General features: G+C 68.4%; 47 protein-coding genes and 2 pseudogenes. 23 read left to right on the top strand and 26 right to left on the bottom strand.

The features are described from left to right. Positions 1 to 211: 211 nt before the first annotated feature. The 3 genes from ABT025_RS06770 (at position 212) to ABT025_RS06760 (ending at position 6,104) form a co-directional block, all read left to right on the top strand. Positions 212 to 949, top strand: coding sequence for a response regulator transcription factor (locus ABT025_RS06770; protein WP_350990636.1), 738 nt, complete (start codon positions 212 to 214; stop codon positions 947 to 949). Next, on the top strand, positions 946 to 2,022 hold the full coding sequence (locus tag ABT025_RS06765) for a HAMP domain-containing sensor histidine kinase (RefSeq protein ID WP_350990635.1): 1,077 nt from the start codon (positions 946 to 948) through the stop codon (positions 2,020 to 2,022). Before ABT025_RS06770 ends, ABT025_RS06765 begins: the two co-directional genes overlap by 4 nt. Positions 2,023 to 2,279: 257 nt before the next feature. Beyond that, the gene (locus ABT025_RS06760; protein ID WP_350990633.1) at positions 2,280 to 6,104 is read left to right on the top strand and encodes a multifunctional oxoglutarate decarboxylase/oxoglutarate dehydrogenase thiamine pyrophosphate-binding subunit/dihydrolipoyllysine-residue succinyltransferase subunit; all 3,825 of its coding nucleotides are present in this window, start codon (positions 2,280 to 2,282) and stop codon (positions 6,102 to 6,104) included. A 136-nt stretch (positions 6,105 to 6,240) separates the two neighbouring features. On the opposite strand, the gene fxsT is transcribed toward ABT025_RS06760, so the two are convergent. The 8 genes from fxsT to ABT025_RS06720 form a co-directional block, all read right to left on the bottom strand. Next, the gene (gene fxsT, locus ABT025_RS06755) at positions 6,241 to 9,234 is read right to left on the bottom strand and encodes an FxSxx-COOH system tetratricopeptide repeat protein (protein WP_350990632.1); all 2,994 of its coding nucleotides are present in this window, start codon (positions 9,232 to 9,234) and stop codon (positions 6,241 to 6,243) included. A gap of 81 nt (positions 9,235 to 9,315) precedes the next feature. Beyond that, positions 9,316 to 10,707 carry an aKG-HExxH-type peptide beta-hydroxylase gene (locus ABT025_RS06750; protein ID WP_350990631.1) on the bottom strand — a complete coding sequence of 464 codons (1,392 nt, stop codon included), beginning with the start codon at positions 10,705 to 10,707 and terminating at the stop codon, positions 9,316 to 9,318. Next, a complete protein-coding gene (locus ABT025_RS06745; protein ID WP_350990849.1) occupies positions 10,704 to 11,861 on the bottom strand; it encodes an FxsB family cyclophane-forming radical SAM/SPASM peptide maturase in 1,158 nt (385 codons plus the stop codon). Before ABT025_RS06745 ends, ABT025_RS06750 begins: the two co-directional genes overlap by 4 nt. A 305-nt stretch (positions 11,862 to 12,166) precedes the next feature. Next, positions 12,167 to 12,376 (bottom strand): FxSxx-COOH cyclophane-containing RiPP peptide, encoded by a 210-nt coding sequence (gene fxsA, locus ABT025_RS06740; RefSeq protein WP_350990630.1) that lies wholly within the window; start codon positions 12,374 to 12,376, stop codon positions 12,167 to 12,169. Between the two features lie 172 nt (positions 12,377 to 12,548). Continuing rightward, the gene (locus ABT025_RS06735) at positions 12,549 to 16,094 is read right to left on the bottom strand and encodes an SAV_2336 N-terminal domain-related protein (protein ID WP_350990629.1); all 3,546 of its coding nucleotides are present in this window, start codon (positions 16,092 to 16,094) and stop codon (positions 12,549 to 12,551) included. 7 nt (positions 16,095 to 16,101) lie between these two features. After that, on the bottom strand, positions 16,102 to 17,133 hold the full coding sequence (locus ABT025_RS06730; protein WP_350990628.1) for an AAA family ATPase: 1,032 nt from the start codon (positions 17,131 to 17,133) through the stop codon (positions 16,102 to 16,104). A gap of 130 nt (positions 17,134 to 17,263) precedes the next feature. Then, positions 17,264 to 19,288 (bottom strand): VMAP-C domain-containing protein, encoded by a 2,025-nt coding sequence (locus tag ABT025_RS06725; RefSeq protein ID WP_350990627.1) that lies wholly within the window; start codon positions 19,286 to 19,288, stop codon positions 17,264 to 17,266. A gap of 56 nt (positions 19,289 to 19,344) precedes the next feature. Then, complete coding sequence (locus tag ABT025_RS06720) at positions 19,345 to 19,893, bottom strand: CU044_2847 family protein (protein WP_350990626.1); 549 nt, start codon at positions 19,891 to 19,893, stop codon at positions 19,345 to 19,347. 255 nt (positions 19,894 to 20,148) lie between these two features. On the opposite strand from ABT025_RS06720, the gene ABT025_RS06715 reads away from it, so the two are divergent. Then, positions 20,149 to 20,331, top strand: a complete 183-nt coding sequence (locus ABT025_RS06715) for a DUF6104 family protein (protein ID WP_150207449.1) — start codon at positions 20,149 to 20,151, stop codon at positions 20,329 to 20,331. A 33-nt stretch (positions 20,332 to 20,364) separates the two neighbouring features. Here the strand turns inward: ABT025_RS06715 and ABT025_RS06710 are convergent, their stop codons facing one another. Further along, positions 20,365 to 21,219: a hypothetical protein gene (locus tag ABT025_RS06710; RefSeq protein ID WP_350990625.1), complete on the bottom strand. Its 855-nt coding sequence runs from the start codon at positions 21,217 to 21,219 to the stop codon at positions 20,365 to 20,367. Positions 21,220 to 21,393: 174 nt separating this feature from the next. On the opposite strand from ABT025_RS06710, the gene ABT025_RS06705 reads away from it, so the two are divergent. Both ABT025_RS06705 and ABT025_RS06700 read left to right on the top strand, forming a co-directional pair. Next, positions 21,394 to 22,251 (top strand): DUF4097 family beta strand repeat-containing protein, encoded by an 858-nt coding sequence (locus ABT025_RS06705; protein WP_350990624.1) that lies wholly within the window; start codon positions 21,394 to 21,396, stop codon positions 22,249 to 22,251. A gap of 1 nt (position 22,252) precedes the next feature. After that, positions 22,253 to 23,260, top strand: a complete 1,008-nt coding sequence (locus tag ABT025_RS06700) for a PadR family transcriptional regulator (protein ID WP_350990622.1) — start codon at positions 22,253 to 22,255, stop codon at positions 23,258 to 23,260. A 69-nt stretch (positions 23,261 to 23,329) separates the two neighbouring features. Here the strand turns inward: ABT025_RS06700 and ABT025_RS06695 are convergent, their stop codons facing one another. The 4 genes from ABT025_RS06695 to ABT025_RS06680 form a co-directional block, all read right to left on the bottom strand. Beyond that, positions 23,330 to 23,905, bottom strand: a complete 576-nt coding sequence (locus ABT025_RS06695) for a Clp protease N-terminal domain-containing protein (protein WP_350990618.1) — start codon at positions 23,903 to 23,905, stop codon at positions 23,330 to 23,332. After that, a complete protein-coding gene (locus tag ABT025_RS06690) occupies positions 23,905 to 24,114 on the bottom strand; it encodes a helix-turn-helix domain-containing protein (RefSeq protein ID WP_330829451.1) in 210 nt (69 codons plus the stop codon). Before ABT025_RS06690 ends, ABT025_RS06695 begins: the two co-directional genes overlap by 1 nt. Positions 24,115 to 24,152: 38 nt before the next feature. Then, a complete protein-coding gene (locus ABT025_RS06685; RefSeq protein ID WP_350990616.1) occupies positions 24,153 to 25,118 on the bottom strand; it encodes a zinc-binding dehydrogenase in 966 nt (321 codons plus the stop codon). 334 nt (positions 25,119 to 25,452) lie between these two features. After that, the gene (locus tag ABT025_RS06680; RefSeq protein WP_350990614.1) at positions 25,453 to 26,676 is read right to left on the bottom strand and encodes an NAD(P)-dependent malic enzyme; all 1,224 of its coding nucleotides are present in this window, start codon (positions 26,674 to 26,676) and stop codon (positions 25,453 to 25,455) included. A 521-nt stretch (positions 26,677 to 27,197) separates the two neighbouring features. Between ABT025_RS06680 and ABT025_RS06675 the strand changes: the two genes are divergently transcribed. Genes ABT025_RS06675 through ABT025_RS06665 form a run of 3 tightly spaced genes read left to right on the top strand, consistent with a single transcriptional unit; the run spans position 27,198 to position 29,907 of the window. After that, a complete protein-coding gene (locus ABT025_RS06675) occupies positions 27,198 to 28,169 on the top strand; it encodes an ABC transporter substrate-binding protein (RefSeq protein WP_350990612.1) in 972 nt (323 codons plus the stop codon). 29 nt (positions 28,170 to 28,198) lie between these two features. Next, positions 28,199 to 29,149 carry an amino acid ABC transporter permease gene (locus tag ABT025_RS06670; RefSeq protein WP_350990610.1) on the top strand — a complete coding sequence of 317 codons (951 nt, stop codon included), beginning with the start codon at positions 28,199 to 28,201 and terminating at the stop codon, positions 29,147 to 29,149. Then, positions 29,146 to 29,907 carry an amino acid ABC transporter ATP-binding protein gene (locus ABT025_RS06665; protein WP_350990608.1) on the top strand — a complete coding sequence of 254 codons (762 nt, stop codon included), beginning with the start codon at positions 29,146 to 29,148 and terminating at the stop codon, positions 29,905 to 29,907. Before ABT025_RS06670 ends, ABT025_RS06665 begins: the two co-directional genes overlap by 4 nt. 106 nt (positions 29,908 to 30,013) lie before the next feature. Here the strand turns inward: ABT025_RS06665 and ABT025_RS06660 are convergent, their stop codons facing one another. The 3 genes from ABT025_RS06660 to ABT025_RS06650 form a co-directional block, all read right to left on the bottom strand. Beyond that, positions 30,014 to 30,784 carry a hypothetical protein gene (locus ABT025_RS06660; RefSeq protein WP_350990606.1) on the bottom strand — a complete coding sequence of 257 codons (771 nt, stop codon included), beginning with the start codon at positions 30,782 to 30,784 and terminating at the stop codon, positions 30,014 to 30,016. Then, on the bottom strand, positions 30,781 to 31,269 hold the full coding sequence (locus ABT025_RS06655) for a SigE family RNA polymerase sigma factor (protein ID WP_350990604.1): 489 nt from the start codon (positions 31,267 to 31,269) through the stop codon (positions 30,781 to 30,783). Before ABT025_RS06655 ends, ABT025_RS06660 begins: the two co-directional genes overlap by 4 nt. Positions 31,270 to 31,416: 147 nt before the next feature. Continuing rightward, on the bottom strand, positions 31,417 to 32,208 hold the full coding sequence (locus ABT025_RS06650) for a class I SAM-dependent methyltransferase (protein ID WP_350990602.1): 792 nt from the start codon (positions 32,206 to 32,208) through the stop codon (positions 31,417 to 31,419). A gap of 59 nt (positions 32,209 to 32,267) precedes the next feature. Between ABT025_RS06650 and ABT025_RS06645 the strand changes: the two genes are divergently transcribed. Continuing rightward, the gene (locus ABT025_RS06645) at positions 32,268 to 32,897 is read left to right on the top strand and encodes a CGNR zinc finger domain-containing protein (protein ID WP_350990600.1); all 630 of its coding nucleotides are present in this window, start codon (positions 32,268 to 32,270) and stop codon (positions 32,895 to 32,897) included. Here the strand turns inward: ABT025_RS06645 and sodX are convergent. Continuing rightward, positions 32,801 to 33,259, bottom strand: a complete 459-nt coding sequence (sodX, locus tag ABT025_RS06640; RefSeq protein ID WP_350990847.1) for a nickel-type superoxide dismutase maturation protease — start codon at positions 33,257 to 33,259, stop codon at positions 32,801 to 32,803. The genes ABT025_RS06645 and sodX overlap by 97 nt on opposite strands. A 180-nt stretch (positions 33,260 to 33,439) precedes the next feature. Between sodX and sodN the strand changes: the two genes are divergently transcribed. Beyond that, on the top strand, positions 33,440 to 33,835 hold the full coding sequence (gene sodN / locus ABT025_RS06635; protein ID WP_219567071.1) for a superoxide dismutase, Ni: 396 nt from the start codon (positions 33,440 to 33,442) through the stop codon (positions 33,833 to 33,835). A 7-nt stretch (positions 33,836 to 33,842) separates the two neighbouring features. Here sodN and ABT025_RS06630 read toward each other — a convergent pair. After that, positions 33,843 to 34,040: pseudogene (locus tag ABT025_RS06630) on the bottom strand (tyrosine-type recombinase/integrase); the annotation flags it as partial. Here ABT025_RS06630 and ABT025_RS06625 point away from each other — a divergent pair. Together ABT025_RS06625 and ABT025_RS06620 are read left to right on the top strand one after the other, a co-directional pair. After that, complete coding sequence (locus tag ABT025_RS06625) at positions 34,037 to 34,894, top strand: hypothetical protein (RefSeq protein WP_350990598.1); 858 nt, start codon at positions 34,037 to 34,039, stop codon at positions 34,892 to 34,894. The pseudogene ABT025_RS06630 and the gene ABT025_RS06625 overlap by 4 nt on opposite strands. 74 nt (positions 34,895 to 34,968) lie before the next feature. Continuing rightward, complete coding sequence (locus ABT025_RS06620) at positions 34,969 to 35,508, top strand: NUDIX hydrolase (protein WP_350990596.1); 540 nt, start codon at positions 34,969 to 34,971, stop codon at positions 35,506 to 35,508. A gap of 4 nt (positions 35,509 to 35,512) precedes the next feature. On the opposite strand, the gene ABT025_RS06615 is transcribed toward ABT025_RS06620, so the two are convergent. After that, a complete protein-coding gene (locus ABT025_RS06615; protein ID WP_350990594.1) occupies positions 35,513 to 36,823 on the bottom strand; it encodes an NsdA family TPR-like regulatory protein in 1,311 nt (436 codons plus the stop codon). A 149-nt stretch (positions 36,824 to 36,972) separates the two neighbouring features. Between ABT025_RS06615 and ABT025_RS06610 the strand changes: the two genes are divergently transcribed. The 4 genes from ABT025_RS06610 (at position 36,973) to ABT025_RS06595 (ending at position 39,553) form a co-directional block, all read left to right on the top strand. Continuing rightward, entirely contained in the window at positions 36,973 to 37,425 is a 453-nt protein-coding gene (locus tag ABT025_RS06610; protein WP_350990593.1) for an ATP-binding protein, read from the top strand. Then, entirely contained in the window at positions 37,413 to 38,525 is a 1,113-nt protein-coding gene (locus tag ABT025_RS06605) for a radical SAM protein (protein WP_350990591.1), read from the top strand. Before ABT025_RS06610 ends, ABT025_RS06605 begins: the two co-directional genes overlap by 13 nt. 3 nt (positions 38,526 to 38,528) lie before the next feature. Further along, the gene (locus ABT025_RS06600; protein WP_350990589.1) at positions 38,529 to 38,666 is read left to right on the top strand and encodes a hypothetical protein; all 138 of its coding nucleotides are present in this window, start codon (positions 38,529 to 38,531) and stop codon (positions 38,664 to 38,666) included. 77 nt (positions 38,667 to 38,743) lie between these two features. Further along, complete coding sequence (locus ABT025_RS06595; protein WP_350990587.1) at positions 38,744 to 39,553, top strand: aminoglycoside phosphotransferase; 810 nt, start codon at positions 38,744 to 38,746, stop codon at positions 39,551 to 39,553. Between the two features lie 107 nt (positions 39,554 to 39,660). On the opposite strand, the gene ABT025_RS06590 is transcribed toward ABT025_RS06595, so the two are convergent. From ABT025_RS06590 to ABT025_RS06560, 7 genes are all read right to left on the bottom strand, one after another. Further along, complete coding sequence (locus ABT025_RS06590) at positions 39,661 to 40,959, bottom strand: VRR-NUC domain-containing protein (RefSeq protein ID WP_350990585.1); 1,299 nt, start codon at positions 40,957 to 40,959, stop codon at positions 39,661 to 39,663. Between the two features lie 36 nt (positions 40,960 to 40,995). After that, on the bottom strand, positions 40,996 to 44,952 hold the full coding sequence (locus ABT025_RS06585; protein ID WP_350990583.1) for an NACHT domain-containing protein: 3,957 nt from the start codon (positions 44,950 to 44,952) through the stop codon (positions 40,996 to 40,998). A 914-nt stretch (positions 44,953 to 45,866) separates the two neighbouring features. Beyond that, complete coding sequence (locus tag ABT025_RS06580; protein WP_350990581.1) at positions 45,867 to 46,664, bottom strand: hypothetical protein; 798 nt, start codon at positions 46,662 to 46,664, stop codon at positions 45,867 to 45,869. Positions 46,665 to 46,772: 108 nt separating this feature from the next. Continuing rightward, complete coding sequence (locus tag ABT025_RS06575) at positions 46,773 to 47,318, bottom strand: HAD domain-containing protein (RefSeq protein ID WP_350990579.1); 546 nt, start codon at positions 47,316 to 47,318, stop codon at positions 46,773 to 46,775. A 15-nt stretch (positions 47,319 to 47,333) separates the two neighbouring features. Then, positions 47,334 to 48,026, bottom strand: coding sequence for a class I SAM-dependent methyltransferase (locus ABT025_RS06570; RefSeq protein ID WP_350990577.1), 693 nt, complete (start codon positions 48,024 to 48,026; stop codon positions 47,334 to 47,336). Further along, the gene (locus ABT025_RS06565) at positions 48,027 to 48,938 is read right to left on the bottom strand and encodes a phosphotransferase family protein (protein ID WP_350990575.1); all 912 of its coding nucleotides are present in this window, start codon (positions 48,936 to 48,938) and stop codon (positions 48,027 to 48,029) included. A 77-nt stretch (positions 48,939 to 49,015) separates the two neighbouring features. Beyond that, positions 49,016 to 49,765 (bottom strand): hypothetical protein, encoded by a 750-nt coding sequence (locus tag ABT025_RS06560; RefSeq protein ID WP_350990573.1) that lies wholly within the window; start codon positions 49,763 to 49,765, stop codon positions 49,016 to 49,018. A 194-nt stretch (positions 49,766 to 49,959) separates the two neighbouring features. On the opposite strand from ABT025_RS06560, the gene ABT025_RS06555 reads away from it, so the two are divergent. The 6 genes and pseudogenes from ABT025_RS06555 to ABT025_RS39455 form a co-directional block, all read left to right on the top strand. After that, a complete protein-coding gene (locus tag ABT025_RS06555) occupies positions 49,960 to 51,315 on the top strand; it encodes an NsdA family TPR-like regulatory protein (RefSeq protein WP_350990571.1) in 1,356 nt (451 codons plus the stop codon). A 1-nt stretch (position 51,316) separates the two neighbouring features. Then, entirely contained in the window at positions 51,317 to 51,847 is a 531-nt protein-coding gene (locus ABT025_RS06550; protein WP_350990569.1) for an NUDIX domain-containing protein, read from the top strand. Positions 51,848 to 52,471: 624 nt separating this feature from the next. Then, entirely contained in the window at positions 52,472 to 53,122 is a 651-nt protein-coding gene (locus ABT025_RS06545) for a DNA methyltransferase family protein (RefSeq protein ID WP_350990567.1), read from the top strand. Then, positions 53,115 to 56,402, top strand: coding sequence for a DEAD/DEAH box helicase (locus ABT025_RS06540; protein WP_350990565.1), 3,288 nt, complete (start codon positions 53,115 to 53,117; stop codon positions 56,400 to 56,402). The genes ABT025_RS06545 and ABT025_RS06540 overlap by 8 nt, the downstream gene beginning before the upstream one ends. A gap of 1 nt (position 56,403) precedes the next feature. Next, positions 56,404 to 57,459: an Eco57I restriction-modification methylase domain-containing protein gene (locus tag ABT025_RS06535; RefSeq protein ID WP_350990563.1), complete on the top strand. Its 1,056-nt coding sequence runs from the start codon at positions 56,404 to 56,406 to the stop codon at positions 57,457 to 57,459. Positions 57,460 to 57,579: 120 nt separating this feature from the next. After that, positions 57,580 to 57,671 (top strand): annotated as a pseudogene (locus ABT025_RS39455) (IS5/IS1182 family transposase); the annotation flags it as partial.

The raw sequence follows: 57,671 nt of genomic DNA, 5'->3' as shown, positions 1-57,671 counted from the left end.
GCCGGGGACGCCCGGGGTCCAAGCGCCACAAGCGCGACACTCCGCCGCCTCTGTTCCCCTCGACCGCGCCTGCGGCCTTGCACCCTGCGTAGCCGGAAGCCCTCCGCTGCCTTTACGCTGCTGACCGATAGCGGGATCACCCACGAAATTCACGAGCGAAGACCGTACGTCCGGGGGAATGGCCCCCGCGAAAACGGGCAGGGGCGGGGCGATGGAACAAACACACACCACCCACACAGGTGTCGCGGCCACCCCGGGCGCACAGCGCCGCGTGCTGGTGGTCGAGGACGACCCCACGATCGTCGATGCCATTTCCGCCCGCCTGCGGGCCGAGGGCTTCCTGGTGCAGACCGCACTCGACGGCCCCGCGGCCGTGGACGCGGCCGAGGCCTGGCAGCCGGATCTGATGGTGCTCGACATCATGCTTCCCGGCTTCGACGGCCTGGAGGTCTGCCGTCGCGTACAGGCCCAGCGCCCGGTGCCGGTGCTGATGCTGACCGCCCGGGACGACGAGACCGACATGCTCGTCGGTCTCGGCGTCGGCGCCGACGACTACATGACGAAACCGTTCTCCATGCGTGAGCTGGCGGCCCGGGTCCACGTGCTGCTGCGCCGGGTGGAGCGGGCCGCGCTGGCCGCCGTGACCCCGCGCAGCGGAATACTGCGCCTCGGCGAGCTCGAGATCGACCACGCGCAGCGCCGGGTTCGGGTGCGCGCGGACGACGTCCATCTGACGCCGACCGAGTTCGATCTGCTGGTCTGCCTGGCCAACACCCCGCGCGCGGTGCTCTCCCGTGAGCAGCTGCTGGCGGAGGTCTGGGACTGGGCGGACGCCTCGGGCACCCGTACCGTCGACAGCCACATCAAGGCCCTGCGCCGGAAGATCGGCGCGGAGCGGATCCGTACCGTGCACGGTGTCGGTTACGCGTTGGAGACCCCGGCGCCATGACCCGGCCCGGACCGGGGCTCCGGCCGTTCTCCATCAAGGCCAAGCTGGGCACGCTGGTCGTGGTGTCGGTGTTCATCACGACCGGGCTGCTGATGGTGGCTTTGCGCACGCGCACCGAGCTGCGGTTCATCACCGTGTTCTCGGTGATCGCGACCCTGCTGATCACCCAGTTCGTGGCGCACGGTCTGACCGCGCCGCTGGACGAGATGCGGGCCGTGGCCCGGTCGATCTCGCACGGCGACTACACCAGACGGGTGAGCGGCGCCGACCGGCGCGACGAGCTCGGCGACCTGGCGCAGACGATCAACCTGATGGCCGACGATCTGGCGGCCGTCGACCGGCACCGCAAGGAGCTGGTGGCGAACGTCTCGCACGAGCTGCGTACGCCCATCGCGGCGCTGAGGGCCGTGCTGGAGAACGTCGTGGACGGGGTGTCCTCGGCCGATCCGGAGACGATGCGCACGGCCCTGAAACAGACGGAGCGGCTCGGCAGACTGGTGGAGACGCTGCTGGACCTTTCCCGGCTGGACAACGGCGTGGTCACGCTGAAGGCCCGCCGTTTCGAGGTGTGGCCCTACCTGTCGGGGGTCCTCAAGGAGGCGAACCTCGCCGCCGCGCACCGCCGGCTGTCCTCGGGCTCCGGCAACCACGCCCGCAAGGACGTCCATCTGCACCTGGACGTGTCCCCGCCTGAGCTCACCGCGCACGCGGACGCCGAGCGGCTGCACCAAGTGGTGGCCAACCTGATCGACAACGCGGTGAAGCACAGCCCGCCGCACGGCCGGGTCACCGTGCTCGCCCGGCGCGGTCCGCAGCCCGAGTCGCTGCATCTGGAGGTCCTGGACGAGGGCCCGGGCATCCCGGAGGCCGAGCGCCACCGGGTCTTCGAGCGTTTCAACCGGGGCGAGGTGCCGTCCCCGCACGGTCCGGGCAGCGACGGCGGTACGGGTCTGGGCCTGGCGATCGCCCGCTGGGCGGTGGATCTGCACGGCGGCAGGATCGGCGTGGCCGAATCAGCTCGCGGCTGCCGCATTCGCGTCACTCTTCCGGGGATCCATCAACCGCGAGGTTGACATAGGGTTCGAACCGGAAGGGCACGTTCTACGTGTTCTGTTCAAGGGGTACGGTCCAAGGGGCCGTAACTGCGGTCTCGCGTACCCGGAGCGAAGCGGAACCAAGCTTGTTTCCCGCCATTTCCTGCCCCGAAACCCGACTTCCGATGTGACTTGCACGACGAAGACCGGCCCGGCCTGCATGGAACGGCCGGGGAGGCGTAGCCTTGATTTCCGCTGTCCATCACCTTGTGAAGCGGAAGAGGGCGGTTGCCGCCGTGTCGTCTCAGTCCCCCAGTAACTCGAGCATCTCGACCGACCAAGCCAGCCCGGGTACGAACCCGGCTGCTGCCTTTGGCCCCAATGAGTGGCTCGTCGACGAGATCTACCAGCAGTACCTCCAGGATCCCAATTCGGTCGATCGCGCCTGGTGGGACTTCTTCGCCGACTACAAGCCGGGTACGTCCGGCACGGCGGACAAGCCCGTTCCCGGCGCCGCAGCCGCGGGGGCTGCGGTGCCCGCGGCTCCGGCCGCCACCGCACCGGCCCCGACCACCGCGCCTGCCGCACCTGCGCAGCCCGCGGCTCAGGCACCGGCCGCACCCGCTGCCCCGGCGCCCGCTCCGGTCAAGCCCGCACCTGCCGCCCCGGCGGCTCCGGTGAAGGCCGCACCGGCGAAGGCCGCACCGGCTCCGGCGGCGAAGGCTGCCGCCGCCCCGGCCACCGAGGCCCCGGCCGGTCCGGAGTACGTGACGCTGCGCGGCCCGTCCGCCGCTGTCGCGAAGAACATGAACGCCTCGCTGGAGCTGCCGACGGCCACGTCCGTCCGCGCCGTTCCGGTGAAGCTGCTCTTCGACAACCGCATCGTCATCAACAACCACCTCAAGCGTGCCCGCGGCGGGAAGATCTCCTTCACGCACCTCATCGGGTACGCGATGGTGCAGGCCCTCAAGGCCATGCCGGCGATGAACTACTCCTTCGCGCAGAAGGACGGCAAGCCGACCCTGGTCAAGCCGGAGCACGTCAACCTCGGCCTCGCCATCGACCTGGTGAAGCCGAACGGCGACCGCCAGCTGGTCGTCGCGGCCATCAAGAAGGCCGAGACGCTCAACTTCTTCGAGTTCTGGCAGGCCTACGAGGACATCGTCCGCCGGGCCCGCAACGGCAAGCTCGGCATGGACGACTTCACCGGCGTCACCGCCTCGCTGACCAACCCCGGCGGGATCGGCACCGTTCACTCGGTGCCCCGCCTGATGCCCGGACAGGGCCTCATCATGGGCGTCGGCGCGATGGACTACCCGGCGGAGTTCCAGGGCACGTCGCAGGACACCCTGAACAAGCTGGGCATCTCCAAGGTCATGACGCTGACCTCGACGTACGACCACCGGGTCATCCAGGGCGCCGCCTCCGGCGAGTTCCTGCGGATCCTCTCCCAGCTGCTGCTCGGCGAGAACGAGTTCTACGACGAGATCTTCAAGGCGCTGCGCATCCCCTACGAGCCGGTCCGCTGGCTCAAGGACATCGACGCCTCGCACGACGACGACGTCACCAAGGCCGCGCGGGTCTTCGAGCTGATCCACTCCTACCGGGTCCGCGGCCACGTCATGGCCGACACCGACCCGCTGGAGTACCACCAGCGCAAGCACCCCGACCTCGACATCACCGAGCACGGCCTCACCCTGTGGGACCTGGAGCGGGACTTCGCGGTCGGCGGTTTCGCCGGCAAGACGATGATGAAGCTCCGCGACATCCTCGGCGTGCTGCGTGAGTCGTACTGCCGCACCACCGGCATCGAGTTCATGCACATCCAGGACCCGAAGCAGCGCAAGTGGCTCCAGGACCGGGTGGAGCGTCCGCGCCCCAAGCCCGAGCGCGAGGAGCAGCTGCGCATCCTGCGCCGGCTGAACGCCGCGGAGGCGTTCGAGACCTTCCTGCAGACGAAGTACGTCGGCCAGAAGCGGTTCTCGCTGGAGGGCGGCGAGTCCGTCATCCCGCTGCTCGACGCGGTCATCGACTCAGCCGCCGAGGCCCGCCTCGACGAGGTCGTCATCGGCATGGCCCACCGCGGCCGGCTGAACGTGCTGGCGAACATCGTCGGCAAGTCGTACGCGCAGATCTTCCGGGAGTTCGAGGGCAACCTCGACCCGAAGTCGATGCACGGCTCCGGCGACGTCAAGTACCACCTGGGCGCCGAGGGCACCTTCACCGGTCTGGACGGCGAGCAGATCAAGGTCTCGCTGGCCGCCAACCCCTCGCACCTGGAGGCGGTCGACCCGGTCCTGGAGGGCATCGCCCGCGCCAAGCAGGACATCATCAACAAGGGCGGCACGGACTTCACCGTCCTGCCCGTCGCGCTCCACGGCGACGCGGCCTTCGCGGGCCAGGGCGTCGTCGCAGAGACGCTGAACATGTCGCAGCTGCGCGGCTACCGCACCGGCGGCACCGTGCACGTGGTGATCAACAACCAGGTCGGCTTCACCGCCGCCCCGGAGTCCTCCCGCTCCTCGATGTACGCCACCGACGTGGCGCGCATGATCGAGGCGCCGATCATCCACGTCAACGGTGACGACCCCGAGGCCGTCGTCCGTGTCGCACGGCTCGCCTTCGAGTTCCGTCAGGCGTTCAACAAGGACGTCGTGATCGACCTCATCTGCTACCGCCGCCGCGGTCACAACGAGGGCGACAACCCGCAGTTCACCAACCCGCAGATGTACACCCTGATCGACAAGAAGCGCTCGGTGCGCAAGCTGTACACCGAGTCCCTCATCGGTCGCGGCGACATCACGCTGGAAGAGGCGGAGCAGGCGCTCCAGGACTTCCAGGGCCAGCTGGAGAAGGTGTTCGCGGAGGTCCGCGAGGCCACCTCGCTCCCGGCGCAGCCGCATGTGTCCGAACCCCGGGCCGAGTTCCCGGTGGCCGTGACCACCGCGGTCTCCCAGGAGGTCGTGAAGCGGATCGCCGAGTCGCAGGTCAACATCCCCGACCACATCACCGTCCACCCGCGCCTGATGCCGCAGATGCAGCGTCGTGCGGCCTCCGTGGAGGACGGCACGATCGACTGGGGCATGGGCGAGACCCTGGCCATCGGTTCGCTGCTGATGGAGGGCACCCCGGTCCGGCTCGCCGGCCAGGACACCCGCCGCGGCACGTTCGGCCAGCGTCACGCGGTGCTGGTCGACCAGGTGACCGGCGAGGACTACACCCCGCTGCTCTACCTCACGGACGAGCAGGCCCGTTACAACGTCTACGACTCGCTGCTCAGCGAGTACGCGGCGATGGGCTTCGAGTACGGCTACTCGCTGGCCCGCCCGGAGTCGCTGGTCATCTGGGAGGCCCAGTTCGGTGACTTCGTCAACGGCGCTCAGACCGTCGTCGACGAGTTCATCTCCTCGGCCGAGCAGAAGTGGGGCCAGACCTCCGGCGTCACGCTGCTGCTGCCGCACGGCTACGAGGGCCAGGGCCCGGACCACTCGTCCGCGCGCCCCGAGCGCTTCCTCCAGATGTGCGCGCAGGACAACATGACGGTCGCGATGCCGACCCTGCCGTCGAACTACTTCCACCTTCTGCGGTGGCAGGTGCACAACCCGCACCACAAGCCGCTGATCGTCTTCACCCCGAAGTCGATGCTCCGCCTCAAGGCGGCGGCGTCGAAGGCGGAGGAGTTCACCACCGGCGGCTTCCGCCCGGTGATCGGCGACGACTCGGTCGAACCGAGTGCGGTCCGCAAGGTCGTCTTCTGCGCCGGCAAGGTCTACTACGACCTGGACGCCGAGCGTCAGAAGCGTGGCGACACGGAGACCGCGATCATCCGTCTGGAGCGCCTGTACCCCCTGCCGGGTGCGGAGATCCAGGCCGAGATCGCCAAGTACCCGAACGCGGCGAAGTACCTGTGGGCGCAGGAGGAGCCGGCCAACCAGGGTGCCTGGCCGTTCATCGCCCTGAACCTGATCGACCACCTGGACCTGGCCGTCGGCGCCGACGTCCCGCACGGTGAGCGCCTGCGCCGCATCTCGCGCGCGCACGGCTCGTCCCCGGCGGTCGGCTCGGCCAAGCGCCACCAGGCCGAGCAGGCGCAGCTGGTCGCCGAGGTCTTCGAGGCCTGACCCGCGCACGCACGAACCGAGGGCCCGGCTCCGCGAGATGATCGCGGAGCCGGGCCCTCGGGCGTGGTGTGTGCGGAGCCTGTCCCGGTCGGCCCGGGGCAGGAGCCTGTCCCGGTCGGCCCGGGGCTCGACGAGGTCAGATGATCTGGGGCTCGAAGTCCCAGTAGGGCCGGACGCGGGACCGTGCCGACACCGTGTGAACGTGTTGCGGGCCCAGTGTCTTCACCAGGTCGTCGAGCGCCTCCGACTCGACCTTGTCCGCGTGCTGGCGGTCACGGAGGCCCCGCAGGTCCGCCGCGTGCGCGATGCGGGCGGAGATGGTCAGGGGGTGGGTGCGGCCGAGCACCTCGATGGCCCGGGTACTGATCGTGTCCGTCAGTGCGGCGGCGGACTCCGGGTCGCCCACCAGGTTGCGCAGCGCCGAGGCGTTGACCGCGCAGCCCAGCGTCCAGGGGTGGTTCTCGCCGACGGCCCGGCCCATGTCGATGAGGGCCTCCTCCAGCAGGTGGTGCGCCTGGTCCCGCTCACCGACGTTGCGCAGGATCAGGGCGTGGTTGGCGCGGGTGCCCGCCACATACGGGTGATCCTCACCGAGCATGTCCACATAGCCGCTCACGACCTTCTCGCTTATGGCCCTGGCCTGGTCGATGTCGGCGTGCTCCCGGGCGAAGAAGCTCTGGCTGGCCGCGAACATCATGGTCAGCGGGTCGTTCTCGCCCAGGAACCGCTCGCCTCGTTCCAGTACCCGGGTGAACAGCTCCGAGGCCTTGCTCCGCTCGCCCGTGCGGTACAGGCAGAGGGCGAGGTTGTGCTCGGCGCGAAGGGTCTGCGGGTTGTCCTGGCCCATCACGATGCGGTGCACCCGGACACTCTGGGTCTGGAGCGATTCGGCCTCGTTGTACCGGCCGAGCAGACGCAGGTCGGTGGCGTAGTTGATCTCCGAGTAGAGGGTCCAGCTGTGGCGCGGGCGGAGCAGCTGGCGGCGGGCCTCCAGGGTGCGCTGGTTGAGTGCCAGCGACTCGTTGTACCGGCCGAGCAGCCGAAGCGAAATGGCCAGGTTGTTCTGCGCGTTGAGGGTGCGCGAGTCCTGGTCGCCCAGCAGTTCGCGGTAGGCGCCCAGGACCCATTCGGACATCTCATGGGCCTCTTCGTACCGCCCGAGACCGCGCAGGTCGGCCGCGAGGCCGCCGGCCGCGCGCAGGTGTTCCAGGTTGTGCGCGCCCCGCTCGGCGCGCAGGTGGTCGACGGCGGCCCGCTCGATGGCCTCGGTTCCGGCGTAGTCGCCGACGGCCCGCAGCAGGTTGGCGTAGTTGTAGCTGAGGTCCCAGACGCGCGGGTGGTTCTCGCCGAGCAGCTCGCTCCAGGCGGCCATGGCGCGGGCGCCCAGCTTGATGCCGGCACGGTACTCCCCGGAGAGGTACATGTAGCGCAGGCAGTTGAGCACCAGCGTCTGCACCGCGGGGTCCGTGCTGCGCAGGACGTCCGCCCACTTCAGGTGCGGGGTGATCTCCGCGTACGTGGGCCACAGCCGGGTGTCCGTGGGGCGGCCGGGGTCGGCGGCGGCCAGTGCGCGCCGTACGACGTCGATGAACTCCCGGCGGTCCTGGTCCGGCATGTCCTTGCGGACGATCTGGTGGACCATGCGGTGGAGATAGATCGACTCGCCCGAGGACGCGTCGTCGATGATCGAGTCGTGGGACTCCAGGCGGACCACGGAGTACTGGCGCAGCTGGCCGATCGCCTTGTTCCACAGCAGCGGGTCGTTCATCAGGCCCGAGAGCTGTTCGGGCAGTTCCCCCGACGGCATTTCCTTCAGCAGCCGTACGGGGATGGAGCCGGGTGCGAAGAAGCTGCACAGACGCAGCAGGTCGACGGACTCGGGAACGGTGTCCCGGAGTTTGTTCAGCAGTATCGACCAGGCGGTCTGGAAGGCCAGGGGGAAGTCCGCGGAGACCTTGACGACGTCCTGGTCGATGCCGCCGCCGAGGAGTTCGATGTACTCCTCGACCGACATGTCGGAGTCGTTGAGCCACCCCGCGGTCTGGTCGAGCAGCAGCGGGAGGTCCTCCAGCGCCTCGGCGAGCCGGTCCGCCTCCGTGTGGGTGAGACGTGGGGCACGGCGCCGGATGAAGGCGACCGACTCGTCGCGTTCGTAGACCGGTACCTCGACGAGGTTGCTGTTGTGTTCGCTCCACTCCGGGTTGCGGGAGGTGATCAGGACGTGTCCCGGGCCGGTCGGCACCAGGTCCCAGATCTGGTCGGGTTCGTCCGCGCCGTCCAGGATCAGCAGCCAGTGGCCGTGCGGGTCGCCGCGGCGCAGCGAGTCGCGGACCGCGCGCAGCCTCTCGCCGTACTCGGCGCCGGTGGACAGGCCCAGTTCGGGGGCGAGTTCGGCGAGCTTCTGGCGGTAGAGCGCGCGCCGGTCGGCGGGCACCCACCACACCACGTCGTACGCGGAACCGAAGCGGTAGACGTACTCGGCCGCCAGCTGCGTCTTGCCGACACCCGACATGCCGTGCAGCGTGACCACGCCGGCCCCGGCCCCGGCGTCCTGGAGTGCCTGGTAGGCCTTGTTGAGCAGTTCCTCGCGCCCGGTGAAGCGGGTGTTGCGGCGCGGGACTCCGCCCCACACCTCCGGGGTGTCGGACGGGAACCGGGGGCCCGGCCCGGCCTCGATGTCCTCGGGCAGTGGGCTCGCGGGCAGGCCCAGGTGTACGAGCAGCCGTCGCTCGGCCTCGACCGCGCCGACGTTGGTGAGGTCGGCCGCGCCGAACACGGACGTGGCGCCGGGAAGTGCCGAGGTCGTGATGGACACCGCGGCGAACCGGTCCGGGTCGGGGGCTACGACTGCGCGCAGGGCCCGGTTCCACTCCTCGTGGCTGCGCGGGCCGAGCTGGAAGTACCAGTCGCTGAGCAGGACCAGGACCCGGCCGCGGGAGAGCGTCAGATCCTGGAGCGAGTCCTCCAGCGGGACGTCCACCTGAGGGTCCCAGCGCTGCTGGACGACCGTCACCCCGCGCCGCTCCAGCCGGTCCGCGATCCATGCCGCCCAGGCCCGGTTGAACCCGGCGAAACTGAGGGTGACGGTCCGCGCCCCGACTGCTCCAACTTGCTTACGCGTAGCGGGCATTCAACCGTCTCCCTGACATCGTTGCGAGCCTGTTCACGATACACCGGGGCGTGGTCGCACCGGCCGGAATCACCTGGCCGCTCACGTCCTGCGTGATCCGTTCCTCTGCTGCCATATCACCCTGGCGGTGTTCACGTACGCGTCCGCGCGCGCCAGGTGACCCGTGGGTGGCGGCGAATCCTCCAGACGGTGGTAGAGCGTGATCATCTCGTTGACGAGTACGCGCCCCTGGACGGTCAGCAGGGCCGATCCGGCCAGCGCGGGCAGTACGGCCCCGACCTGTTGACGGCAGCGTGCGTGCTCGGCCCAGGCCAGGTCGCGGTGGGTGACCCGCCGCGCGCCGAGCGCGAAACGCTGCCAGTAGTCGGCGAGCGCGAGGTGCGAGTAGGCGCCCTGGAACAGCCCGTCGAAGGGCCTGGGGTCGGCGCGCCAGGGGGCGAAGTGGCGGGGAGTGGCATCCTCGTGGTGCAGCGGGACGAGTGTGCCGAGCGCGGCGAGCTTGGTGTGCTGGAGTTCGTGCACGAGCGTCGAGGCGAAGTACGCGGGGGTGGCGGGCTTGCTGCTGAGGACCGCGCCGAACGCCTCGCGCCGGGTGCCGCTGCAGTGGGCCGCGGCCTCGCCGGTGGGGCCCGAGCCGGGCGGCGGGCCCAGCGGGACGAGGCAGCGCAGCAGCACGGCAGCTTCGGTGAGCCGGTGCTCACCGCCGACGCGGAGCAGCGGTTCGACTCCGGACCAGGATGCGATCCAGGCCTTGCGTTCGCTGTCGTCGACGTGGGTGGCCGCGCTCAGCCCGTGGCGTTCCAGGCCGGTGCCGCGGGTGCGGTACGGATCGACGTCGTCCAGGGGTACGGGACCGGTGCCGGGCAGCACGGCGGACAGCATGAGCACCGGCAGCCAGCGGGGGTCGGCGGAGCTCAGGGTGCCGTCCGGCTGGGTCCGTACCGTCAGGGGCGGCCCACCGGCCGGCCGTATCGTCATCTCACCGTCGGCGAAGGAGAGTTGGGCCACTCCGGCCGGGGACCGCACCGCCCCCAGCGTGGGCAGGGAGAGCAGGCCGTCGCTTGCGGTGAGCCGGGCGGTGACGGGCATGCCGGCGCGGATCGCGGCCGCTGCCGCCAGTGCCGTGAGATGGCCCAGGCCGGCGAGGAGGCCGGGGCCCGTCCTGGCCGTCGTGGTGAGGCCGGCCAGGAGGCGTTCGGCCCAGGGGCCCGTCATGGGGTGGAACAGCACCGCGCGCGCCGCGGCCCGGTCGGTGCGCTCGGCGGCTTCGAGCAACGCCCAGTCCGCGCGCAGCCGGTCGAGCAGTGGGGGTGGGCACACGGTCGTGGGGGCGGCGGCCGCCGCGTCGAGCACGGCCCTGAGGAGGACGAGGCGGCGGGTGTCCTGATCGCGTACGAGCAGGCCTAGGGTGGCGGCGCTGCCTTCGGTGCGGCCGAGTTCGCGCAGTACGCGATCGGGGATGGCGGAGCTCATGGGGGGTCTCCTGCGGTTGCGTCGGCGAGCCGGTCCGCCACGTGGCGGACCAGCCGGTCGAGGTCTGCGCAGTAGACGGACGGGTTGATGAAGCCGTTCTCTGCGCGGTACCGGTGGGCGTAGTGGCCGCCGCCGCAGACGGTCAGCAGCGGGCAGGCCCGGCAGAGGCCGGCGAGCGCGCCCGCTCCTGCCTGGCGGGCGGCGACGCCGGGGTGGCGCAGGGCGTCGTCGAAGGTGTGCCGGAAGATGTCGAGTCCGGTGGCCGCGGCGGTGTCGTAGGCGGACTTGAGGGAGTCGACCTGCTCGATCGATCCGTCCGTCTCGACCACGACGGCGTTGATGGGGTCGAGACCGAGGGACTCGGTGGCGGCGGGCAGCCCGAGGAGGAGGGCGATGCACTCCTCGAAGAGCCTGATCCGGGTCTCCCGCCGGGCGGCCGGCCACCAGCGGTCGAAGACGGTGCACAGCCAGTCGCCGTACGGGGTGGGGCGGCCCGGCCCCGGGCCCGTGGGCACGCCGGCCGGATCCGGCAGACCGGGCGGCGGTCTGGTCCAGTTGCCGTGCGGCAGGAGCAGGTCCAGGGCCGGGGGCCGCAGGGCGAGCAGCGACTCGTACATCTCCAGCGGGTCGGTGCGCGGGTCGACGACGGTGAGGATGCCCGCGTACGCACCGGGGTGGCGCTCGGCGAGCAGCCGGGCGCCGCGCGAGGCGGCGGGCCAGGACGGGCGGCCGGCGTGGTCGGTGCGCTGGGTGTTGTGCGCGGCCAGGCCGCCGTCGAGGCTGATGCCGATGCGTATGCCGTGCCGGGCGAGGGTGGCGACCCCGTCGTCGGTGAGGAGGGTGGCGTTGGTCTGCACGGTGGCGTGGACGGTGCAGTCGCCGGGCGCCCGGTCACGCACCCGGTCCGCGAGGGCGGCCAGCCGTTCGGGTCCGGCGAGGAGGGGTTCGCCCCCGTGCAGTACGAGGGCGACATGGCGGAGCCGGTGGGTCGCCGCGTGTTCGGCGATCCGGTCCGCTGTGCGGTCGAGGACGGCGGGCGAGGCGGCGGCGGGGCGGGTCCGCCAGGTCGAGTCGGGGCCCTCGTACAGGTAGCAGTAGCGGCACGCCAGGTTGCAGCGGCCGTGCACCTTCACGATGAACTGCCCGAAGGGCACGGGGGCCGAGTCCGCTGCCCGGGTGGCGGCCGGTGTGCCGGTGCGCGGCCCGGGGCCGGGCACCGGGGCCGGAGGCACCGCGCCCTCCGCGGGCCGCCCGGCGCGCCCCTCCTGTCCGGGCGTCGTCCGTCGAGCCACTCCGGTACCCCCGTGCCGTACGTCTGCCGGGCCGGCCGGCCCCGGCGTCGCGCGAGGGCCGGGGCGTCCCGGACGATGATGTCGTGGTCGTGGTCGTGGTCGTCGGCGTCCCCGGCCGGGGCCGTGCGGCTCCGGGGCCGGATCGCGGCGCTGCGGGGCCCGCCGCCTCAGAAGGCGCTGTTGAATCCCCAGAGCATCTCCCGCGGCTGCTCGACGCGGCCACGGAGATCCGCGACCACCTCGGCCAGGACAGGGTGGTCCATGGTCCGCAGGGACTCCAGATCGAGGCCCAGCAGATCCGGCAGTTCGCCGGGGGCGACGAGCGCACCGGTATCACCGGTCGCCCCCGCCCCGTCCTCACGTGTCGATTCGCTCATCACGCCTCCCCGTAGTGCAGCACCGGGACCGCCGTGCCGCACTCGCCGTTGAGCGCACACCGCCGGTCCGCGTCCCTGACCCGCCTCGTCCTGTTGTGGGCACCGTCGGCCGGCGCCGGTCGTGCGCCGGTCGTCACCGGCCGCGAAGCGCCTCGTGCTCGTCGTTGAGCACTCAGCGCTCCAGGCCGGCCAGCCGCTCGGCGGTCGACTCCCCCGCCGCGCCGCCGCCGTCCGGCAGTTTGCGCCACTCCTGACGGGCCGCCCGGTACGCGTCGCGTGCGGCCCGGGGGCGCCCCGCACTCTCATAGGTCATACCCCGCCAGTGGTTGGCTGTAGCACCCAACTCGACTGCCTCTTGAAGCTGTTGTGGACTTCTCTGCTCCGCTTCGGCCACCGCGGCGGACTCGGCGGCCGACCGGAATGCCTCCGCGGCGTCGTCGCGCCGGGCCGGCCTGCCCAGTGCGTCGGCGGCCTCCAGAGAGGCCCGGCCCAGCTCCAGCCAGCAACGGGCCGCGATCAGCGGGGCCGACGCCTCCTGCGCCGCCAGCCTCAGGAGATGTTCGGCCTCCCGCAGGTCGACCCGGTCCGCGGCGGCCCGGTGCCGCAGCATCAGGGCCCGGCCGAGCATGAGCAGCCGCTCGGACTGGTGCGCACCGCCCGCGGGCGTCTCGGACCGGCAGTCACGCAGCACCCGCACGGCCGCGCCGACATACGCACCGCCGTCCGGCAGTTCGGCGCGGCGCAGCAGCGTGGCCCCCCACTCGGCCAACAGGTCGGTGTGGGCCCGCGAGTCGCGCGGTGTCCCCCGGGCGGCGCGGGCGAACCACTCGGCGGCGGACACGAGTTCGGCCGGGTCGCCGGTGTGCTCGTAGCGGGCCGCCCGGATCCGTCCGGCTCTGGTCTGCAACTGGGCGCGCTGGCGCTGCTCACGTACGGTCTCCAGCGCCTGGGTGGTCAGGACCGCGGCTTCGTCCGGCTCCTCGCCCGAGGCGAGCAGGGCGTCCACCAGGTCCAGCACGATGCGGTTCTCGGTGCCCATGGTGTGCCCGCCGCCCTGGGCGAACGCCGTGCGCAGGGAGCGTGCCGACTGCCGGGCGTACTCCCGGGACTGCTCCGTGTCCTCGGTGGCACCGGACAGCTTCAGCAGTGTCCTGCCGTGCTGGAGCGGCAGTGCGGCCGGACGGTTCTCCTGATCGGGCCAGGAGTCGGCGAACGCCTCCAGCATCCCGCAGACGCTCTGCAGCAGAGCGCTGTCGCCGTCGAGCCGCCACTGCGCCTCCAGGGCCCGCACCCGCTCCAGGGTGAGCCGCAGGGCCTCGGCGGGGTCCATTCCGGGGGCCGCGCAGGCGAGGGTGTATTCGCGCTCTGCGCGCCGGAGGAGGTCCAGGGCGCCGCGCCGGTCCCCGCGCCGCCGCACGTCGTCGGCCGCCGCGTGCAGCACCTGGGCCAGCACCGCCCGTTCGCGTACGGCGCCGGGGTACGCCACGGCCCGTTCGGCGGCGCGCCTGGCCTCGCCGAGCAGATCGTCGCCTCCCCGCACCTCCCAGAGCCTCAGCGCACAGCGTGCGTACTCGGCCCAGAGTTCCGGGCCGCCGGCGGGCTGCGGGCTGTTCTCGGCGGCGCCTCTCAGCAGTTGCACGGCGTCGATCAGGCGCTGCACCATCTTGTCCGCCTCGAACAGCCGCACGAGCTCGCGGGCCTGTTCCACGGCGGGGCTGGTACCGGCTCCCGGGAGTTCCGCCCCGTCCGAAGGCGCCGGGGACACGAATCCGGGCGGCACGGGCATGAAGCGTTCCAGCACCCGGGCCGCTACTTCGGCGAAGGCGTGGGGGACGCCCCGGCCGTCGCCGGGCTCATCGCCTTCGCCCTCGATCCCGTCCTTCTCGCCCTCGGTCTCCTCACCCTCCCAGGCGTCCTCCGTCCCGTCACCGGGCCGGGTACGGGTGCCTGCTCCGGCTGCGAGCCGTGAACCGCGCAGCGTGCCGTCCCCCAGCTGGGCGAAGGCAAGGGCGGGGAAGTTGGGCCCGCCCTTGCCGAAACGCTGCTCGATGTACTGCGAACAGTGCTTGAGCACGAGCAGGGCCTCGTCGCGGCCGAGCGGCCCGAGCAGTGCGTCCTGGACGCCGGGCTCGAACGCGTACCACTGGCCGCGGCCTCCACCGCCGTCGGCGCGGGTGAGCAGTCCGCTGAGCAGCACCTCGGCCAGTTCGGAGGGTCCCGAGTGCGGCAGCATCGTGCGCTGCACGAGCTGCATCACCGGGAGGTAGAGCGGGGCGGCGGCCAGATGGACGGCCAGTTGTCCGGCGGCCGGTGAGGCCACCGAGCGGAAGCGGCTGACGAGCTGGAGCGAGGAGAGCGATGCGCCGGACCGCTGGGCCGCGGCCGCCGGCTGGTCGGCCCGCACCCACCCGACCGCTCCGGCGGTCCGGGCCGCACCCGTGCCGGAGAGCAGCCGGGCCCAGGCCCCGAGCGCGTCCGCCGTCGGCGGGAGGACCGGGACGGCCAGTGCTCCCGGGTGCACGGCGGGGCCGGCCCCGGCGTCCTCGGTCACCTTGAGCAGTGCCGCACCGGACGGTCCGTCACCCCGCGAGAGGGAGCCGAAGGTGACGGGCAGCCTGGTCCGGTTCCACATGCGCTGCGGCAGTGGCTGCAGGACGGCGACCGGGGACTGGCAGGCCAGCTGGTGCAGCAGCCGGTGGGCGCGCCCGCTGTGCCAGAGCGGTCCGGCGCAGTCGCTGATCACGACGGTGACCCGGCGCCCGGTCGGGTCGCTGAGCCGGTCCGCGGAGTGCAGCGGGCCCGCGGCCGGGTCGGAGCTGCGGCTGACCGCGCATCCGCCGTCGGGCCCCTGGTGCAGATAGCGCACCTGGACGTCCCTGAAGGCGCCCAACTGGGCAAATATCCGCTGGAGTTCACCGAACATCCGGTCCCACACCAGCATGGAGGAGGAGGCGTCCATGACGCACTGGAGGATGGCGTCGCCCCTGCGGATGCCGCGGAACACCGGCATGACCATGCCGCCGGCCCGGGCGCTGAGTTCAGCGGTCGCCGTCTCGTCCAGGGCGCGCCGCAGCGGCGCGGAGGCCGGGTGGTAGCGCTGCAACGGGCGTAACGCGCGGGTGAGTTCGAGTGGGGCAGGAAGCACGGGGGCGGCCGGTACGCCGAAGGTGAGCGCGCTGCCGGGCGCCTCCGCGGCGGGTCGCCGGCCGGATCCTGAGTCGCCGTCCCGGGGCGTACGCACCTGGCTCGGAAGGGGATACAGGGAGATCTTTCCGTCGCCGCCCGGCCCGCGCACCCCGTCGGGCGGGGCGTCCTCGCCCTCGTCCGGGGCACCGCCCTCCGGCGTGGTCCCCGCGCCGGCACGAGTGGGGGCCACGGGCTCTCCGGGGAGCGGTACGAACGCAGGCGCGCCCTCCCTCTCGCCCTCACCCCGGACCGCTGCGGGCGGGTCGGCGCTGCGGGTCCACTGGGCCAGCCAGAGAGCGTCGCACAACTGCTCCACGTCGGGTTCGAGCCCGGCTCCGCGCAAGCGGGCGACCAGGGTCGCGAGCTGCCCCGCTCCGGGCGCCGAACCGTCCGCACCCGACGGCCCGGCTTCCCCCGCGCCCCCACCCGGCAGCGCGGCGTCCGCCGCCCGCGCGCCGGGAACCCCCTGGGCCGGCGCCCCGCCGGGCTCCGGGCCCACTGGGGCCCCCGGCGCCCCGTCCGCCCCGCGCATCAGCGCGTCACCTCGGCCGGTCGAGTCGCTGGATGAGCAGATCGGCGAGCCGGTCACGGCCGGTCGGAGCCGCTGCCTGAGTGAGGTAGATCGCGTTCAGCAGTTGGTCGGTGGCCAGGAGTTCACTGCGCGACCGCTCCAGGAAGAGGGTGATGAGATCCTCACTGGAACGGGCGGCCTCCTCGCCCAGATGCGCCTTGACGAAGGAGGCCAGTCGTTTGTGGTCGGGACGTCCCAGCTCCAGATGAATGCAGCGGCGCATCAGCGGGGCGGGGAAGTCCCGCTCCCCGTTGCTGGTGAGCACCACGAACGGGAAGGCCCGGCACTGCACCCGGCCACCCTTGATCCGCACCTTGTTGCCGTCGTGGTCCAGTACGTCCGCCTCGCCGTCGGGCAGCCGGTCCGCGATCCGTTCCAGTTCGGGGATGGCGAACTCGCCCTCCTCCAGCACGTTGAGCAGGTCGTTCGGCAGGTCGATGTCGCTCTTGTCGAGCTCGTCGATGAGCAGCACCCGTGGCCGGTCCGAGGGCAGCAGGGCGGTACCCAGCGGCCCGAGCCGGATGTAACTGCCCACGCTCTGGGCCGCGTCCGCCTGCACCCCGCCGTCGGCGGCCGCGTGCGAGGCGATCTGCACATCCTGCAGCCGGGCGATCGCGTCGTAGTGGTAGAGGCCGTCCTGCAGCGTGGTGCGGCTGACGACGGGCCAGCGCAGCACCTTGCCGAACTCCAGCTCCCTGGCGACGGAGTGGGCCAGTGTGCTCTTCCCGGCACCCGGGTCCCCGGTGACCAGCAGCGGACGCCGCAGATACAGCGCCGCGTTGATCATTTCGAGCTCCTCGACCCCGGGCCGGTGCTCCTCGGCGACGCGTCCGGGGATGCCCAGGCGGCGGTCGGCCGACTCGTCCCAGCCCGTCTCGCCGGGCCCGTCACCGCGGCCGCCCGCGAAGTCGCGCCAAGGGGGCGGCGGGGGCAACTGCGCCACGTCGTCGTGAGGTTCGCCGACTCCCCGGTAGATGAGCCACTCGCTGGGTTCACTCATAGCGTGTTCCTCGATGTCACTCGTCCGCCACGGGCAGCAGCCGTCGAACGTGCCTTACCGTAGCGATCCGGCACACCCCCCGTAAGGGGTGGACCGGCACGGCCCTTCGGGTGATGACGGACCCGTCTTTTCACGGCGCCTCCAGGAACTCGCCGGAATCCGGCAGTACGCGGTTCGGATCTTCGTAGTACAGGGCGACTCCGTCGGACCAGAACATTTCCGTACGGCCCGCCCCCACTCCCCTTCTCAGCTCATGGATCTTCCAGGGCAGCCGGTCCACGGTGCGGGCGTCCGACACCGCCTCGGCCACGCGTCGGTGGAATTCCCTGCACACCGCGTCGGCCTCCACGGGACGCCGCTGCAGCAGGGCGGCCCCGAAACCGGTGTCGATCAGCCGCACCACCCCGGCCGTGATGTCGGAGTCCGGCCGGCTGCCGTAGCGGCAGAGGACCGGCACGGTGTCGTCCGCCAGGCCGCGCAGCCGCGTCACGTCCGGTACACGCACGCGCCGATCGTCCTGGCAGTCGAAGACCTCGGCACGGATCCCTGTCACCGGCCCGGCATCCCGGCGTGCCGGAAGCCCGTCGTCCGGCCGCTGGTAGGAGCTGCGCAGGACCACCGGACGTACGGCTCCGAGCGGCAGCCCGTTCGAGGGGAGCACCCAGTCGTCCACCGGAAGTCCGAACAGCGCGGGCGCCACGACCACTTGGAGCATCGCCGGACTGCCCGGTTCGTCGCACCGCCGGAAGGCCTCGGCGAGCGCGGCGGCGAGCCGGTCGGGAACGGTGCCGAGCGGGGCGCCGCGGCTGTCCACGTCGATGGGCTCCGCCCCCGAGGCCTGCCGGTCGACGGCGACCCGCCAGTCGTACTGGTCGCGGGCCCAGCCCTGGAGTTCCACGCTCAGCACGACACTGTCGCGTTCCCCGTACAGGACGGGTTCGCTCACAGGTGTGCGGGCCGCCTGCTGACGGTTCTGCTCCAGGCGCAGGCGTATGCCCGCCCACTCCATGTCGAGCTGCCGACGCTGGTCCCGGGGCAGTTCGACATCGGCGACCTGCTTCACCCACCCCCACAGCTCCTTGGCGTTCGTGACGGAGAGCTGTCCGCAGGGCCGGTCCGCCGTGAGGACGCCCATGCAGTAACGCACGATCAGGCCGAACCTGGCCTGCCGGTCGCGTACGCGGGTGTCGTAGAGCACCCCCAGGCCGTCACGCCAGCCGCGGGGGGCCGGCCGGTGGTCGCGGGAGTAGACGCCGGGCAGGCCGTCGAGGAGGGCGAGCAGGCTGCGGGTACTGGCCGGTGGCGGGAGCTCGGCGAGCCGCCCGAGCAGGGCCGCACGCAGTCGGGGGCCGAGGATGCCGCCGGGGGGTGCCGGGCGTTCGCTCTGCACATCGGTCCAGGTCCGCTCGGTGCCGACCGCGCTGTTGTGCCGGTCGGCGTGGTAGCGGTCGTGGGCGTGGAAGACGGACTGGTAGATGTCGTCGGTCTCGGTCTCGATGGGGGTGGACGGCACCTCCAGGGTGCGCAGCCGCTCGATCCCGACGGCCGTGCCGCCCTGCTGCCGGTCCAGCCGCGACTTGACCACCCCGACCACCTCGCCCCGGGCGAAGTCGATCACGGGGCCGCCGGACATGCCCGGCTCCAGCCAGCCCTCGTCGAGCAGGACGACCTGTTCCACGTCGTCCGCGGCGCCGTAGGAGCCGTTCACCCGGTAGGAGCCGTTGCGCAGCTTCAGGCCGCCCCCCGGTGAGTTGACCCATCCCACGCAGCGGATGTCGCTGCCGCGGAGCAGGGCCCCGGAACGCTCGGTGACGTACACGCAGGCGTGCTCGACGGGCCGCCGGAGCTGGATGAGCGCGAGGTCGGGGGCGGGCCAGCCGGTGGCCCCCGGCGGCCGGGTGCCCGGCATGGCGACGACGACTCTGCCGGGAACCTCGGCCAGCTTGCCGGTGTACCGGTCCTCCTTGAACACCACGTTCACCACACCCCCCTCCCCCCGCATGGCCACGTGGGCGCACGTCAGGATCCAGCTCGGAGCGATGAAGAATCCGCTCCCCAGGAACTCCCCTCCCGGGGACTGCCCGCCCGGTCCGTCAGGGGCATACCCGGCCGCCGGGCGATGGATGCGTACGGTGGCGTCCTCCACGAGGCCCATGAGCGCAGTGTCCGGCTGCCCCTGGCCCCCCTCTGCGCCCCCGCCGGTGTCCGAGGTCACGCCCCGCCGCCGTCGGTGTCGTCCGCGCCGTCAGGGCGTACCGGTGCGCCGGGGGCTGCCCCGGCGTGCGGCGATCCGGGTGCGGGCGCCGGTGGCGCCGGGGGCGCGAACGGAACGGGCGGCACCGCGGGGGCGGGCGCCTGAGCGGGTACGGGAACAGGTGCCGGCGCGGGCGGATCCACCGGTGGCCCACCGCCGTTCCACGTGAGCGTGACCTTGATCGCCCCCTTGGCCTCGCCGTCCGCGAGCAGTCCGACGACCTTGCCCGACTTGGCGGTGAGCTCGATCCCGAACTCGACGCTGACCTCGTCCGGCCGCACCGCACGCAGCGGCACCGCGAGCGAGCGCGCGACGCTGGTCACCACGGCGTGCAGGCTCTCGACCCGTGCCTGCACCTGGTCGGTGAGGTTCCCGAAACCGGTGTCCGTGAACGTCAGACCACCGGACTCCGGGCGGTCCAGCTCCTCGGCTCCGGAGATCCTCGCCCAGACCGGTGTGCCGTCCGGCATCTCAATGCGCGTAATACGGGCGCCACTGTCGTCCATGAAACCCCCCAGTTCCCCAACTACCCGCAGGTTAACGGCCGCAGGCGGCCGATGCGAGGTGCATGGACCATGACGCGGAGGGGTGTCGGCCCGGTTCTCGACCGGACCTCCGGGCCTCCGCCGGACCGCCGCAGGGTCACCTCCGGGCCTTCTCCGCGCCGCCGCAGCGCCCTCTCCCGGCCGCGGCAGAGCTGCCACCAGGGCGTACGACCCGGCGCGCGACGGGGAGTCTGATCAGGTCGTTAAACTTGCGGCATGTACTTCACCGACCGCGGTATCGAGGAGCTGGAGAAGCGGCGAGGCGAGGAAGAGGTCACGTTCGAGTGGCTCGCCGAGCAGCTGCGCACCTTCGTCGATCTGAACCCCGACTTCGAGGTGCCGGTCGAGCGCCTCGCCACCTGGCTGGCCCGGCTGGACGACGAGGACGAAGAGGACTGATCACCGGGACGAGGACCGAACGCCGCGGGACACTCAGGGGCCGGCCGGCCCCTCCCCCGGCTCGTCGTCCCTGATCCGGTCGTACGCGAGCCCGAGCGCGCCGTGCACCATCAGCAGCGCCCCGGCGAAGACCCACCCGCCACTGCGCCGGCCCGCTCCCCAGAGGGCGATCGGGAGCCCCGCCGCCAGCTGGGCGCCCGCCAGGGCGCGAGCTCTGGGCCCGCGCATCCAGGGGCCCAGGCGGCTGCTCTCGACCGCTTCGAGTTCGACCTTCACCGCGTCGCGCCAGCCGCTCCAGGCGATCCGCTCCGCCTCCGGCCACACGTCGGCCCCCGCGGTCAGCCGGCCGGAGGGCTCGCCGGGGTCGAGGCCCGGCGGGAGCTCCAGCCCGATGCGGGTGAGCACGGCGAGCAGTCCGCGGAGCCGGGCCCTGGCGTCCGTCTCCGGATCGGGACGGGTCAGGGCTTCGAGGGCCTGGACGTCCAGCACGGGATCGAGACCGAGCCGCTCGGCGAACGTACGCATCGCCTCGTCCTCACCGGCCGGAGTCCCGTCGGCGAGCCAGACGTAGCCCACGGGGCGGCGGAATCCCGCCGCGAGCGTGTACCCGGCCCGGTCGCCGTCCCACCACAGCGCCAGGACCGGCCAGGTGGAACCGACCGCGAGCGCGGTGGCCCAGCCGCCGACCACCCGGTCGACGGGCTCGGCGGCCTCCCCCGGTTCCGGCTGTCCGCCGTGCCACGGCGTTCCCTCCGGCACGAGGACGCTCCAGCCCTCTCCGGCGGGTGTGAGCACCATCCGCTCACGCAGCAATTGAGCGACCGGCCGGACCGTATCCGGTTCGGCCCGGCACAGCAGCAGTGCTCCCACGGGTGATGTCGCGTCCATGCCCCACACCGTAGGGCAGATTGCCCCGTTCTGATGCGTTTCACCCCGACAATCGCGCCACCGCATCCCCGGCGGGCCGCCACGACTGCCTTGACTTCCACAATCCGCGATATATCGTGTTCCGCAAGAGACGCGATATGTTGCGTCATCCGCGCTCCCCAGGAGGTCAGATCCATGCCTGTGTCGACGTGGGCCATCGCCGAGCCTCGCAAGCTCACCTTCGACGAACCCGTGACGGCGCTCAGCGTGCGCATCGTCAACGGAACGGTCAACGTCGTCGGCACCGACGAGCCGACCGCCAGGCTGGAGGTCTCCGACATCGAGGGGCCACCGCTGATCGTCACGCAGCAGGACGGCGTCCTGACCGTCTCGTACGAGGACCTGGCCTGGCAGAACATGCTCAAGTGGCTGGACCGCAAGGGCTGGCACCGCCGCGCGGTCGTCTCGCTCGCGGTCCCGGCCGGCTCGGCGGTGGAGGTCGGCGTGGTCGGCGCGGGCGCCTTCGTCTCCGGGGTCCGCGGCCGCACGGACGTGCGCGGCGTCACGGGTGACACCACACTCGTCGGGCTCGCCGGCCCGGTCGGCGCGGAGACCGTCTCCGGCAACGTCGAGGCCCAGGCCGTCACCGGCGACCTGCGCTTCCACTCGGTCTCCGGCGACCTGACGGTCGTCGAGGGCGCCGGGGCGTCCGTGAAGGCCGATTCGGTCAGCGGCAACATGGTGCTCGACCTGGATCCGGCCGGAAAGCCCACCGACGTCCGGCTGGCCACGGTCTCCGGCGAGCTCGCCATCCGCCTGCCGCACCCGGCCGACGCGAGGGTCGAGGCGAACACCGCGAGCGGCTCCGTCTCCAACGGCTTCGAGGATCTCCGGGTCAGCGGCCAGTGGGGCGCGAAGAAGATAACCGGCACGCTGGGTTCCGGAGCCGGGACACTGAAGGCGACGACGGTCTCGGGATCGATCGCCCTGCTGCGCCGCCCACCGGCCGAGGACGGTCCGCGCGACGCCGAGCCGACCGGAAAGGTGCTCTGACATGCCCCCCGTATTCGCCCATGGCCGCCTGCGCCTCTACCTGCTGAAGCTGCTCGACGAAGCCCCCCGTCACGGCTACGAGGTGATCAGGCTCCTCGAAGAACGCTTCCAGGGGCTGTACGCCCCTTCGGCGGGCACCGTCTACCCGCGCCTGGCCAAGCTGGAGGCCGAGGGCCTGGTCACGCATGCCACCGAGGGCGGCCGCAAGGTCTACTCGATCACCGACGCCGGCCGCGCCGAACTGGCGGGCCGCACCGGCGAACTCGCCGATCTGGAGCTCGAGATCAGGGAGTCGGTCTCCGAACTGGCCGCCGAGATGCGCGACGACGTCAGGGGCGCGGCGGGCAAGCTGCGCAGCGAGATGCGCGCCGCGGCCGACGAGTCACGGCACACGGGCTCTTCCCGGCCGGGCGGCAAGGCGGGCAAGGCGTCCCCCTTCGGCGGCCTCGGCGACTTCGGTGACTTCGGCGACTTCGGTGACAAGGAGGCCTGGCGCACCGCGAAGGAGGAGCTGCGCAAGGCGAAGCAGGAGTGGAAGGAGCAGGCCCGCCGGGCGAAGGACGAGTCCCGCCGTGCCCGCGAGGAGGCCCAGCAGGCCCGCCGTCAGGCCAAGGAGGCCCAGGACAGGGCGCGCGAGCAGATGCAGAACGCCGCCCGTCAGGTCCAGGACCACTTCGCCCGGGGCGACTGGCCCGCGGGCGTACGGGAAGGGCTGGCCGAGATCACCGGCCAGCTGGGCGGCTTCGCCCGTACCGGCAACTGGCCCCCGTACGTGAAGCCGGAGACCGCCGACGCCGACCCCGACTGGGGCAAGGACGCGGGCGGCACCGGCGACCCGGCCCGCGATCTGGACCGTCTGCTCGACCGGTTCCGCGACGACATCCGCGATGCGGCCAGGGACCGGGGGGTGACCGAGGACCAGCTCGCGGAGGCCCGCCGCCACCTGTCGACGGCGGCCGCCCACATCGGGGCACTGCTGCGCGGGAACACCGGCGGCAGCACGAAGTGAAGCCGGGGCACGGGCGGGTGGACCGGGGGACGCCCCCGGTCCGCCCGCCCGCCGCTTCGAGCCCGCCGTTCAGCCCGCCTTGCGGTCCTGCCCCGCTCCGCCTTCCCCGTACAGCGCACGGTTGACCGTCTCGTACGTGGCGCCGTGCTCGGCGAGCACGTCGGCGACGACTCCGGGGGACGCGGTGAGGGCCAGCAGGAGGTGCTCCTCGCCGATGAAACGGTCGCCGCGGCCGAGCGCGATCCGCAGCGACCTCTCCAGGATCTTCTTGGCCCCCCGGGTGAACCCGGGACTGCCCGACCAGCGGCGCCCGCCCTTGTGGTCACCCCGCAGAGCCCCCTCGCCGTGCGTCTCCTCGACGCGCGAGACGATCGCGGTGAGATCGATGCCGATGTCCGCGAGTGCGTCGGCATCGGCCCTCGTCATGCCGCCGCGCCTGCGCGCCTCGAACAGCGCCGCCTCCACCGACGCCCTGCGGTCCGTGAGACCCAGCGCGGCGACGGCGAACGACGCCCGGCTGCCCTCCTGGTCCAGCAGGGCGAGCAGCAGGTGTTCCTCGGTGACCGAACCGGCATCGGCCCGTTCGGCATGTGTCACGGCACCGGTCACGGTGGCGCGGGCACCCTTGGTGAATCGCTCGAACATCAATGCCTCCCGTACTTCTTGTGCACGGCCTGCCGGCTGACGCCCAGTTCGGCCGCGATCTCCTGCCACGACCAGCCCTGGACACGGGCGCTTCCGACTTGTACGGCTTCGAGCTGCTCCAGCAGTCTTCGCAGCGCGGCGACCGACCGCAGCCCCACCCGGGGGTCACGGTCGCCGGCACGCTCGGCCAGATCCGTTGCTTCGGTCATGGTGTCAACTTATGTTGACACCATCACGCATGTCAACCCTAGTTGACAGTCAGCACGATCTTCCCGAACTGGTCACCCGACGCCAGCCGCGCGAACCCCTCGCGGGCGCGGTCCAGCGGCAGCACCTCGTCGATGACGGGGCGCACCCCCGTCGTCGCGCAGAACGCCAGCAGGTCCTCCAGCTCGTCCTTGGACCCCATGGTCGAGCCGACCACCTTCAGCTCCAGGAAGAAGATGCGGGTCAGCTCTGCGTGCGAGGGCCGGTCACCGCTGGTGGCACCGGAGATGACCAGCGTGCCGCCGGGGCGCAGGGACTTGACGGAGTGCGACCAGGTGGCGGCGCCGACGGTCTCGATGACGGCGTCGACCCGGTGGGGCAGCCGCGCGCCCGGTTCGTACGCCTCGATCGCGCCGAGCTCGACGGCCCGCTTCCGCTTGGCCTCGTCCCGGCTGGTGGCGTAGATCCGCAGCCCGGCGGCCCGGCCGAGGACGATCGCGGCGGTCGCGACACCGCCGCCGGCGCCCTGCACCAGCACGGAGTCGCCGGGCCGCACCCCGGCGTTGGTGAAGAGCATGCGGTACGCGGTCAGCCATGCGGTGGGCAGACAGGCGGCCTGCTCGAAGGTGAGCTCCTTCGGCTTGGGCAGCACGTTCCAGCTGGGGACGGTGACCTGCTCGGCGAAGGTGCCCTGGTAGCGCTCGGTGAGGATGGAGCGGGGCTCGTCCGGGCCGACACCGTGTCCGGTCTGTCCGATGACGGAGTGCAGGACGACCTCGTTGCCGTCCTGGTCGATGCCCGCGGCGTCGCAGCCGAGGATCATCGGCAGCTTGTCCTCGGCGAGGCCGACGCCGCGCAGGGACCAGAGGTCGTGGTGGTTGAGGGAGGCGGCGCGGACGTTGACGGTGGTCCACCCCGGACGCGCCCCGGGAGCTGGGCGTTCGCCCAGCTCAAGGCCGTTGAGGGGGTGGTCGCGGTCGAGGCGGGATGCGTAGGCGGCGAACATGGGCCCGACGATAGGCGGGGCCGTGGCCGGACGTAACCGGCTGCGGGTGTGACACGCACCGCGCGTGACGGGGTGAGACGGGGTGGCGGCTGCGGGAGCGGTCGCGCCTGCGGCGGGCTTGTCCCCCGCCCGCCCCGTCCTCGCGTGAGGGGGCGAGACGAAGTGGGGAGCTGCGGGCTTGTCCCCCGCCCCCTCCGCTCACCGGGCTCCGCCCCGGACTCTTGGCCTCAGCCGCCGGCGAGGCCGGCCTTGAAGCCCCTCCGGCAATCGAGAAGCGGGGGCCCGGGAACAGCGCCCGCGAAAAGGCGCTGCCCCGGACCCCCGCCTCGGAACATCAGCGCCGGGCCACGCCCTCCGCCCGCGCCGCCGCGGCCACGGCGGCCGTGACCGCGGGGGCCACCCGCTCGTCGAACGGCGACGGGATCACGTAGTCGGCGGCCAGCTCGTCGCCCACCACATCGGCCAGCGCGTTCGCCGCGGCGATCTTCATGCCCTCGGTGATCCGCGACGCCCGCACCTGGAGCGCGCCCGCGAAGATGCCCGGGAACGCCAGCACGTTGTTGATCTGGTTCGGGTAGTCCGAACGCCCGGTCGCCACGACTGCCGCGTACTTGTGCGCGATGTCGGGGTGCACCTCGGGGTTCGGGTTCGCCATGGCGAAGACGAAGGCGCCGGGCGCCATCGAGGCGACGGCCTGCTCCGGGACCGTACCGCCGGAGACACCGACGAAGAGGTCCGCACCGGCGAGCGCGTCCGCCAGGGACCCCGAGATCCCGGCCTTGTTGGTGAGTTCGGCCAGCTCCCGCTTGACGTCGGTCAGGTCCTCGCGGTCCCGGCTGACGATGCCCTTGCGGTCGGCGACGGCGACGTCGCCGAGCCCCGCCTCCAGCAGGAACTTGGCGATGGCCACGCCGGCCGCGCCCGCACCCGAGATGACGCCGCGCAGCTCGCCCAGGCCGCGCCCGGACAGCTTCGCGGCGTTGCGCAGGGCGGCGAGGGTGACCACGGCCGTGCCGTGCTGGTCGTCGTGGAAGACGGGGATGTCGAGCCGCTCCTGGAGCTTGCGCTCGATCTCGAAGCAGCGCGGCGCCGAGATGTCCTCCAGGTTCACGCCGCCGAAGGACGGGGCGAGCCTGACGACGGTCTCCACGATCTCGTCCGCGTCGGTGGTCGCGAGCGCGATCGGCACCGCGTCCACGCCGCCGAACTGCTTGAACAGGATCGCCTTGCCCTCCATCACGGGGAGGGAGGCCTCGGGACCGATGTCGCCGAGACCGAGCACCGCGGTGCCGTCCGTCACGACGGCGACGACCTGGGACTTCCAGGTGTAGTCGTGGACGAGTTCGGGATTCTCGGCGATCGCGCTGCACACCTTCGCCACGCCGGGCGTGTACGCGAGGGACAGGTCGTCCTTGTCCCGGATCGGGACGGTGGCCTGCACGGCCATCTTCCCGCCGCGATGGAGCGCGAAGGCCGGATCGAACGGCTCGTCGACGGCGCTCTCCGCACTGCTGTCTGTATTGCTGTCGCTGCGAGGATTGACGATCTCCGCTGCCATGGTGTTGACCCCTTAAGTCTTCATCGTTCGAGGGTGGCCACTCCTGGTTGAGGAGGGGTGGGTGGGCACCGCGTACGTTCCCTGCGCTGGGCGATTGGCCCGCCACGGCAGGGGGAGGTACATACGCGCGGGCGCGCCGCACACGCGCCCTGGTCCCCGGATGAGGGGTGTAAACGTCCTTCTTACCGGACAGGCCGCACCGCAGACGAGTCGGTATGCCCACGGTGATGTGACTCATAGTGGGGCATACAGACAAGTCGGCCAGCCGATACGAAACCCGCCCAGAGCAGGGCCAAGGCGGGGGATCTTCCGGCAGGAAGAAGCGATTCCAGAGAAAGGTCCGGCCTTGATGTGCCGGCCCGCTGGGTTCGGGGGTGTCCCGTTACCCGATTTTGACACGCGCTGCCCCCTGAATGGGCTAGTCCGAATGGCAAGATGCCGTAATCACACAAGGCGGCGACATCCGATGCCGTGTGCCATTACCGCCTGACACCACCCTCATCTGCCGGAGGACCCCGATGATGACCGCACGCACCATTCGTCGCACGACCGCGAAGTCCCGGATTGCCGCGGTCGGCGCCATCGCGGTCGCCGGCACCATGCTGCTGACCGCCTGTGGCGACCAGACGAAGAACAACGCCGACGACTCGGCCTCGGCGAAGGCGAGCGACGGCTCATCGGCGGCCGCCTCCCCTGCCGACCTCCTCCCCGCGGACATCAAGGCCAAGGGCGTCATCAAGGTCGGTTCGGACATCGCCTACCCGCCGGTCGAGTTCAAGGACGATTCCGGCAAGGTCGTCGGCATCGACCCCGACCTCGCGGTCGCGCTGGGCAAGGAGCTGGGCGTGGAGTTCCAGTTCGAGAACGGCACCTTCGACACCCTGGTCACCGGTCTGCGCGCCAAGCGCTACAACCTGGTGATGTCGGCGATGACCGACTCCAAGGAGCGCCAGGAGGGCATCGACCCGGAGACCGGCAAGAAGGTCGGCGAGGGCGTCGACTTCATCGACTACTTCACCGCCGGTGTCTCGATCTACACCAAGAAGGGCGACGACCAGGGCATCAAGACCTGGGCCGACCTCTGCGGCAAGAAGATCGCCGTCCAGCGCAACACCGTCTCGAACGACCTGGCCAAGGCCGAGTCCAAGAAGTGCACCGGCGGCAAGAAGATCGCCATCGAGTCGTTCGACAACGACCTCGAGGCCCAGACCCGGCTGCGCTCCGGCGGTGCCGACGCCGGCTCGTCCGACTTCCCCGTAGCGGCCTACGCGGTGAAGACCTCGGGCGGCGGCAAGGACTTCCAGATCGTCGGCGACCAGGTCGAGGCGGCTCCGTACGGCATCGCCGTAGCCAAGGGCAACGACGAGCTCACCGCGGCCGTCAAGGCGGCCATGGACGCGATCATCAAGTCCGGCGAGTACGAGAAGATCATCGCCAAGTGGGGCGTCGAGGCCGGTGCGGTCACCGAGGCCAAGCTGAACGGCGGATCGTGACCCGGATCCGGTACTGAAGGGCATCAGCCGTGATTGACATCGAAAAGTCGGGCCCGGACGACCTGCCACCCGCGTCCACCACTCCGGCGGCAGAGCCCGTGGCGATCAAGGCCATCCCGGTCCGGCACTACGGCCGGTACGTCGCGGCCGTAGTCGCCATCGCCGCACTCGTCGCGATCATCTACGCCTTCAGCCAGGGCAAGATCAACTGGGGTGCGGTCCCGGAGTACTTCTTCGACGACCGCATCATCGACGGCGTCGGCCAGACCCTGCTGCTGACGTCCCTGTCGATGGTGATCGGTGTGGTCGGCGGCATCCTGCTGTCCGTCATGCGCCTGTCGAAGAACCCGGTGACGTCGTCGATCGCCTGGTTCTACATCTGGTTCTTCCGCGGCACGCCGGTCCTGGTCCAGCTCTTCGTCTGGTTCAACCTGGGTCTGGTCTTCGAGTACATCAACCTCGGGCCGATCTACAAGGACTACTGGTCGAGCTTCATGACGCCGCTGCTGACGGCGCTGCTCGGGCTGGGGCTCAACGAGGCCGCGTACATGGCCGAGATCTGCCGGGCCGGCCTGCTCTCGGTCGACGAGGGCCAGACGGAGGCGTCCCACGCGCTGGGCATGAGCCACGGCAAGACGCTGCGGCGCATCGTGATCCCGCAGGCCATGCGGGTGATCGTGCCGCCGACCGGCAACGAGGTCATCAACATGCTCAAGACCACGTCGCTGGTGGCGGCCGTGCAGTTCTACGAGCTGTTCAAGAACGCCCAGGACATCGGACAGTCCTCCGGGTCCCCGGTGGAGATGTACTTCCTCGCCGCGGCCTGGTACCTGATCATGACCTCGGTGCTGAGCGTCGGGCAGTACTACCTGGAGCGGTACTACGCGCGCGGCTCCAGCCGCAGTCTGCCGCCCACACCGATGCAGAAGGTCCGGGCCAGTCTGCTGTCACTGGGCCGCCCGAAGGGAGGCATGGCATGACCGCCATGGTGAAGGCCGAGGGCGTCCACAAGTCCTTCGGCGCCGCGCACATCCTCAAGGGCATCGACCTGGAGGTCGCCCCGCGCGAGGTCTTCTGTCTGATCGGCCCGTCCGGTTCCGGCAAGTCGACCTTCCTGCGGTGCATCAACCATCTGGAGCAGATCAGCGCCGGCCGGCTGTCCGTCGACGGTGAGCTGGTGGGCTACCGCCAGAAGGGCGACAAGCTCTACGAGCTCAAGGACAGCGAGGTCGCCCTGAAGCGCCGGGACATCGGCATGGTCTTCCAACGCTTCAACCTGTTCCCCCACATGACGGCGATCGAGAACGTCATGGAGGCCCCCGTCCAGGTCAAGGGCGAGTCCAAGGCGGTCGCCCGGACCCGCGCGGAACGGCTCCTGGACCGGGTCGGCCTGTCCGACAAGGCGAAGAACTACCCCTCGCAGCTCTCCGGCGGCCAGCAGCAGCGAGTGGCCATCGCCCGCGCGCTGGCCATGGAACCGAAGCTGATGCTCTTCGACGAGCCCACTTCGGCGCTCGACCCCGAGCTGGTGGGCGACGTGCTCGACGTCATGCGCGGTCTCGCCGAGGACGGCATGACGATGATCGTCGTGACCCATGAGATGGGCTTCGCCCGCGAGGTCGGTGACGCGCTGGTCTTCATGGACGACGGCGTGGTGGTCGAGTCGGGCCACCCGCGCGACGTCCTGACCAACCCTCAGCACGACCGGACGAAGTCGTTCCTTTCCAAGGTCCTGTAGAACCGGCTCCGTCCGCCTGCGCGGACGACGGCAGGGCCACAGCGGCTACGCGCGAGGGCGGTACGGACCGACAGGTCCGTACCGCCCTCGCGCGCGTACCGCTCCTTCACTTCTTCGGCAGCAGCTCCGGACGGAGCATCAGCGTGCGCAGCTGCGCATGGGTGAGCGGCGGGGTCTTCAGCAGCGGCCCCTGTGCGGTGTCGGCCTCGAAGCCCGTGCTGGCCCTCATGACCAGCTGGCCGCCGTCCTTGAGCGAGAGCCGGCCCACGAGCTCCTGACCCCACTGGGGCGTGCCGTCCCCGTAGTCCATCGAGTCGCTCCAGATCGTCAGTTCGCTGCCGTCCGGGCGCTTCTCGCTGACACAGTCCGTACGGGGCGGCTCCCCGGTACGGTTCTTGCACAGGTCGGTGTCCCGAGGGTTGGGTCCGAGTTTCCTGTCCACCGTCTTCGCGTCCATGAGCCCGATGACGAGGTAGCCGACCCCGCCGTCCCTGCGGACCGAGTACTGCCCGTCCAGCGGCCCGAACAGATGCTCCTTGGCCTGCTCCGGCGTCGCCTGCTTGAGGATGACGGCCAGCGAGACCTGTTCGACCGAGCCGACGCCGGCGGGCAGCAGCTTGATCAGGTTCGCGGCCCGCGCGCTGTTGCCGGCGGGCTTGGCCGGGGCCGCCACCGACGAGGTCTGCGGGGTCCGCTCCGCGGCGAGTCCGGGCACCACGAACGCTCCCGCCGCGACCGCGCACACCGCCGCGGCCGACACCGCGGCCACCCGGCGCCTGCGCACCCGGGCCGCCCTCGCGTACACGACCTCGGTGCTGATGACGGGCTGCCCCGCGTCCTCGGCGGCCCGCCCCAGCAGCTCACGCACGTCGTTCATACCAATTCCTCCACCATCTCGGCGCGCAGCGCCGCCAACCCCCGAGCCGCGTGGCTCTTGACCGTGTTCTCCCGCATCCCGAGCAGTTCGGCCGTGGCCTCGACGCTCAGGTCCTCCCAGTAGCGCAGCACCAGTACGGCCCGCTGCCTGGGCGTGAGCCGGGCGAGTGCCGCCCGTACCGCGAGGCCGGTGTCCGGATCGGCTGCGTGGACCGCCCGTTCGGGCAGTTCGCCGTACGACTGCTCACGCCGCCAGAACCGACGGCGGGCCGCGATGAACGTGTTGACCAGGGTCTTGCGTGCGTACGCCTCGATGTTGTCGAGCCGCCCGTACCGCCGTCCGCCGAGCACCACCTTGACCAGCGTCGCCTGGACCAGGTCCTCGGCCTCGTGCCGGTCGCCGCAGAGCAGATACGCGCTGCGGAACAGGGCGGTGCGTCTGCTCTCGACGAAGGCGTGCAGTGCGGCGTCGTCATCGCTCCGCATCGTCAGCGTCCCTCCCCCGGTCCGCGGGCGCGGACCGTCTCACCCTTCCAGTGCGGTGGGACGCGGGGCGGGTTGCAGCCGGTGGCCGAAAAAGTTGGCGGGGCGGCACGGACCGTCGTCCGCACCGCCCCGCCTCGCATGGTGCCGCTACTTGACCGCGAGCACCAGACTGTCCGAGGGGGAGGACCAGACGGGCCGCGCCTCGGCGAACCCCGCCGCGCGCAGGGTGTCCGCGTGCCACGCGGCGGACGGCACGTCGCCGTCGGCGTGCTCGCCGTAGATCGCGAACCGCTCGGCGGTCGGTCCGGCGAGTACCGGGTCCTTCGCGGCCAGCGCCCACCAGTCCGCCCAGTCCAGGGCCCCGGCGGCCTTGGCCCGCTCCATGACCGCGTGCCGGTGGGCGCGTTCGGCGGCGTTGATCCGGGGTGTCCCCGTCTCGATCATGTGGTCGGCGTTCATGAACACGCCGCCGTCCCGTACGAGGCCGCCGATCTGCCCGTAGAGGGCGGTGAGCGGCTCGCTGTGCAGCCAGTGCAGAGCGGTGGCGGTGAGCACGGCGTCGTACGAGCCGTGGGGCAGCCGCTCCGTCCACCGGGGGTCCTTGAGGTCGGCGGTCACGAAGGTGACTCGCTCGTCGCCGGCGAAGGAGCCGCGGGCGATTGCCAGCAGCGCGGGGTCGAGGTCGACGCCGGTGCTGGTGGCGTTCGGGAACCGTCGCAGCAGCCTGTCCGTAATACTTCCCGTACCGCACGCGAGGTCGAGCACCCGCGGTTCGGGGCCTGCGAAGGCCTCGACCATGTCGAGCATCACCCGGAAGCGTTCCTCACGGTCGGGCATGTACCACTCCTGCTGCCGGTCCCAGCTCTCCTGCCAGGCCTGCCAGTCGGCACCCGTCGCTGTCTCCGTCACCCGAAACCCTCCATGTAATACCCTGGACATCAAGCAGCCCATTACATCTTCGCCGCATCGACCTTAGACCGACGCCGTAAGGACTACAAGTGGAACTGGCCTATTACTCGGACTACGCCGTGCGTCTGGTCAACACCGAGGAGCCGGCCCGCAACAAGGACTCGCTCACCTCGGTCGACGCGGTGCGCGAGCTCTTCGGCGCCAACGGGCAGGCGGCACGGCGGGCCACCGACGCGGACGTGACCCGCTTCCGGTCCGTACGGGCCCGGCTGCGCGCGGTCTTCGAGGCGGCCGACGGCGGCGACGAGACGCTCGCGGTCGACCTGCTCAACTCGCTGCTGCTGGAGTTCCCCGTCAGCCCGCAGATCTCCGGCCATGACTTCCGGGACGCGGACGGCAAGCCGGACTGGCACATGCATCTCGCCGACCACCCGTCCAACGCCACGGCGGGCTACACCGCGATCGCCGCGATGGGCCTCGCCTTCCACCTGACCTCGTACGGCGTGGACCGGCTCGGCCTGTGCGAGGCGGCACCCTGCCGCAACGCCTACCTCGACACCTCGACCAACCGCTCCCGCCGCTACTGCTCGGACCGCTGCGCGACCCGCGCCAACGTGGCCGCCTACCGGGCCCGGAAGCGTCTGGAGACGGAGCGCGCCGCGGAGACCGGCCGCAGCGCGGAGACGGCCCAGACCACCACACCGCGCACCGAGCGCTGATCCTTCGTCAGCGGCCGGTAGCGGGCCCGGACCCTGGCCAGCACGAGCTCCTCGGGCACGGTCCCGTAGTCCGTGCTGTCACCGCCCGCGAAGGTGTTGTCACCCAGCACCCACCAGCCGCCGGCCCTCCGCTCCACGGCCCGCTTGACCACCAGCAGGTCCTGCTGGAACGGATGCCGCAGGATCACCACGTCACCGGGGCGCACCGGCGCCCCGTACTGCACGAGCAGCCAGTCCCCGTGGTGGAGCGTGGGCACCATCGAAGGGCCCGTCACCTCCACCACCTGGAACGGCACTCGCGCCGCCAGCCCCCGTACGGGCTGCTCATCGGTCACCTCCGGCACCTCCGGCACCTCCCGCATCTCTCCGGCACCTCCCCGGTCCGTCCAGTACACCGTCCCCCACAGGGTTCCGTACATTCGGCCACTGGTCCCGTCCTCACCCCGGACTTTTGGCCTAAGCCCATGGGGGCACCCGCTAAATCAGCCTTCTCACGGAGTAATGTCCCACCTGAGAAGACGATCACGAGGAAGGACAGCCCCATGCTTTCCCGCCTGTTTGCCCCCAAGGTGAAGGTCAGCGCCCACTGCGACCTCCCCTGCGGCGTGTACGACCCGGCCCAGGCCCGCATCGAGGCGGAGTCCGTCAAGGCCGTCCAGGAGAAGTACCAGGCCAACGAGGACCCGCACTTCCGGGCCCGCGCGGTGGTCATCAAGGAGCAGCGCGCCGAGCTCGCCAAGCACCACGTCTCGGTGCTGTGGAGCGACTACTTCAAGCCCCCGCACTTCGAGAAGTACCCGGAGCTGCACCAGCTGGTCAACGACGCCCTCAAGGCGCTGTCGGCCGCGAAGGGCTCCACGGACCCGGCCACGGGCCAGAAGGCGCTCGACCTGATCGCCGAGATCGACAAGATCTTCTGGGAGACCAAGAAGGCTTGATCTCCGGCTAGGCCGTCTGACCTGCGGTTTCGCTGGTCATGTCGCCTACCGGTCCGCACCCGGTCCGCAGGCCGCCGAGAACGGCGTCCATCAAGGACCGGGTGCGGTCTTCTTCGCCCGGCCACAGGTGCGCGTAGATCCGCAGCGTGATGACGGCGGACGCGTGGCTCCAAACTCTCCCCTGACCTGTCGATCCACCGCTTGCGCGAACGCTTCACCACGCAGCCAGTCGCCCCGCTGACCGCGCCACCGGCACATCCGTGGCGCCAGGCCGAACGCTCTCTGCGCACTGCACACACCGTCCTCACGGACCCGACCGGCGACGCGCACCAGGCTCAGGGCGAAATTGCGGCATTCGGCGACTTCCTCCACACCGCAGCCCTGCATGCGCCCCGCCCGCTGCGAGCGGAGATGCAGGCCGCGGCCAGCGCATTCAATCGCGCCAACCGGTCCATGATCCGCGCAGACCATCAGGTCGGCCACGCCCTGCGCAAGGCAGGACAGGAACTCCTCTACGGCACCAACAGCGCGGGCGACTTCGTCATCGCCGTCCTCGCCGCCACCGTCCACCTGGCCCTCGCCGCCGCCCGCTGGCATGAGCAGCGCGATCACCAACAGCAAGCAGCCGCCGCCTGGCAGACCCACGCCCGCCTCTGCAGTACCTACGAGGCACAGGCTGCACCCGTACTGTCCGAACTGATCCGTCGTGCCCCGCCCGCCGAAACCGTCACGCGCTACGAAGGCATCCTGCGGGCGACTCTCCCCGCCCAAGTCGACCGAATCCTGGCCGACCACGCGTGGCCTGCCTTGACCGCCGCCTTGCGCCGCGCAGAAGCTGGCAGCCACTCGCCAGCTTCCGTTCTCACCGCAGCCGCTGAAGGACGTGAACTCGGCATCGCCGAACACCCTGCCCAGGTACTGATCTGGCGGCTCGATAACGCGTCCAGCCGACGACTCGCAGCCGCAAGGGCAAGCAGCACAATGGCTACAGGTCCGAGCACCTCAACGGTCATGCCTGCTGACTCGAAAACTCCTCCCTCTCGTCGGCGTGGGCGATGATGCCCCAACCTGGCGGTCGGATTCTCGTCAAAGTGACATGCTGGATACTTCACTGAAACAAGGGAGTTGGGCTCATGCAGTGGACCGTCCATGGCGAGCGGCAGATCTACAACAACCCATGGGTGAATCTCTGGCTCGTCGACGTTCAGCAGCCTGACGGCCGGCGGTGGGAACACCATGTGGTCCGGATGCGGCACCTGGCCGTAGCGGCCGTGGTCGACGACCAGAAACGCGTGCTGATGATGTGGCGGCACCGGTTCATCACCGATACCTGGGGCTGGGAGCTTCCGATGGGCCTCATCGAGGCCGACGAGACCCCGGAGCAGGCTGCTGCCCGCGAGGCCGAGGAGGAGACCGGCTGGCGGGTGAAGGGCGTCAAGCCGCTCGTGTACGCGCAACCCGCGAACGGCATCACGGATTCCGAGCACTTCGTCTTTCGTGCCGAGCCCGCCTCGTACGTGGGCCCGCCGACCGAATTGAACGAGTCAGACCGAATCGAGTGGGTTCCGATCTCGGAGATCAGGGGCATGATCGACCGTCGCGAGATCGTCAGCAGTGGCAGCCTGGTCGGTCTGCTGTATCTGCTGCTGGACGAGGCGACCGGCGGCTCGTAAGGGGTCAGCCGAGGGCCTCACGCATGCGTTGCTCGAAGGCGAGGACGGGGGCTTCGCGTGCGTAGGGCAGCATTCGGCGGTGAAGTTCTTGGACGTGGCCGCTCACTCGTGGCGAGTCAATGGCTGCGGCGAGGTCGAGGGCGAGGCCGGCGCTGGTGCATGCCTCGTCGAGTTTGCCCAGCTGGAGCTGGGCGCTGGCCAGCCAGTAAGCGTGGAAGGCCCGGCCTCGCTGTTGGTCGGCATTTTCTCGACGTAAGCCCTCAGTGATGAGGGGTTCGGCGCGGGCTGGTTCGCCGAGGCGCGCGTAGGCGATGCCGGTGTCGACGAGGAGTTTCGTCTCGTCGAAGTACTGGACCCAGTCAGGCGCCTCGACTTCGTGTCCGCGTGAGCGTTCGTACTGGTCACGGGAGCGATCCACGGCCTGGTGGCAAGCCTGGGCGTCTCGAAGGGCGGCATGGGCGAACGCTTCTCGCAAGTGCAGCATCGACATGACGAGCGGCTGTTCGCCGGCAGCGCGGGCCGCGTCCTGGGCACGGCATGCAAGGGCCACGGCATCGTTCGGGTTGCCGTCGTAGGTGGCCAGAAGGCTCATGCAGGACAGCACATTGGCCATGAAGAGGCTGTCGCCTTGCGTGTGGGAGAACTTGAGCGCCTGGGTGAAGTAGGTGCGAGCGGTGCTGTACTGACGGGCGTCGAAGTAGGCCCAGCCGGAAAGCCGTGCCAGCTCGGCCGCAACCCCTTGGAGGTCGTGCCGTAAGCCACCGTCGGCAGAGTCGAGGAGGCGGCCGACATAGCGCAGGTGTCCCACGACGGCCGGCCGCAGGGTCGCACCGCCGTGTGCGTTGTCTCGCCGCCAGTAGTCCTGGACCGAGGAGCGCAGGGCTGTGAGGGTGGAACGGGTGGCACGGCCGTCGACCATAGCGAGAAGGTCGTCCAATTCCTCTGCCGGTTCGGTGCGCTGAGGTTCGCGCGGTACAGCAGGAAGTGGCTCGGGCGGCCTCTCCTCGGTGATGGAGGAGGCAGGGATCTCCCAAGGGCGGTGGGCCAGGCCGAGCATTGCACCGGGGATGCGAAGGCCGTCAGCGACGCGTTCGATCACGTCGATATGTGCCAGGCCGCGTCGCCGCGCCATGATCTCGCCGACTCTGCTCGGCGTCATGCCGCACAGTGCCGCGACCCGTGACGGATAGATCCCGGCCTTGACCTTGACCAGCCGGAAGATGTGGGCGAAGTCCCTGCTGCGACAGGCTGCCTGCCACTCCGCACTGGCCAGCAGTACGGCCGGCAGAGCCCGGTGTTCCTGCGAGCGTGCCACTCATCCCCCTCACTCGCCCGTCCGGACGGGCTGCCATGGGACCGACTGCCAAAGAGATTACCCACGTTGGGTAACCACAGTGACCTGACTCTGTGATCGTCGCGGCAGTGAACTTGTGTCCCACAACCCGCCCGCGACGAGGGGACGCGATGCACGCGATGACGACGTACGACCGACAGACCACCCCGCTGCGGTGGCAGATGCAGTTCAGCCCGGTACGCAAGTGCGTACCTCTGGCCCGCGCCCTCGTCTCCAAGACGCTCGCCAGCTGGGGATACGGCCAGGAGTGCATTGACCGGGTGGTCCTCGTCTGCGGAGAGCTCTCTGCCAATGCCGTCGAACACGGCGGCAGACGAGGGCACCTCTTCGAAGTTCGACTGACGGTTGACGGCCCACACTGCCTGGTCGAAGTCTCCGATGCCGGCCGCACCCCTCCCCGCCCCATCCAGGCCGGGGAGGACGACGAAGGCGGCCGGGGCCTGCTTCTCGTCGCAGCGCTCTCTGAAGAAACCGGCCACCACGACCGCCACCCGATCGGCAAGACCGTCTGGGCCCGCCTGGTCCTCAGCAGCCCGAGCGAGGAGTCCGTATGCACGAGCTGATCGCTGCCCCGTACCTCGACCACCACCTCCTCGTACGGCCGGGCAACCCGAAGGCAGCACGCCTTCCCGCCTCCCGGTACGACGAACTGCACTCCGCATCGGGTACCTCAGCAGTGCCCGCGTGGCTGGCCGACGTGGCCCGTCAGGCTTGGAAGATCGATCTCAGCGACCGACGCCTCGATGAAACTGTGCTGGTTCGATCCCGCTCTCCGTATGCATACGGGCGCGCCTCGTACGAGCTGAACCTCGGCTGCAACTACGACTGCGAACACTGCTACCTCGGCCTGAAGCAATTCGCCGGCCTGGAGTGGCCTGAGCGTGAGCGCCTGCTGTACGCCATCAGGGACTCGGGGGTGCTTTGGCTCCAGCTCACAGGCGGTGAGCCGATGATCGACAAGCTGTTCCCCGAGACGTACCGGCTGGCGTACGAGCTGGGCATGATGGTCGAGATCCTCACCAATGGCTCGCGTCTTGCCGCACCGAAGAACCTCGCCCTGCTGACTCGCTTGAGGCCGAACCGGATCACACTCAGCCTGTACGGGGCCACCGCAGAGTCCTACGACGGGCTGACCCGGCGCCGGGGCGCGTACCGCATGTTCGTCAAAGGACTGGATGCAGCCCACGAAGCTGGGCTACCCCTCGATCTCGCCTTGATCATCACGCGGCACAACGCCCATGAGGCCGAGCAGATGCGCGCCTTCGCCGGTCGCTACGACTTGCCGTACCGCGAGTACACCCACATGTCGCCGACCATCTACGGCGGCGCGGAAACCCTCGCCACCCAGGCCCCGGACCACCTCGCAGATCGCGAACCCTTCAACGGCTGCAACGCCGGCCACACCTTCTTCCACGTCGACCCGCACGGCATGGCGACCATCTGCAAGGTCGGCCGTGACGAAGCGATCCCCCTCATGACCACGGGAGTCGAGGGCCTGAGCCGCCTCGGCGGCATCGCCGACTCTCTGATGCTTCGCACCGGTGGCTGCACCGGCTGCCAGCTCTCCGGCACCTGCCGGGTCTGCCGGCCGCTGGCCAAGGTCTACCAGGAGGCGAAGGCACCACTGGACAGGTACTGCCAACACGCGACTACAAGGAGCTGAACCATGACCGCCGTAGCAGTCGAGATCGCCCCCATCCGCCCGCTGTCCGAGCCTGATGCGGAGATCATCCTCATCGACGACGTGGACGCCTTCGCTGCGGCCACCATGCCCGGCTGCGGGGACGACAACCCGTACAACTGACCATCCCTTCAGGGGCTTTCGGCGGCACCTCGCGCCGGATGCCCCTGTTGGCGCGTAGATCTGGAAACCTGACGGCCATGCCCGCACCCTCCATCACCTTCGCCGGTCTTCCCTCTGGCGCTCGTACCGCCATCGAAGCCGAGATCGGCTCGATTCTCAGGATCGAAGACGTCAGCGCCGGTCTCAACAGCTCCCTCTCCGCGCTCGCACACACCGCCGACGGAGTCGTCTTCCTCAAGGGCCTGCGTGCCGACCACCGATGGGTCTGGACGCAGCAACGCGAGGCAGACATCAACCCGTACGTGACCCCGCTCGCCCCGCGCCTGCTCTTCCACGTCATCGCCGGCGGCTGGGATCTCCTCGGCTTTGAGGCCATCGACGGCCACCATGCCGACTACTCCCCAGGCTCCCCCGACTTGCCCAAAGTGACCGGGGCCCTCAGAGAGCTCGCCTCTCTTCCTTGCCCTGAGCTCGAACTCCGGCTCGCCGAACAACGTCTGGCCGCCTATGTCAACCACCCTGGCGACACGGACTCCTTCCGAGGCGACGCACTGCTCCACACTGACTGGAATAACCACAACGTCCTCGTCACCGAAGACCGCGCATACCTCGTCGACTGGGCCTGGGCCACCAGGGGCGCCCCGTGGCTGGATCCCGCCCACTGGATCATCTGGCTTATCGCGGCTGGCCACACGCCTTCTGCCGCAGAGGAATCGGTCGCGCTTCTTCCTGCCTGGGCATTGGCACCACCCCGAGCGGTGGACGCCTTCGCCCACGCCAGCGCGAACCTCTGGCAAGAAATTTCGGGCGTTACCCCGGATGGCTGGACAAAGAACTTGCTTGACGCTACACGGATCTGGCAACTACACAGAAGCAATCGTCACTGAACAAATGCACGGTTTGCCTCAAGGGGCTATCAAATCCGGTGCACCGATATTCCCTAACTGTCAAGATCACCTTCCGTGTTTGACCCGCCCGAAACCCTGCTCCAATTTTAAGGCCGCACAATGCGCTGCACCCTGTGCACCTTCGCGACCTTAAACGGCAACTTCAGTGATTCATGGTTGTTCACTATCCAGTCCCGCTGATCTTCGCTCAGCTTGTCGCTACTAGATTTCACTTCAACAAATTCGATATCTGCGACCCCGCGTGCCCCCTCGTCCCAGGAAACCAGATCAGGCCAGCCTAGATATCTACCCCAATAGTCATCTGCGAGAAATCGGAGAATTCCCTTTACTCGTGTCGGGCCCAAAATCTCTATGAGTCTCCGGCCGCGTTCAACATCGATGGCACGATGCGCCCAAAGGTACTGCCGCAATTTTTCAGCATGCGAAGTCCAGTAGTCAAAAAGCCACAAAAACTCCTCCATCTCGCATGGAAGGCTCGCAAGGTGTTCCTCAAGCGCACCCGCTCGGCGGGTGGCGTGCACCGGGCTGCCAAAATCTTCCGGAAGTATCGTCCAGATGAGATCATCCTGGCCTACGTCGCCCCCGCTACGTCCACCAAAGCCGGCTGGCCGGTTGCACGGATCCCTAGGATCCTGCACCCACAGCCACATCAATGTGGCATACAGGGCATGGAACGGCCGACTTTCGCACAACATAACCTGCCGCCCCGCTTGGCGCAGTTGCTGGGCTACAAACTCCTCCACCCCGACAGCGCATTCGATATCCGCCGAGCCGAGCGGAATCACTTCCACGTGGCCACGAGTCGGGGTTACATAACATGCTGAATATTCTTCCGTCGCCACTTTGCAGGCGGCCAGAATATCCGAATCCGATTGCCTGGAGAAATCGTATTTTGGCTGTCTTTCATGTTGTTCACGTATGTCTCGGACAACCGTCTGCTCGATGCCTTTATACGCGTCCATGTGCTGGTGAGAGAGTGCCATCACTACCCCAACCCCGTCAGGGTCGGTCACTGACAGGCCCTCACCTTTAGCCCATTGGATGAAGCGATGATTCGTCTCCTTGTGGATCTCGCGCCAGTAGAACCGATGGACCAAGCTGGCCGCACCGCGGTGCGGCCTTGCGGGGAATGCCGGAGGTACCTTGCCTCGGCACTCATGGCACACGCCAGCCACCAAGGGTTCTGTGACTTGAACCGGAATGCGAGTCCGCGCATCAATGCTCCGCGCGGCCTGATGAGGGAGCACGTAGAGGGCAATTTCCTCATCGCAAGAGCAGGTTAGGACAGCCTGGCAGTCTCCACATTTATACTTCCACAATAGCTCGTGCGGGTTGACGATCGACAGCGATGCATGCTGGCAAGCCGCACGTTCATCGTTCTTCATCGGCTCCACGTTCCCTTTTGAGCGCGCAAGTCCAACCTATTGCTTGTGAGGACGCGGAATAGTGATCACCATGGGGCGAAGATGAATCGAGCCCGCTTGAGAAAGACGTTCCGCTTGATCTTGAAGATCGGTCAGTAGCCCTTCAGGCGTTAGTTTCCTCGCCTGTGTCCTGCGCCTATCCTCCGGAGCGTCCCAAAGGGAAATCGGGTACCAGCCGACAAGGAAAATACCTGCATCCGTCCTCACCTCGGGTAGGTACCGGCCGACCAACTGCTCGTCCTGGTCCGTCAGAACACCGCGATTCCAAGCACCCTTGACCTCGATGACCAATTTCACACCCGCCCCAGAATCCGCACTAATTTCGTCGCCGGACGAAGGAAGCGCTTCGATGAGGATGTCAGTACGGTCACCCGCGCCGTAAGCGTCGGTGGGGTGAACTAGAACCTCTCGGTTCACGGCGACACGGTGACCAGCTAGCCTGAGATTCAGCTCGTGTGCGAGGTAAGCACAGAGGGCCGCTTCGGGTTTGGGGCGCCAAACCTCAGAGACTTCCGTAGCTGGCGTGGACTTCTTCCGCGAGCCCGGCGTCCGGTCCCACAGCAGCTCTCCGTGATTAGGGACATCGCGGCTAACTTCTACCAGAGCCTCATACACAACGTCGGTGAGATCCACGCTGGTGCGGATGACGCGACGCGACGGGTCCTGGAGAACTTTCATCACATCTTCGGGTCGCACTTGAATCCAGTTTGCAGCCCCGTATTGCTTGACGGCCGAAACAAGCGCTGCCGCCACAGCAAGCCTTTCGGGGTACCGCGCAGCTAGTTTCCGCAACTGGCGGACGGCCTCAGCAGAGGCCCGTTGACTCAGATCACGGAGAAGTCGATCTCGCCATTCTCGCGCTTGTTCGTCCGCACTTACCCAGTGAGCTTCGAGAAAACTCTGGTCCTCCTCGGGCGCGTACAAACTGCTGAGCCACAAGTAGAGCTCGCCGATGCCCGCATCATCCATCGAGCTCTGAATTAGCTCGGCCGCGTTTCTCGCGCACCCTTCGGCCAAGTTCCGACCGAACTCAGTATCTGTCGCCACTAGCGCCTTGACGCGCGGCCAGTGCGCCTCTGCATCAGCGGTCAGAAGGATTTGGGCTGCCAGGACTGCCACCCTCCGAGCCGCCGGCCCTTTGCCACGCGCACCGAGAGCTGTGTCGATTAGTTCGTACCCAGCACTGCTCATTACGCTTACGAGCGAACTGAGGATGCTATACCACGTCCGCCGCGCGGCGTCTCGTGCGTCTTCACTATCAGGCAGGGTCAGGAGCGCACATTCTTCTGAAAGCATCTCCGGTTCCGAATCGCTGACCTTGCCCGGTATGACATCAAGGTGGACTGAAATCTCTGTGGCGAGATTCTCCATCGCGGTACGCAATTCCGTCGCCCAACGCGGGTCGACAGAATCGAGCTCGATTGGTTGCTGGCCTTTGGACAGCGCGACCGTGGCTATCTGAGTAACGCGCAATGCCACTGACTCAGCAGCATGCAGACTGGCCAGGCGCAGCAAGTCCCTCCGGACCGGCTCCATAAAACTCGTTGATGACCCCAATATCTCAGTGAGGATCGAGGCGGTCCACGAGCGCCAAGCGGAGGAGGGTAGCTCAGCAAGGCGGTCGCGGCCGTGCAACTCGACCAGCAGGGCGTATCCGGCCCAGGAACGCTTATTGTGCTGAGAATTCCGGAGCCAAGATTCAGCGTGGTCGTGTTCGACGGTGAGGTAGCGGACTGCAAGCTCGGGCAAGTCAGACAGGTCATCGTCGAGTGAGCCAGCCCCTGCCCAAGTGGAGATCGAGCCAGCCGCATCCTCCACCCTTCCCGTCTTGAGGTCGACTCGAAGACGCCACAGGAACCGCCAAAGGCTGTCGTTGTTTCCCTCCCTGGCCTCGTCAAGGAGACTCACCTGTTCGGCAAGGAACTCTGCAGCTTCTAGCCAGGGACCATCCGAAGCCTGATGGTTCCGGCGCAGCGTCTGTGCCAATCGGCTGTCGACCGCAATTGGCTCATAGAAGGGACGCATGTACGGCCAAGCTGGATGCTGCTCATCGTAGGCCAATTCGAAGGCATTGCAATCCTCGCGAGGAAAGAGACAGGAGGCCAGTTCACCGTAAGTAGCGAGGAGTGCTTCGCTGCCGGAGGTCGATGCCTCAGCTACCCGATTCAGCGCCCATGGAAAGTCTGATCCGTCCACCAACTGATGTCGAATTGCCCAATCGGGCGGCGCAGAAGCTCGCCCCATTCTTACCGGCGGTCGGCGGTCCCAGTCGTAAACGATCAGATGCGCCGCTTCACGAGGGTCAACTTCTGCGCTTACGGCCTCGTCGACAAGCGCCTGGGTTAGAACTCTACGGAGCGACTGAACACGGACAGATTCGTGTCCTTGCTCGTCAGGTTGGAGAGAATCCGGAAAGCGGACCTTGTGGTACTCGTGAAAGAGGGCATGAATGATCTTTGCCAGGGAATTTAGATGCCGTGTTATGTCCTTGTCGCGAAGCGCGCGATCGATCACTGCATCGATCAGGGGAGTCTCAAGGCGATCGGAAGAAAAGACGAAGCCATTTCCTGATGGCCCCTGGTGGAGGACTGCCTGCTGGGCCCAAGCCAGCAGCTCTGCCAGGTCATCGTCCGTGCACTGCGTGGGCATGTTCCTCAAGAACTGAGCGTAATTGCCGTACAGGCTAGGAGATGGAGGGCGCAATGCGGCGAGTACCAACGTAACGTCCAAGTGTTCCGGCCACAGGAGATCAAGCAGAGTCCCCCGCAGTTCTTGATCCGGATCCACTTTTGCGGCGTAAGGCGGCTCAGTAAGTGAAGCAAGGACTCTGGTGAGGACGGGCACTGTGCGGTCAGTAGCGCCACAAGAGAACGCCGCGCGCGCTGCTAGACGGCGCTCCGTCTGATGCCAGGCATCGTTCTCCGACAGACCTAGGAGTGCGTCGGCTAGCCTCGGGTGGGCCACGTCGGCATCCCGGGCCAACTGGATGGCCAGGCGGACCCTTGCTCTGATTTGCCAGTCGGCTGCACCCTCACGCGGAGCGGTGTCCAACACGTCGGCAAGCTGGTCCGCGAGAAGCGGGTGGCCCAGGTCCCACCGGGAGAGCTGCCAGCGGGTATCGCCCAGTTCGACTTGCGCCGCACGTTCCAGAAGCCGGCTTACGGTCAGCTGACGGACCTCGTCAGAGCGCACAAGGGAGCTATGCACCGCCAGGCTCTCAGGATCGGCAGCCGCCAGCCAGGCAGTAGCCGTGGGATTCATGGCTACGAGCCAAGCCGCGGTCTCACGCAGAGGGGCTGGAATGCTGGCCGTCTCCCCGCCCGGTGCACCGACGAGAAAAAGGTTCTCCAGCTGCTGCTGTGTCGTCCCTCGGTCGGTGAGATGCCGAGCCGCGAGGTAGGCGGCCACGGACGAGTGTCGGAACTCTACTCGGTTCTGGTCAGGCGCCGTGAACAGTGCTGTCTCCAGCGTCTCTTCCACCACCTGCCGCGTGACAGAGAAGGCACCTGCGCCAGTTAGCTCCTGACCGCCCGCCAGGGCGCCACCGTCCAAGTCGTAGGCGCCAGCATCGAAAGCGCGGCCACGCCACACTGTTCGGTGGCCGGAAAGCAGCATCCACGCAGCTATACGTCCAGCCACCGTGAGTCGCTGCGGGGCAGTGGTGGCGGCGGACTTACCTTCTCGATACGGCTCGTGGTCTTCCGCGAGGCGCGCAACCCCGCGAGCAAACAGGCCCTGCGGCGTGCCGTGCAACTGGCCGTCGTCGCGGTATGTCAGAACCAGCAATTCCAAGGTCAACGGCACGCCGGCGAGGACGGCCGCCCCGGCTTCCTCGGCCGCCGTAACCAGGTCTTCACCTCGTACGTCGGCACTGTCGGCCAGCTTTACAGCCTCATCACGACTCAACGGGACGAGGTCGACAGACCAGCACGCTCCGAACGCCTCAGCCAGCACTGGGGTCAGCGTTTGCGGATAGTCCGCCGTGCGACAGGCCATGAGGAACCGAACTCGACTAGTATCCCTACCGCGCAGCGACCTCTTCAAACGCCCAGTCAGCTGTTGGCGCAGCGAGCTCTCGTCTGCCTGGTCAAGGACCACCCACAGCGTTCCAGCGTCGGCCGTGGAGCCTTCTCCTGCCGAGGGCAATGACTCAAGATGGCAGCCCAACTCCTCTCGGTAGGAGATCTCAGTCAAGTCCCCGCCCGCCACCCACAAGCATGCGTCGGCACTCGGATCCCACGTGTCCGCGACCTGAGGCAATGTGTCGGTGAGTTGCCTTAGGACTGAGGTCTTCCCTGCTCCCGGCTCGCCCAGCACCACCATGGCGCCAGCTGCTGCGATTACAGAGGGAAGCGCCAGCGCTCCCTCACGTAGCTGCCCCACCTGAGTGGCCACGTCGTCATCCCCAGTGCGAAACGCATTGGCGACTCGCGGAATCGAGTCTTCCGCTGTGGCATGCGTGCCTCGGATTCTGCAGACACGAGGTACCTGGATACCGAAAACTCTTCCCGACATGGCCCGATTCTCTCAGTGCACACTGACAGCGCCCCAACCGGCGGACTTTCAGGTCGAAACGCTTCACCTGTCCCGAGCGCCCGGTCCGCACACAGTCCGCAATACACCTGGTCAAGACTGTCGCACCCCATCGCCAGCCATCAGCAAAAGGCCAGGTCAGCGCCCCACAGGGAAGATCCCAGCAGGTCACCGACCCGGCCCGTTACTAGGAGACCAAGAAGGCCTGATCGGTCAACAGTTCAGCCACTGGCTGGACAGCAGATCAGAGCAGGAATGAGAGAGGCCCGACCGCTTCGAGCAGTCGGGCCTCTCCCGCGTTCGTAGATCGTTTGGGAGCCGTTGGGGGAACGCGGTCAGGCGGAGCGCCACTCCCGCCGGCTCGCGGCCTCGTCCGCCTGCTCCATCAGGAGCGCCTCGTTCACCACGCTCCGCCCTCGGTTCACACCAGTGGCCATGGAGCCCGGCAAACGCGGCCGGACCGCTGTCCCCAGCCCGATGCCCTCGCCCCACGCGTCGCGACGAGCGCATCGGGTCGGGTCGGGTCGGGTGGGGTCGGGTGGGGTCGGGTCGGGTGGGTCGGGTCGGGTCGGGTCGGGTCGGGTCGGATCGGGTTCAACGGCAGAGATCCATGATGGTGTCGTCGAAGTCGGGAAACTCCTGTGCGGCCCGCGCGAGGATCGTCGCCGCCGACGCACGTCCGCCTGGGTCGAATTGCTCCGCGAGAGCTGCAAGGTCGCGATTGGCCTGGGGGGGGGGGCCAAATCGGACTCGGGCTCGTACGAGGCGACTGCTTCCCACGGGCCAAAGCCGTCAGCCAGCAGCCACAGGAAGGCACCCATCTCTTGAGCGACGACACCGGTCTCTCCTTCGGACCCAAGGAAGACGATGGGTTGCTCGGCCAGTTCTCGACATGGACGAACCAGCCAGAACGCCGCGTATCCGCCGGTGCCGTCCTGACCGAATACGCGGAAATCATCGCCGTTCAGCTCACGATTGCCTGTCCACGCACGAAACCACTCGGTGGTCTCATCCGCGCTCAGGAAAGACTCGTAGGGTTCGAAGTCGACACCGTCCTCACCCATGCACTTGAACCGGACCGCCATGGCGGCAGCGAGCACGAAGGGGAACCGGCGATCTCCGCTCACGATCATGCGAACAGACTATCGATCGATGTCGTTTGGCAGCACGGCCTCCAGGCCACGCCGACCGGCGCTCCGATCCGATGCTCTCGCTGCTCGTTGCAGCGAGGGCATCGGTCGTCAGGTGGCGTGGGCCGTGGGTAACCGCGAGACCCAGGTCGCGACCTCGGTCAGGTGCGCGGGCTGCAGCCCAATTTGCGGGTCGGGCTGAACGAGAAGGGTCGCCGCTCCCCTGGCGGCGCGCTGTGCCGCCCACTCATGGTCGAGGCCCGTGAAGTCGTCGTCGATCCAGATGGCAGGCGCGTCATTCAGCCAGGCGTCTACGTGGTCGCGTTTCCAGAGGTAGCCGCCGGGGTGGCTGGTGGTGATCTGGGGGCGAGGCAGGTCGACGTACGGGAAGTCGGGCAGCCCCAGAAGAGGGCCGATGATCGTGGTGGCGTCCTTGCGCCAGCTCGTGCACCAGATGGGGGTAACGAGTCCGCTGGTCACGAGGTCAGCGAGAATGACGCCCTGTCTCGGGTCGAGCCAGATGGGCACGGGGTCGTCGGGGTGCCGACCGGCGGGCAGGACGGTGTGACGGACGTGGGTGGGCGGGGTGCTGCCGTCGGCGGCCGGGAACGGGATGAGGACGCCGTCGATGTCCAGGAGCAGGTAGGGCAGGGGCATCGGTGCCTCCGTCGGTCAGCGTTTGCGGGCGGTGATCAGGAGGGTGGTGGGCCAAGGGTCGCGGCGCGGGTGCCGCAGCTCCACCGTCGAGGTGACCCGCAGGTCCGCCCGGGAGAGGTGGGCGTTCCAGCGGCGGGCGTCGAACTCCCACCGTGCGAGGGGCAGTCGGGTGCGGTCGGGCATGGTGACGTAGTCCTCGCGCGGACGGTCGTCCGTGCATGGATGTCTTCCGGCCCGTGCCGGGTGAGGGACGGAGAAGGCCAGCACACCGCCCGGTTTCAGGCGTCGGGAAATGGCGGTGAGGAGGAGCTCGGGGGCGACGAGGCCGACGGCGCCGAAGACGGAGTAGATCGCGTCGAACGTCCGGCCGGTGGCCTGCAGGTGGTGCAGTGCGTGGCCGGCGGCGAAGGTGGCGCCGTCGATGTGGCCGTAGTGGGAGCGGGCGCGGCGTACCTGGAGGCCGATCAGGTCTACGCCGGTGACGCGGGCCTGGTGGTGCTTTGCGAGGTGGGCCACGTTGTGGCCGGGGCCGCAGCCCAGCTCCAGGAGGCGCTTGCCGCACAGGTCCCGTCCCAGGATCTCGGCGCCGGGACCGATGCCCGCGTGGGTGCTCCATTCCATCCGGGCCGGTGCGGTGAGGGCGTGCGCGGGAGCAGCGGCTGTGCGCTGGGCTGCGTGGGCGTACCAGGGGGAGATCTGGGCGAGCACCTAGACCTCCAGGAGTTGGACCACGTCGTTCAGGTGGCGGCGGACGACGGGGATGTACGCGGGGTCCTTGGCCGGGTCGTCGATCCAGCGGATGGCCTGCTCCATGAACCACTCCACGGCCCACATGCGGTGCCAGCCCAGGGCCCATGCCTCGGCGGCGAGGCCGCCCCGGGTGGCGAGGGCGTCTTCATGACCGCCTGCGGTGACGTACTGCTCCAGGAGCACCCGCATTCGGAAGGGGCTCGGTACGTCGGTGGTGCCGTGGTACGAGGCGAGGTCGATCAGGCCGGGGCCGGTGAAGGCGCGTGCGAAGTCGAGGAGGTGCCAGCCGTTCTCCCCGATGTGGACGCTCGTGGGGTGGAACTCGGAGTGCACCCAGCCGAACGGGTCGAGCGTCGCCCCCTGGACACAGGCCTCGGCCGCGGCGGAGATCTTCCCCAGCGCGGTCTCGACGTCATCGCAGTCCGCCCAGCGGTCAGCTTTCCGCAGCCGCTGGAGGTGATCGAGGGCTCGACCGGGCAGAGCTGCGAGGCCCGCCCCGTCGAGGAGGGGCAGACCGCTGGCCGGGCGGGCGGCATGGAGCATCACGGCGGCGGCGACGCCGTCGAGGTCGTCGGCGTCTCGTACGGGGGTGCCGAGGTCGTCCATGAGCATCCCGAGCCACTTGTCCTGCATGGCGGTGGCGTGGAGGGCGGGGACCGGGAGCCCGCGCTGGTATGCCGCCCGCAGGGCCTGGGCCTCGCGGTCGAAGGGCTCCTTGGCGTACTTGAAAACGGCCGTGGTGCCGTCGGGGAAGGTGACGCGTTCGACGCCGGACATGCCCCAGACGCGAATCTCGGCACGTTCAGGGAGGGGCTTGCCGACGAGAGTGCACAGGTCGTCCAGCAGGGTGGCGGACAGGCTCTGGTCCATGGGGGTCTCCAGGGGCTGGTGGGCTCCGGGGCGGGCGGCGCGCGAGCCGGCCCGCCCCGAAGCCGTACTGGGGTGGGTTACTCGGCTGCGGTCACGCGGCGGGCGTAAACCTGCTCGATCCAGCCCGCCTTGAACTCGGCCAGGTCGTCACGGAAGTTGGCCATCGAGGCACCGTAGGGCGCGACGACGCCGCCGGACTGGTCCGGCACGGACTGGCATCCGTGCACGAGCCGGCCGCCGAGCGCGGCGTGGGCCTTGATGGACTCGATCCGGCGGTGCTCGTTGAACCAGCCGCCGTGGTAGACCTCGTCCAGCATTCCGCCCGCCGCGTCGTCCAGGTCGAAAACGACGGACGTGGCGGCGGGAAAGAACCAGCACGGGCCGACGTTGGAGATGTGCCCGTCCAGCTCGACCTTGTTGAGCGCCATCAGCGTGGCCGCCTCACGCAGCATGCGCAGATGGTCGGCAGTGATCTGCGGGAGGCCGAGGCCGGCCAGGTGCTCCTTGCGGAAGAGGTACGAGTACACCCCGTACGCCGTCGCCAGCACGCGGGCCGCGTCGGAGGTGGACTCGCCGTGGTTCTTGATGAAGTCGAGCGCGAGCTGCTCGACCGCGCTCCCGGGAGTCTCGTCCACGTCGAGGAGCTGGGCCTTCACCAACTCCCAGTCGGCGACGAGCCAGGTGCTGGACTCGAAGCGGAAGAAGTACTCGGCCGGGTCGATGGTGATGCGCCGGCCGTCCACCTGGATGCCGGGCAGGCGGTTCCAGCGCGGGTCGAAGGCGTCGGGCAGCTCGACCGTGATGGTCGCGGTGTCGATGGTGGTCACCGTGTCTCCGTCTCTGATCGTCCGGGCCGGGGCACAGGAATGCCCGAGCCCGTTGGGGCGTACGGAACTTGGGGGCCGCCCGGCCCGAGAGTGGGGCGGCTGTCGATAAGTGAACCGCTCGCTACGCAGAGTGGGTACGGTGTGACCGAGGTCAAGCGGTATACACGGTTTACGGATCCGGAGCGGAGGCGATCGTGCCGGCACCGAATAGCGCCAACTCCCACCTGCGCGACACGATCAATGCCGCCGGGTGCACGTATGAGGCACTCGCCAAGGACGTACGCCGCATCGCCGCCGAGAACGGCGAACTGCTCCAGACCAACAAGTCGGCCATCTCCCACTGGGTGGGCGGTGCCCGCACGCCGTCCGGCCAGGCAGGCCAGTACCTCGCCGAAGCCCTCTCCCGGCGGCTGGGACGCGTCGTTACCCGAACCGAGCTCGGCCTCCACTCACCCGACACGGAGTCGCCACCGGACACCGACCCCGTCACCGCGGTCACCGATCTCGGCCGCGCGGACGTCGAACGCCGCCGCTTCCTCGCCATCGCCGCCTTCACCACGACCGGCGTGGCCATGCCGCTCCTGCACGACCACGAAGCCACCTCGCGGATGCTCCGCGCCCGCACCGCCCGCTCCCTCGTCGGCAGCGACGACATCGACGTCGTACGACAGATCACGGCAGCCTTCAGCGCCGCCGACGAACGGCTCGGCGGCGGGCACGGCCTGACCACAGTCACCGCCTACCTCGCCGACACGGCAGCCCCCATGCTGCGCGGACGGTTCCCCACAGAAGCCTTACGCCAGGCCGCCTTCGGCGCCGTCGCCGAACTCGCCTACCTCGCAGGGTGGAAGCACCACGACCTCGGCCACGAAGGCGCTGCCCAGCGCTACTACCAGGTCGGCTACCAGCTCGCCTGCGAAGCCGACCCCCACGGCCACGCCGCCTGGATGATGCGCGCTCTCGCCCATCAATCCCTCAGCCTCAAGCAACCCCACCACTGCGTGGACCTCGTCAAAGGAGCGCTCGCCCGCGGCCTCGGCCACGTGGACGGCCGAACGGAAGCGCTCCTCCACATCACGCACGCCCGCGCCTACGCAGCCGTTGGCGAGAACCCATTGGCCGCCCGCGCTCTCCTCGCCGCCGAGGACGCCCTCCTGCGCGAGGACGGACCTCAGCCCAGCTTCTCCCGCGTCAGCGGCCCCGCCGCCGGCACCGTGGCCAGCCACACCGCACGCACGCTGACCGACCTCGCCGACCACATCGGTACGGAACAGCAGCACCGCGACGCGCTCACCCGCTGGGACCCGGAGAAGTACAAACGAGTCCACGCCCTCACCCACGCCGACCTCGGCGACAGCCTCGCCGCCCAGACCCGAGCCGACGAAGCCGTTGCCGCCTGGACCCAAGCCCTGGTCCTCATGGAGGGCATGACCTCCGACCGCACCCGCAAGGCCATCACCTCGATCCGCTCCACGCTCGCGGTGTACCAGCGGCGCAAGGTACCCGGTGCCGCCGATCTCGCTCGCCGCGCTCGCGAGGCCCTCGCCTAACATGCCCAACAACCCGCCTGACGAAGGGAACCCCGTGGTCCAGCAGACCGACAATCGCCCCCAAGCCCTCAAGCCGGCGCTCGACTCGATGACGCTGCTGGTCGCGGCCGTCATCGTCCACGACAGGGTGGCCAACCGTGTCGTGCTCCTGCAGCGCAGCGAGAACGCCAAGTTCGCCAAGGGCCTGTGGGACCTCCCCGTCGGCAAGAGCGAGCCCGGTGAACCCATCACCGAGACTGCGGTCCGCGAGCTCTACGAGGAGACCGGCCTCACGGTCAAGCCCGAGTCCCTCAAGGTCGCCCACATCATCCACGGCGCATGGGGCGTCGAAGCCCCCAACGGCTTCCTCACCGTCGTCTTCGCCGCCCACGAATGGACCGGCGAACCGGAAAACCGCGAACCCCGCAAGCACTCCCAGGTCAGCTGGGTCGGGACCGGCACCATCCCCGAGAACTTCGTAGACACCACCTCAAGCGCCCTACAGCAATACCTCGCGGGCGACCCGGAAGTCTCGCTCGACGGCTGGCGATAGAGGCACTCCACTAGTCATCCTCGGGAATGACGTCGGAAAGACCACGCTCTTGAAAAACACTGCACGGGAATCCGCCAAGCCTCCGACCACCTATCTGCCAATTTTCGGGAATATCGATCACCCGCCAATCAATGGAGGGATCGTCAGCGAGCGCTTTGCCAATGTGGCAGTCCACGAGCTTGCCAGTCAGCTCGCCGACGCAAATTCCTATTCTGAGTACCTAACGAACTCCGCCCGACAACTATTTCCCGAGCTCAGTTCCGGGCACGCGATCGTCCTGCTCACCATCACGCGACTCGTTAAGACCATGGCCGAGCAGTCCCTCGTCCTGCTGGTTGAATCGGAGGCCCACCTGCGTCCTACCCCCGTCAACCCGACAGGCCGTCAACAACCGGACGCCAGCCAACTACGCCGAAGCCCTGACGGCAGGATCCAGCGTCTCGTGTGTCCAACATCTGGGGTCAAGGCCCCTCGCGCCAAGGTTGTCGGACCTGTGCGGCAGGATAGGCGAATGGATAAAGCAGCGTGGATGCGACTGAGCCGCGACCGTCGAGTGCTGGTGGTCGGCGTTCAGACCGGCGGCTCCCTCGCCTCGCGTCCTCGGCGCCCCGTGGGCAACCGGTGATGGCGACGCAGGCGATTGTCGAGGAGCAAGATGTGAAATCGCGCGATCGCGTCAAGGCGCACGGAGAGGTCTTCACGCCGCGCTACATGGTCGACCAGATGCTCGACCTGGTGAGCGAGGACTTGGAGACCGGTCCCGACTTCGTCGACAAGACCTTCCTCGAGCCATCGGCGGGCGACGGCAACTTCCTTGTGGCGATCTTGCGCCGCAAGCTGGAGGCGATCGAGAAGCGTTACCCCGCCGAGGCATGGTCGCACGAATCGCTGTTTGCGCTGGCGTCGATCTACGCGATCGAGTTGCTGGAGGACAACCATCAGGAAGCCATGGCCAACATGCTCGTCGAGTTCCTGGGCTTCCACCAAGCTCACGGCACACTCGCGGGCACGGATACCGACCTGCACAAGGCAGCGCAGTTCCTTATCGAAGCCAACATTGTGCGCGGCAACACCCTGACCAACCTGACTCCCACCGGCGAAGATATCCAGTTCTCCTGGTGGCACCGGATCGAGGCGCAACCCGGGATGGTACAGCGCGAGCCGTTCACGCTCGCCTCGCTGCGTTACGACGGTGGCTTCGACTTCACGGAGTACGACACCTATCAGCCATGCCGGATCGACCAGGTCCACGAGAGTGCGGGGTCCGATGTCTAATCTGAAGATCAACACCTTCCGCGAGATCACTCCACTGATCTACTCGTGGCGCACTCCGGACGTCCCTCGGTACGAGGGATGGGAGAAGATCGGCTACACCGAACAGGCGAGTGCCGACCTGCGTATCTCGCAGCAGGCGTCCCAGATGTATGTCGAGAAGGAGAAGGTGTGGGCTCGGCGGGCCCTCTTCACCTCAGAGGCGGGCGGACGGTTCACCGACCACGACTTCCACGCCTACCTCAAGCAGCACAGCATCGAGCGTGAACTGAGCCCAAAAAGGACAGAGTGGCACTGCTTCGACGGCGCTCCCAAGAAGTCCCTCGACTTCTTCAACGACTTCGCTGGCCAGGACTTCGCCGATCTCCAGAGCGACGGCCTCGACGACTATGTCCTGCGGACCGAGCAGAAGGCTGCCGTCGCCATGGCTGTGGAGGCCTTCGAGGCGGGCAAGGACGAGGTCTTGTGGAACGCCAAGCCGCGGTTCGGCAAGACGCTGTCGACCTACGACTTGATGCGCACAATCGACGTCAAGCGCGTCTTGGTGGTGACCAACCGGCCAGCGATCGCGAACTCCTGGTACGACGACTTCACGAAGTTTATCGGCCACCAAACGACCTTCAAGTTCGTCTCACAGTCATCATCGCTGGCCGACCGGTCACCGATGTCTCGAGATCAGTGGCGTGCCTATTCAAATGACCACGGAGACGAGGACCCCCGCATCGTGGAGTTTCTCTCGCTGCAGGACCTGAAGGGCTCGCAGTACTTCGGTGGCCAACACGACAAGCTCAGGCACATTGCGGAATTCGACTGGGATCTGCTCGTCATAGACGAGGCCCACGAGGGCGTCGACACCGCCAAGACAGATGTCGCCTTCGACCACATCAATCGCCGCTGGACCCTGCACCTGTCGGGGACCCCCTTCAAAGCGCTGGCTTCCGGCAGGTTCGACCAGGACCAGATCTTCAACTGGACGTATGAGGATGAGCAGACCGCTCGAGCCGAGTGGCCCGAGAACGGGGACGAGAACCCCTACGCGGCACTTCCAACGCTGAACCTGCTGACATACCAGATCTCTCGCATGATCACAGACCGACTAGCCGAAGGTGTAGCCGTCGACGAGGACTCGGCGAACATCGACTTCGCGTTCAACCTCAACGAGTTCTTCGCGACCAAGGACAACGGATTTTTCGAACACGAGGCGGACGTCGCCAGGTTCCTCGACTCCATGACGACCCACGAGAAGTACCCCTTCTCCACCCCCGAGCTGCGCGATGAGATCCGACACTCCTTCTGGCTACTCAACCGTGTCGCTTCCGCCAAGGCGCTCGAGCGGATACTGAAGAAGCATGACGTCTTCAAGGACTACACGATCATTCTGGCTGCCGGCGACGGCAAAAGTGAGGACGACGGCGACGCCGCCGCCGTTGGCAAGTCCCTCGACAAGGTGCGCGCTGCCATCAAGCAGGCAGAGGCATCCAACGGCAAGACAATCACCTTGTCGGTGGGGCAGCTGACCACGGGCGTGACAGTGCGGGAGTGGACCGCTGTCATCATGCTGTCCGACCTGGCCTCGCCTGCCCAATATATACAGGCGGCCTTCCGGGCCCAGAATCCGTGCACCTTTGAGCGCGGGGGGCAGGTGTTTCAGAAGCAAAATGCGTACATCTTCGACTTCGCCCCCGAGCGCACACTGACGATCTTCGACACCTTCGCCAACAACTTGCACCCCAACCCCTCAGGAGACACGGCCGTCAGGCAGGCGAACATCCGTACGCTGCTCAACTTCTTCCCCGTTCTAGGTGAGGATGCGGAGGGTCGGATGATCGAGCTCGACGCCGCCCAGGTGCTGACCTTCCCTCAGGTCTTCAAGGCCCGCGAGGTCGTGCGCCGTGGCTTCCTCTCGAACCTGTTGTTTGCCAACGTCGCTGGCATCTTCAGGTATTCGGAGCATGTCAAGGAGATTCTGGACAAGCTGCCGACTGCGAAGATGGGGAAGGTACGGAAGGGCGAGCCCATCGAGATCCCCCAGCCACCGCCGACGACCGACTCCGAAGGCAGCGTGAAGGTCGACGTGGAGACGGTGATCAACCCCAAGATTGCTGAGCTCGGCAAGCCCGTCTATCGCGTCGAGGACCTTCCGCGCATCGAGCCAGACACCCCGCCGCAGGTCACAGCGAAGCAGATTGCCGAGGCGGTGACCGAGCAGAGTCGTCAAAAGCGCGAGGAACTTAAGGACGCCTTCGGGCTCTCCGCCAAGCAGGTCGAGCGCGACGAAAAGCGCACCGAGCAGGTCATCAAAAATGAGGTAGAGCGCGCATACGTCGACTTCAGCATCGCCACCAAGCACTTCGACGACGAGTTGAAGAATGCAGCTACCGAGGTCGACGGCGAGGCTCTGCAAGCCAAGAAGATTGAGCAGCGCAAGGTGTTGCGGGACAACATTTTGTCTATCGTCGACAAGGCGATGCAAGAGATTGTGCCCGAGGTGGTCACCCGCGAAGAAACAAAGACCGCGCAGAAACACGCCGACAAAGCGATGGACGACGTCCGCTCCCACCTGCGCGGCTTCGCTCGCACTATCCCGATGTTCTTGATGGCCTACGGCGACCGCGACCTGCGCTTGGCGAACTTCGATGACTACACGCCAGGCGACGTGTTCGAGGAGATCACCGGCATCACCGAAGCCGAGTTCAGGCTGCTGCGTGACGGCCAAGATGTCGCCGAGGAAAACGGCGCCGTCACCAGGATCCCGGGCATGTTCGACGAGGCGGTCTTCGACCGATCCGTGCAGGAGTTCCTCAACAAGAAGGAGGCCCTGGCCGACTACTTCGACGACGCACAGACCGAGAACATCTTCGCCTACATCCCGCAGCAGAAGACGTCGCTCGTCTTCACCCCGCAGCCGGTTGTCAAGCAAATGGTCGACACCCTCGAGGCAAAGAACCCTGGCATCTTCTCTGACCCGGACAAGACCTTCGCTGACCTTTTCTCCACTGCGGGACTGTTCCTCATGGAGCTGGTACGACGCCTCGACACCGGTCTGACGGAAGCTTTCCCGGACCAGGAGGATCGGCTCAAGCACATCCTGACCTCACAGGTATTCGAGATGAGCCACAATCAGATCCTGCACCGGATTACCATCGAAGCTGTCTCCGGCGGCGTGTCCGAGCGGAGGGCGTGGGTCCAGGACTCGGGCCACTTCAAGGTGGGTGACCTCGCGCGCATGAGCCCTGAAGAGCGGCAGAGCCTAGTCGACCAGATGCTGACGGAAGGCAACTGACATGAGCAAGAAGTTCGATGTCGTCATCGGCAACCCGCCGTACCAGGCAGAAGCCCAGGGCGGCGGCACACGAGACACCCCCGTCTATCACCTCTTCATGGACGCAGCGTACGAGGTCGGGGAGAAGGTTGTGCTCATTACGCCGGCGCGCTTCCTGTTCAACGCGGGTTTCACTCCCAAAGCCTGGAACGAGAAGATACTGGCGGATGAGCACCTGAGCGTGGCCCATTTCGAATCCGACTCGAACCTGCTGTTCCCGAGCCTTACGGACCCGATCAAGGGCGGCATCGCCGTGACCTACCGGGACTCGGGACGCAAGCTTGGCCCAGTCGGACGTTTCGCCCGGCACTCTGAGCTCAATACGATCCTTCACAAGGTTGTCGAGACTACTGACTCGTCGCTGATTGATATCGGGATCACCAGTTCGCGATCCTACCGTTACACGGATAAGTTGTACGAGGACCACCCTGATGCGCGTGCGTTGCGCCCGGAAGGCAACGCAGCTTTGGTGAGCACGAACGCGTTTGAGCAGTTCTCATTTCTTTACCACGGGGATAAGCCGGCGGACGGCGTTGAGTATGTGCGCCTACTTGGCCTCATCAAGAACAAGCGCTTGATCCGTTGGATCCGCACGGAATACGTCACCGGGCCTGAGAGCCTCCATCAGTACAAGGTTGCGGTTCCGGCGGCGAACGGGTCGGGGTCGACAACTGATTTCTTTGGTGTCGTGTTGACCAACCCGACTGTGCTCGGCCCGGGGGCGGCGGTCACGCAGACGTTTATCACCATTGGAGCATTCGGGTCTGAGGCTGAAGCGCAGGCGTGCTTGAAGTACATCAAGACCAAGTTCGCTCGAACGATGCTCGGCATCTTGAAGATCACCCAGCATAATCCGGCAAAGGCCTGGAAGCACGTTCCTGCTCAGGACTTCACGTCGACATCGGATATTGACTGGTCCAATCCGGTTCCGCAGATCGACCAACAACTGTACGCCAAATACGGGCTCGACGCCGAGGAGATTGCCTTCATCGACGAGAAGGTCAAGCCGATGGAGTGATCCCTGTGGTTGGCCCGACTGACGCGTCAACAAGAAGACCGGGAAGGTTAGCCACAAAACGGTCTACGCCCTCACCAGTCTAACAACGGCTAACACAATGAGGTGGATCGGTCCTGTTGACCGTGTCCGCGTCAGAGATTCAGCGTTGTTCGGGCATGGGGACTTCGCCGTGGATCGTGTCGGATGGCCTGTGGGAGCGGATAGAGCCGCTG

It is taken from the genome of Streptomyces sp. NPDC002809 (assembly GCF_040295435.1).
Lineage (GTDB): Bacteria > Actinomycetota > Actinomycetes > Streptomycetales > Streptomycetaceae > Streptomyces.
This window is presented reverse-complemented; position numbering and strand designations above follow the sequence as displayed.

Coding starts and splice junctions, on each gene's coding strand:
- ABT025_RS06770 (WP_350990636.1), top strand. CDS start 212: ATGGAACAAACACACACCACCCACACAGGTGTCGCGGCCACCCCGGGC.
- ABT025_RS06765 (WP_350990635.1), top strand. CDS start 946: ATGACCCGGCCCGGACCGGGGCTCCGGCCGTTCTCCATCAAGGCCAAG.
- fxsT (WP_350990632.1), bottom strand. CDS start 9,234: ATGCCCGCTACGCGTAAGCAAGTTGGAGCAGTCGGGGCGCGGACCGTC.
- ABT025_RS06750 (WP_350990631.1), bottom strand. CDS start 10,707: ATGAGCTCCGCCATCCCCGATCGCGTACTGCGCGAACTCGGCCGCACC.
- fxsA (WP_350990630.1), bottom strand. CDS start 12,376: ATGAGCGAATCGACACGTGAGGACGGGGCGGGGGCGACCGGTGATACC.
- ABT025_RS06735 (WP_350990629.1), bottom strand. CDS start 16,094: ATGCGCGGGGCGGACGGGGCGCCGGGGGCCCCAGTGGGCCCGGAGCCC.
- ABT025_RS06730 (WP_350990628.1), bottom strand. CDS start 17,133: ATGAGTGAACCCAGCGAGTGGCTCATCTACCGGGGAGTCGGCGAACCT.
- ABT025_RS06725 (WP_350990627.1), bottom strand. CDS start 19,288: ATGGGCCTCGTGGAGGACGCCACCGTACGCATCCATCGCCCGGCGGCC.
- ABT025_RS06720 (WP_350990626.1), bottom strand. CDS start 19,893: ATGGACGACAGTGGCGCCCGTATTACGCGCATTGAGATGCCGGACGGC.
- ABT025_RS06715 (WP_150207449.1), top strand. CDS start 20,149: ATGTACTTCACCGACCGCGGTATCGAGGAGCTGGAGAAGCGGCGAGGC.
- ABT025_RS06710 (WP_350990625.1), bottom strand. CDS start 21,219: ATGGACGCGACATCACCCGTGGGAGCACTGCTGCTGTGCCGGGCCGAA.
- ABT025_RS06705 (WP_350990624.1), top strand. CDS start 21,394: ATGCCTGTGTCGACGTGGGCCATCGCCGAGCCTCGCAAGCTCACCTTC.
- ABT025_RS06700 (WP_350990622.1), top strand. CDS start 22,253: ATGCCCCCCGTATTCGCCCATGGCCGCCTGCGCCTCTACCTGCTGAAG.
- ABT025_RS06695 (WP_350990618.1), bottom strand. CDS start 23,905: ATGTTCGAGCGATTCACCAAGGGTGCCCGCGCCACCGTGACCGGTGCC.
- ABT025_RS06690 (WP_330829451.1), bottom strand. CDS start 24,114: ATGACCGAAGCAACGGATCTGGCCGAGCGTGCCGGCGACCGTGACCCC.
- ABT025_RS06685 (WP_350990616.1), bottom strand. CDS start 25,118: ATGTTCGCCGCCTACGCATCCCGCCTCGACCGCGACCACCCCCTCAAC.
- ABT025_RS06680 (WP_350990614.1), bottom strand. CDS start 26,676: ATGGCAGCGGAGATCGTCAATCCTCGCAGCGACAGCAATACAGACAGC.
- ABT025_RS06675 (WP_350990612.1), top strand. CDS start 27,198: ATGACCGCACGCACCATTCGTCGCACGACCGCGAAGTCCCGGATTGCC.
- ABT025_RS06665 (WP_350990608.1), top strand. CDS start 29,146: ATGACCGCCATGGTGAAGGCCGAGGGCGTCCACAAGTCCTTCGGCGCC.
- ABT025_RS06660 (WP_350990606.1), bottom strand. CDS start 30,784: ATGAACGACGTGCGTGAGCTGCTGGGGCGGGCCGCCGAGGACGCGGGG.
- ABT025_RS06655 (WP_350990604.1), bottom strand. CDS start 31,269: ATGCGGAGCGATGACGACGCCGCACTGCACGCCTTCGTCGAGAGCAGA.
- ABT025_RS06650 (WP_350990602.1), bottom strand. CDS start 32,208: ATGTCCAGGGTATTACATGGAGGGTTTCGGGTGACGGAGACAGCGACG.
- sodX (WP_350990847.1), bottom strand. CDS start 33,259: ATGCGGGAGGTGCCGGAGGTGCCGGAGGTGACCGATGAGCAGCCCGTA.
- sodN (WP_219567071.1), top strand. CDS start 33,440: ATGCTTTCCCGCCTGTTTGCCCCCAAGGTGAAGGTCAGCGCCCACTGC.
- ABT025_RS06620 (WP_350990596.1), top strand. CDS start 34,969: ATGCAGTGGACCGTCCATGGCGAGCGGCAGATCTACAACAACCCATGG.
- ABT025_RS06610 (WP_350990593.1), top strand. CDS start 36,973: ATGCACGCGATGACGACGTACGACCGACAGACCACCCCGCTGCGGTGG.
- ABT025_RS06605 (WP_350990591.1), top strand. CDS start 37,413: ATGCACGAGCTGATCGCTGCCCCGTACCTCGACCACCACCTCCTCGTA.
- ABT025_RS06600 (WP_350990589.1), top strand. CDS start 38,529: ATGACCGCCGTAGCAGTCGAGATCGCCCCCATCCGCCCGCTGTCCGAG.
- ABT025_RS06595 (WP_350990587.1), top strand. CDS start 38,744: ATGCCCGCACCCTCCATCACCTTCGCCGGTCTTCCCTCTGGCGCTCGT.
- ABT025_RS06590 (WP_350990585.1), bottom strand. CDS start 40,959: ATGAAGAACGATGAACGTGCGGCTTGCCAGCATGCATCGCTGTCGATC.
- ABT025_RS06580 (WP_350990581.1), bottom strand. CDS start 46,664: ATGATCGTGAGCGGAGATCGCCGGTTCCCCTTCGTGCTCGCTGCCGCC.
- ABT025_RS06575 (WP_350990579.1), bottom strand. CDS start 47,318: ATGCCCCTGCCCTACCTGCTCCTGGACATCGACGGCGTCCTCATCCCG.
- ABT025_RS06565 (WP_350990575.1), bottom strand. CDS start 48,938: ATGGACCAGAGCCTGTCCGCCACCCTGCTGGACGACCTGTGCACTCTC.
- ABT025_RS06550 (WP_350990569.1), top strand. CDS start 51,317: ATGCCCAACAACCCGCCTGACGAAGGGAACCCCGTGGTCCAGCAGACC.
- ABT025_RS06545 (WP_350990567.1), top strand. CDS start 52,472: ATGGCGACGCAGGCGATTGTCGAGGAGCAAGATGTGAAATCGCGCGAT.
- ABT025_RS06540 (WP_350990565.1), top strand. CDS start 53,115: ATGTCTAATCTGAAGATCAACACCTTCCGCGAGATCACTCCACTGATC.
- ABT025_RS06535 (WP_350990563.1), top strand. CDS start 56,404: ATGAGCAAGAAGTTCGATGTCGTCATCGGCAACCCGCCGTACCAGGCA.